Annotated in this window: 56 protein-coding genes and 3 pseudogenes (1 of these 59 running past the window's edge); 40 read left to right on the forward strand and 19 right to left on the reverse strand. The window is 64.9% G+C overall.

The features are described 5' to 3' along the window. Positions 1-163: 163 nt before the first annotated feature. The 10 genes and pseudogenes from ALC15_RS03645 (at position 164) to ALC15_RS03690 (ending at position 10761) form a co-directional block, all read left to right on the forward strand. Positions 164-838, forward strand: coding sequence for a spermidine synthase (locus ALC15_RS03645; RefSeq protein WP_050626119.1), 675 nt, complete (start codon positions 164-166; stop codon positions 836-838). A gap of 127 nt (positions 839-965) precedes the next feature. Next, positions 966-1853 (forward strand): helix-turn-helix domain-containing protein, encoded by an 888-nt coding sequence (locus ALC15_RS03650; protein WP_050626120.1) that lies wholly within the window; start codon positions 966-968, stop codon positions 1851-1853. 170 nt (positions 1854-2023) lie between these two features. After that, positions 2024-3148 (forward strand): maleylacetate reductase, encoded by a 1125-nt coding sequence (locus tag ALC15_RS03655; protein ID WP_094193659.1) that lies wholly within the window; start codon positions 2024-2026, stop codon positions 3146-3148. Between the two features lie 25 nt (positions 3149-3173). Further along, positions 3174-4076 (forward strand): intradiol ring-cleavage dioxygenase, encoded by a 903-nt coding sequence (locus ALC15_RS03660; protein ID WP_050626314.1) that lies wholly within the window; start codon positions 3174-3176, stop codon positions 4074-4076. A gap of 35 nt (positions 4077-4111) precedes the next feature. Beyond that, positions 4112-5896 carry an FAD-dependent oxidoreductase gene (locus ALC15_RS03665; protein WP_050626315.1) on the forward strand — a complete coding sequence of 595 codons (1785 nt, stop codon included), beginning with the start codon at positions 4112-4114 and terminating at the stop codon, positions 5894-5896. Between the two features lie 80 nt (positions 5897-5976). Continuing rightward, positions 5977-7302: an ABC transporter substrate-binding protein gene (locus ALC15_RS03670; RefSeq protein WP_430649135.1), complete on the forward strand. Its 1326-nt coding sequence runs from the start codon at positions 5977-5979 to the stop codon at positions 7300-7302. 82 nt (positions 7303-7384) lie between these two features. Further along, positions 7385-8096: pseudogene (locus ALC15_RS03675) on the forward strand (ABC transporter ATP-binding protein). Further along, positions 8093-8797 (forward strand): ABC transporter ATP-binding protein, encoded by a 705-nt coding sequence (locus tag ALC15_RS03680; protein WP_050626121.1) that lies wholly within the window; start codon positions 8093-8095, stop codon positions 8795-8797. The pseudogene ALC15_RS03675 and the gene ALC15_RS03680 overlap by 4 nt, the downstream one beginning before the upstream one ends. 7 nt (positions 8798-8804) lie before the next feature. Then, a complete protein-coding gene (locus tag ALC15_RS03685; RefSeq protein WP_050626122.1) occupies positions 8805-9671 on the forward strand; it encodes a branched-chain amino acid ABC transporter permease in 867 nt (288 codons plus the stop codon). Between the two features lie 55 nt (positions 9672-9726). Continuing rightward, complete coding sequence (locus tag ALC15_RS03690; RefSeq protein ID WP_050626317.1) at positions 9727-10761, forward strand: branched-chain amino acid ABC transporter permease; 1035 nt, start codon at positions 9727-9729, stop codon at positions 10759-10761. Positions 10762-10982: 221 nt separating this feature from the next. On the opposite strand, the gene ALC15_RS03695 is transcribed toward ALC15_RS03690, so the two are convergent. Beyond that, complete coding sequence (locus tag ALC15_RS03695; protein ID WP_430649140.1) at positions 10983-11378, reverse strand: nuclear transport factor 2 family protein; 396 nt, start codon at positions 11376-11378, stop codon at positions 10983-10985. 188 nt (positions 11379-11566) lie between these two features. Then, the gene (locus ALC15_RS03700) at positions 11567-12493 is read right to left on the reverse strand and encodes an alpha/beta fold hydrolase (protein ID WP_094193660.1); all 927 of its coding nucleotides are present in this window, start codon (positions 12491-12493) and stop codon (positions 11567-11569) included. A 171-nt stretch (positions 12494-12664) separates the two neighbouring features. Here ALC15_RS03700 and ALC15_RS03705 point away from each other — a divergent pair, with 171 nt between their 5' ends. From ALC15_RS03705 to ALC15_RS03785, 17 genes are all read left to right on the forward strand, one after another. Then, positions 12665-13048: a hypothetical protein gene (locus tag ALC15_RS03705; RefSeq protein ID WP_050626124.1), complete on the forward strand. Its 384-nt coding sequence runs from the start codon at positions 12665-12667 to the stop codon at positions 13046-13048. Further along, complete coding sequence (locus tag ALC15_RS03710; protein WP_050626125.1) at positions 13045-14127, forward strand: PHA/PHB synthase family protein; 1083 nt, start codon at positions 13045-13047, stop codon at positions 14125-14127. The genes ALC15_RS03705 and ALC15_RS03710 overlap by 4 nt, the downstream gene beginning before the upstream one ends. Continuing rightward, positions 14124-14720 carry a GNAT family N-acetyltransferase gene (locus tag ALC15_RS03715; RefSeq protein WP_050626126.1) on the forward strand — a complete coding sequence of 199 codons (597 nt, stop codon included), beginning with the start codon at positions 14124-14126 and terminating at the stop codon, positions 14718-14720. The genes ALC15_RS03710 and ALC15_RS03715 overlap by 4 nt, the downstream gene beginning before the upstream one ends. A 181-nt stretch (positions 14721-14901) precedes the next feature. Further along, entirely contained in the window at positions 14902-15378 is a 477-nt protein-coding gene (locus ALC15_RS03720; RefSeq protein WP_050626127.1) for a phasin, read from the forward strand. A 221-nt stretch (positions 15379-15599) separates the two neighbouring features. Continuing rightward, positions 15600-16883: a DUF445 domain-containing protein gene (locus ALC15_RS03725; protein ID WP_050626128.1), complete on the forward strand. Its 1284-nt coding sequence runs from the start codon at positions 15600-15602 to the stop codon at positions 16881-16883. A gap of 196 nt (positions 16884-17079) precedes the next feature. Continuing rightward, a complete protein-coding gene (locus ALC15_RS03730) occupies positions 17080-17850 on the forward strand; it encodes an esterase/lipase family protein (RefSeq protein WP_050626129.1) in 771 nt (256 codons plus the stop codon). A 227-nt stretch (positions 17851-18077) separates the two neighbouring features. Continuing rightward, positions 18078-18947 carry a phenylacetic acid degradation operon negative regulatory protein PaaX gene (gene paaX / locus ALC15_RS03735; protein WP_050626130.1) on the forward strand — a complete coding sequence of 290 codons (870 nt, stop codon included), beginning with the start codon at positions 18078-18080 and terminating at the stop codon, positions 18945-18947. 76 nt (positions 18948-19023) lie between these two features. Then, on the forward strand, positions 19024-20016 hold the full coding sequence (gene paaA, locus ALC15_RS03740; RefSeq protein WP_050626131.1) for a 1,2-phenylacetyl-CoA epoxidase subunit PaaA: 993 nt from the start codon (positions 19024-19026) through the stop codon (positions 20014-20016). A gap of 11 nt (positions 20017-20027) precedes the next feature. Continuing rightward, positions 20028-20315: a 1,2-phenylacetyl-CoA epoxidase subunit PaaB gene (paaB, locus tag ALC15_RS03745; protein WP_024579339.1), complete on the forward strand. Its 288-nt coding sequence runs from the start codon at positions 20028-20030 to the stop codon at positions 20313-20315. 117 nt (positions 20316-20432) lie between these two features. Then, on the forward strand, positions 20433-21209 hold the full coding sequence (gene paaC / locus ALC15_RS03750) for a 1,2-phenylacetyl-CoA epoxidase subunit PaaC (RefSeq protein ID WP_050626132.1): 777 nt from the start codon (positions 20433-20435) through the stop codon (positions 21207-21209). Continuing rightward, entirely contained in the window at positions 21203-21706 is a 504-nt protein-coding gene (paaD, locus tag ALC15_RS03755; RefSeq protein WP_050626133.1) for a 1,2-phenylacetyl-CoA epoxidase subunit PaaD, read from the forward strand. The genes paaC and paaD overlap by 7 nt, the downstream gene beginning before the upstream one ends. 2 nt (positions 21707-21708) lie before the next feature. Then, complete coding sequence (gene paaE, locus ALC15_RS03760; protein ID WP_050626134.1) at positions 21709-22785, forward strand: 1,2-phenylacetyl-CoA epoxidase subunit PaaE; 1077 nt, start codon at positions 21709-21711, stop codon at positions 22783-22785. An 89-nt stretch (positions 22786-22874) separates the two neighbouring features. Then, complete coding sequence (gene paaI, locus ALC15_RS03765) at positions 22875-23330, forward strand: hydroxyphenylacetyl-CoA thioesterase PaaI (RefSeq protein ID WP_050626135.1); 456 nt, start codon at positions 22875-22877, stop codon at positions 23328-23330. Between the two features lie 19 nt (positions 23331-23349). Further along, on the forward strand, positions 23350-24681 hold the full coding sequence (gene paaK, locus ALC15_RS03770) for a phenylacetate--CoA ligase PaaK (protein WP_050626136.1): 1332 nt from the start codon (positions 23350-23352) through the stop codon (positions 24679-24681). Positions 24682-24717: 36 nt separating this feature from the next. Then, on the forward strand, positions 24718-26148 hold the full coding sequence (iaaH, locus tag ALC15_RS03775; protein ID WP_050626137.1) for an indoleacetamide hydrolase: 1431 nt from the start codon (positions 24718-24720) through the stop codon (positions 26146-26148). 100 nt (positions 26149-26248) lie between these two features. Next, positions 26249-27262, forward strand: coding sequence for a quinone oxidoreductase family protein (locus tag ALC15_RS03780; RefSeq protein WP_050626319.1), 1014 nt, complete (start codon positions 26249-26251; stop codon positions 27260-27262). A gap of 146 nt (positions 27263-27408) precedes the next feature. Continuing rightward, positions 27409-28464, forward strand: coding sequence for a YeeE/YedE family protein (locus tag ALC15_RS03785; RefSeq protein WP_050626138.1), 1056 nt, complete (start codon positions 27409-27411; stop codon positions 28462-28464). Positions 28465-28738: 274 nt separating this feature from the next. On the opposite strand, the gene ALC15_RS03790 is transcribed toward ALC15_RS03785, so the two are convergent. From ALC15_RS03790 to ALC15_RS03800, 3 genes and pseudogenes are all read right to left on the reverse strand, one after another. Next, a complete protein-coding gene (locus ALC15_RS03790) occupies positions 28739-29317 on the reverse strand; it encodes a TetR/AcrR family transcriptional regulator (protein WP_050626139.1) in 579 nt (192 codons plus the stop codon). 39 nt (positions 29318-29356) lie between these two features. Next, a pseudogene (locus tag ALC15_RS03795) lies at positions 29357-30770 on the reverse strand (amidase family protein). A gap of 340 nt (positions 30771-31110) precedes the next feature. Beyond that, entirely contained in the window at positions 31111-31641 is a 531-nt protein-coding gene (locus ALC15_RS03800) for a Crp/Fnr family transcriptional regulator (RefSeq protein WP_050626320.1), read from the reverse strand. Positions 31642-31703: 62 nt separating this feature from the next. On the opposite strand from ALC15_RS03800, the gene ALC15_RS03805 reads away from it, so the two are divergent. Next, positions 31704-32306, forward strand: coding sequence for a hypothetical protein (locus ALC15_RS03805; RefSeq protein ID WP_095733554.1), 603 nt, complete (start codon positions 31704-31706; stop codon positions 32304-32306). 218 nt (positions 32307-32524) lie between these two features. On the opposite strand, the gene ALC15_RS45870 is transcribed toward ALC15_RS03805, so the two are convergent. Beyond that, on the reverse strand, positions 32525-32986 hold the full coding sequence (locus tag ALC15_RS45870) for a DMT family transporter (RefSeq protein WP_244485914.1): 462 nt from the start codon (positions 32984-32986) through the stop codon (positions 32525-32527). Positions 32987-33003: 17 nt separating this feature from the next. After that, the gene (locus tag ALC15_RS45875) at positions 33004-33423 is read right to left on the reverse strand and encodes a DMT family transporter (RefSeq protein ID WP_244485915.1); all 420 of its coding nucleotides are present in this window, start codon (positions 33421-33423) and stop codon (positions 33004-33006) included. An 89-nt stretch (positions 33424-33512) separates the two neighbouring features. Here ALC15_RS45875 and ALC15_RS48135 point away from each other — a divergent pair, with 89 nt between their 5' ends. Continuing rightward, on the forward strand, positions 33513-34241 hold the full coding sequence (locus ALC15_RS48135) for an aminotransferase class I/II-fold pyridoxal phosphate-dependent enzyme (RefSeq protein WP_063781784.1): 729 nt from the start codon (positions 33513-33515) through the stop codon (positions 34239-34241). Between the two features lie 178 nt (positions 34242-34419). Next, positions 34420-35010, forward strand: coding sequence for an aminotransferase class I/II-fold pyridoxal phosphate-dependent enzyme (locus ALC15_RS48140; protein WP_063781785.1), 591 nt, complete (start codon positions 34420-34422; stop codon positions 35008-35010). A 90-nt stretch (positions 35011-35100) separates the two neighbouring features. Here ALC15_RS48140 and ALC15_RS03820 read toward each other — a convergent pair. From ALC15_RS03820 to ALC15_RS03845, 6 genes and pseudogenes are all read right to left on the reverse strand, one after another. Beyond that, positions 35101-36320, reverse strand: a pseudogene (locus tag ALC15_RS03820) (bifunctional alpha/beta hydrolase/OsmC family protein). Between the two features lie 27 nt (positions 36321-36347). Further along, the gene (locus ALC15_RS03825) at positions 36348-37010 is read right to left on the reverse strand and encodes a sulfite oxidase-like oxidoreductase (RefSeq protein ID WP_050626321.1); all 663 of its coding nucleotides are present in this window, start codon (positions 37008-37010) and stop codon (positions 36348-36350) included. 11 nt (positions 37011-37021) lie between these two features. After that, complete coding sequence (locus ALC15_RS03830) at positions 37022-38344, reverse strand: MFS transporter (protein ID WP_050626141.1); 1323 nt, start codon at positions 38342-38344, stop codon at positions 37022-37024. Between the two features lie 84 nt (positions 38345-38428). Next, positions 38429-39655 (reverse strand): cytochrome P450, encoded by a 1227-nt coding sequence (locus ALC15_RS03835; RefSeq protein ID WP_050626142.1) that lies wholly within the window; start codon positions 39653-39655, stop codon positions 38429-38431. 73 nt (positions 39656-39728) lie between these two features. Next, on the reverse strand, positions 39729-39935 hold the full coding sequence (locus ALC15_RS03840) for a ferredoxin (RefSeq protein WP_050626322.1): 207 nt from the start codon (positions 39933-39935) through the stop codon (positions 39729-39731). A 233-nt stretch (positions 39936-40168) separates the two neighbouring features. After that, positions 40169-40789, reverse strand: coding sequence for a TetR/AcrR family transcriptional regulator (locus ALC15_RS03845; protein ID WP_050626323.1), 621 nt, complete (start codon positions 40787-40789; stop codon positions 40169-40171). A 103-nt stretch (positions 40790-40892) separates the two neighbouring features. Between ALC15_RS03845 and ALC15_RS03850 the strand changes: the two genes are divergently transcribed. The 4 genes from ALC15_RS03850 to ALC15_RS03865 all read left to right on the forward strand — a co-directional run bounded on the left by ALC15_RS03850 (position 40893) and on the right by ALC15_RS03865 (position 43677). Then, entirely contained in the window at positions 40893-41639 is a 747-nt protein-coding gene (locus tag ALC15_RS03850; protein ID WP_050626143.1) for an SDR family NAD(P)-dependent oxidoreductase, read from the forward strand. A 178-nt stretch (positions 41640-41817) separates the two neighbouring features. Next, complete coding sequence (locus tag ALC15_RS03855) at positions 41818-42267, forward strand: c-type cytochrome (RefSeq protein ID WP_050626144.1); 450 nt, start codon at positions 41818-41820, stop codon at positions 42265-42267. 95 nt (positions 42268-42362) lie between these two features. After that, positions 42363-42932 (forward strand): hypothetical protein, encoded by a 570-nt coding sequence (locus ALC15_RS03860; RefSeq protein WP_244485916.1) that lies wholly within the window; start codon positions 42363-42365, stop codon positions 42930-42932. 16 nt (positions 42933-42948) lie between these two features. After that, entirely contained in the window at positions 42949-43677 is a 729-nt protein-coding gene (locus ALC15_RS03865; RefSeq protein ID WP_244485917.1) for a S1C family serine protease, read from the forward strand. Between the two features lie 171 nt (positions 43678-43848). On the opposite strand, the gene ALC15_RS03870 is transcribed toward ALC15_RS03865, so the two are convergent. Next, a complete protein-coding gene (locus ALC15_RS03870) occupies positions 43849-44787 on the reverse strand; it encodes a CBS domain-containing protein (RefSeq protein ID WP_244485918.1) in 939 nt (312 codons plus the stop codon). Positions 44788-44965: 178 nt separating this feature from the next. Between ALC15_RS03870 and ALC15_RS03875 the strand changes: the two genes are divergently transcribed. Together ALC15_RS03875 and ALC15_RS03880 are read left to right on the forward strand one after the other, a co-directional pair. Beyond that, positions 44966-46159, forward strand: a complete 1194-nt coding sequence (locus tag ALC15_RS03875; RefSeq protein WP_050626147.1) for an OpgC domain-containing protein — start codon at positions 44966-44968, stop codon at positions 46157-46159. Positions 46160-46364: 205 nt separating this feature from the next. Continuing rightward, a complete protein-coding gene (locus ALC15_RS03880) occupies positions 46365-46997 on the forward strand; it encodes a TetR/AcrR family transcriptional regulator (protein WP_050626148.1) in 633 nt (210 codons plus the stop codon). 6 nt (positions 46998-47003) lie between these two features. Here ALC15_RS03880 and ALC15_RS03885 read toward each other — a convergent pair whose 3' ends face one another. Beyond that, the gene (locus ALC15_RS03885; protein WP_050626149.1) at positions 47004-48425 is read right to left on the reverse strand and encodes an amidase; all 1422 of its coding nucleotides are present in this window, start codon (positions 48423-48425) and stop codon (positions 47004-47006) included. An 88-nt stretch (positions 48426-48513) separates the two neighbouring features. On the opposite strand from ALC15_RS03885, the gene ALC15_RS03890 reads away from it, so the two are divergent. Then, a complete protein-coding gene (locus tag ALC15_RS03890; protein ID WP_050626150.1) occupies positions 48514-49365 on the forward strand; it encodes an alpha/beta hydrolase in 852 nt (283 codons plus the stop codon). A gap of 96 nt (positions 49366-49461) precedes the next feature. Here the strand turns inward: ALC15_RS03890 and ALC15_RS03895 are convergent, their stop codons facing one another. Further along, a complete protein-coding gene (locus tag ALC15_RS03895; protein ID WP_050626151.1) occupies positions 49462-50238 on the reverse strand; it encodes an SDR family oxidoreductase in 777 nt (258 codons plus the stop codon). 169 nt (positions 50239-50407) lie between these two features. On the opposite strand from ALC15_RS03895, the gene ALC15_RS03900 reads away from it, so the two are divergent. Further along, complete coding sequence (locus ALC15_RS03900) at positions 50408-51484, forward strand: tartrate dehydrogenase (RefSeq protein WP_050626324.1); 1077 nt, start codon at positions 50408-50410, stop codon at positions 51482-51484. A 270-nt stretch (positions 51485-51754) separates the two neighbouring features. Here ALC15_RS03900 and ALC15_RS03905 read toward each other — a convergent pair whose 3' ends face one another. The 3 genes from ALC15_RS03905 to ALC15_RS03915 are packed head-to-tail and all read right to left on the reverse strand — an operon-like array spanning position 51755 to position 54895. Continuing rightward, positions 51755-52666 (reverse strand): NAD(P)-dependent oxidoreductase, encoded by a 912-nt coding sequence (locus tag ALC15_RS03905; RefSeq protein ID WP_050626325.1) that lies wholly within the window; start codon positions 52664-52666, stop codon positions 51755-51757. A 31-nt stretch (positions 52667-52697) separates the two neighbouring features. Then, the gene (locus tag ALC15_RS03910; RefSeq protein WP_050626152.1) at positions 52698-53948 is read right to left on the reverse strand and encodes a Zn-dependent hydrolase; all 1251 of its coding nucleotides are present in this window, start codon (positions 53946-53948) and stop codon (positions 52698-52700) included. Positions 53949-53962: 14 nt separating this feature from the next. After that, on the reverse strand, positions 53963-54895 hold the full coding sequence (locus ALC15_RS03915) for a LysR family transcriptional regulator (protein WP_050626153.1): 933 nt from the start codon (positions 54893-54895) through the stop codon (positions 53963-53965). A gap of 120 nt (positions 54896-55015) precedes the next feature. Between ALC15_RS03915 and ALC15_RS03920 the strand changes: the two genes are divergently transcribed. Together ALC15_RS03920 and ALC15_RS03925 are read left to right on the forward strand one after the other, a co-directional pair. Next, entirely contained in the window at positions 55016-55834 is an 819-nt protein-coding gene (locus ALC15_RS03920; protein ID WP_050626154.1) for a putative hydro-lyase, read from the forward strand. A gap of 85 nt (positions 55835-55919) precedes the next feature. Beyond that, positions 55920-56288: the 5' portion of an ABC transporter substrate-binding protein gene (locus tag ALC15_RS03925; RefSeq protein WP_050626155.1), read on the forward strand. Its footprint extends 879 nt past the window's final position; only the first 369 of its 1248 coding nucleotides appear in the window; it begins with the start codon at positions 55920-55922; its stop codon lies off the right edge, out of view.

Below are 56288 nucleotides of genomic sequence, written 5' to 3' on the forward strand. Positions count from 1 at the left end.
GCAAGCTGTGGCCCCAGCGTCGCGCAACAATCACCTTCGGTGGTTATGGGTCCCTGCGTTCGCAGGGACGACACGGAGTTTGTTGCGCCATGCGTGAGTCACTATTTCGCATTCTCTGAGCGCTAGCTTCGCCCGCCCCGACAGCCATGTTACAAGCCGCCGCATGATTCCCTGGGAAAAGATCGACACCGCGCGGATTCCCGGCACCGAAGGTGAATTGCGCCTGATGCGGCGCGGCCGCGAATTCTCGATCATGCTCGGCACCAACGAGCTGATGAACAGCCGCCTCTCGGGCTCGGAGGAGGCGCTGGCGACGCTCGCGGCGAGGAAGATCGAGCAGGTCGCAAAGCCGCATTTTCTTATCGGCGGTCTCGGCATGGGCTTCACGCTGCGGGCGGCGCTCAAGGTGCTCGGGGCCGATGCGCAGATCACGGTGGCCGAGCTGGTGCCGGCTGTCGTCGCCTGGGCGCGAGGCCCGATGGCGGAGATCTTCGGCGACAGCCTGAGTGATCCCCGCGTGCGCATTGAGGAGGTGGATGTTGCCGACGTGATCGAGCGCCATCCGCGCACGTTCGATGCCATCCTGCTCGATGTCGATAACGGCCCGGAAGGCTTGACCCGCAAGGCCAATGACGCGCTGTACGACGTCGCCGGCCTCAAGCTCGCACACACCGCGTTGCGGCGCGGCGGCGTGCTCGCCGTCTGGTCGTCCGGTCCCAACGCCAAGTTCCCGAAATCGCTGTCGCGGGCCGGGTTCGCCGTCAACGAAATTGCCGTTCGCGCCACCGGCCGGGGCCGCGGCGTGCGCCATGTCATCTGGATCGCGGTGAAAGAGTAGCGTCGCCCGCTGTTGCGATGCAGCAAGCTCGCAGGCCGTTGCGTCTCTGGTTCTGACTGTATTGAAAATCCAAGGCCGTTGGGTTTCACTCGGCGGCACGTGAAGCCTCGAGCCCTTGGACTGCCGGATGCAGGCGACGTCGAATTTTGGGGTGCAGGAGACGCACGGGATCCTGAACCGCTTCCAGGCCGATTTCCGCGGCTCGAGCGAAGGGCTCGGCTGGTCGTCGGCGTTTGCCTCGGTCCAGCGCGAACGGCCGTTCGACGGGCATTTCCACGCGCTGTCCGACAATCTCATGGTGCTGCATCGGGGCGGTCCGGTCGAGATCACCTATGTGATGGACGGCAAGTCGGTGGCCCGGCAGATCCCGCGTGGCGGCGTGTTCTTCCTGCCGGCGGGGCACACCTGCAACGTGGTGCTGCGCGAGGCGCTGGAATCCACCCACATCTATCTGCGCTCCGATTTGTTTGCGGGCCGGGACGGGGCTCCCAGCCTGATCGGCGGGCTGGCGCCGATGCTCGGCGATCAGGATGCCGTGCTGGAGCATCTCGCCGCGGCGATCGGCGAGACCATCACTGGCGGCCTGCCGGCCTCGTCGCTGTTCGTCGATCCGATCGCGCAGGCGATCGCCAACCGCTTCGTCGCGATCAATTTCCACAAGCCGAGCGTGGAGGCCGGCAAGCATCCCAACCTGCTCAGCAACAGGCAGATGGCGCGCATCCGCGAGTTCGTCGACGCCAATCTCGATACCGATATCCGGCTCGACCAGCTGGCCGAGCTGTGCGGCCGCAGCACCGAATATTTCGTTCGCCTGTTCAAGGCGACCAGCGGCGTCTCGCCCTATCAGTACGTGCTCAACCTGCGTATCGAGCGCGCCAGGGCGCTGCTCGCCGACGAGACGCAGAGCCTCGCCGACATCGCGCTGGCCTGCGGCTTTTCCCATCAGGAGCATTTTACGCGCATGTTCCGCCGTTTCACCGGCGTGACGCCGGGGCGATACCGGCGCAGCCACTAGCGCGCTGCGAGCCGAGACGGCGAGGGCGCTGCCTCGCCGTATCCCGGCTGACGATTTTTCCGGTTTTGTGCAGATTCTGTCCGGTTTCGTGCAGGCCCCCGAACGCCGCCTGCCGCTAGCTTTCTCCCAACAAAGCGAAATGTGCCGGTCCGCCGGCTGGGAGAAATGCCATGAGCGTCGCAGCGTCCGATGCCGTACGCCCGCCGATCGCGGCGGCCGGAAATGCCGGCAGCGGTACATTTGCCTATTGCTCGCAGCAATATCGCGTGGTGTTCGGCGCCGGCACCTCGGCGCGGCTCGGCGAGGAGGCGGAGCGCCTGGGCATCAAGCGGGCGCTGGTGCTGACCACCCCCGAGCAGCAGGACCTCGGACGGCAACTCGGCGCAGGCCTCGGCGACCGGCTTGCGGCACTGTTTGCCGGCGCGCGCATGCATACGCCGGTCGAGGTCACCAACGAAGCGCTTCGCATCGTTGAATCCCGCGACATCGACGGGCTGATCGCGATCGGCGGGGGCTCCACGGTCGGGCTCGGCAAGGCGCTGTCGCTGCGCACCGGGCTGCCGCATCTCGCGGTCCCGACCACCTATGCCGGCTCGGAGATGACGCCGATCCTCGGTGAAACCACCAACGGCATCAAGACCACGCAGCACTCCCAGGATCTGGTGCCGGACGCCGTCATCTACGACGTCGATCTCACCGTCAGCCTGCCGCCGCAGGTCTCCGCCGCCAGCGGTCTCAATGCGATCGCGCACGCGGTCGAGGCGCTCTATGCGCCCGACGCCAATCCATTGACCTCGCTGATGGCGGAAGACGGCATTGCGGCGCTCGCCCGCGCGCTGCCGCGCATCATGACTGGACCTGCCGACGCCGGCGCGCGGCGCAACGCGCTCTACGGCGCCTGGCTATGCGGCGTCTGCCTCGGCGCGGTCGGGATGTCGCTGCACCACAAGCTCTGCCACGTGCTGGGCGGCATGTTCAACCTGCCGCATGCCGAAACCCACGCGATCGTGTTGCCGCATGCAGCCGCCTACAACGCCGCCGCGGCGTCGGAGGCCATGACCCGGATTGCACGTGCGTTGCGCACGGACGATGCGCCGCAAGGTCTGTTCGACCTCGCGCAGCGGCTCGCGCTGCCGCGCCGGCTGGCCGACATCGGAATGCCCGAGGACGGCATCGCGCGCGCCGCCGAAATGGCGGTGCGCAGCCCCTATGCCAATCCAAGACCTGTGGAGCGCGTCGCGATCCAGGACCTGATCGCGGCGGCATGGCGCGGCGATGCGCCCGCACGGCACTGACATCTCAAGATCAAGGGACAATATGATGGTCAATTTCAACGAACATGATCTCACCGACGAAGTCCTTCGCAGCTTCGCCAACACGCCGAACAAGCGGCTCAAGTTCCTGATCGAGGAGACGGTGAAGTCGCTGCACGACCTGGTGCGCCGCACCGAGCTGACCTTCGAGGAATGGAATCAGGCGATTGAATTTCTGACCCGCACCGGCCAGACCTGCACGCCGCTGCGCCAGGAGTTCATCCTGCTCTCCGACGTGCTCGGCGTCTCGATGCTGGTCGATGCGGTCAATCACCGCGAGCGCGAAGGCGCCACCGAGACCACGGTCCTCGGGCCGTTCTATGTCGGCGAGCACCGCGTCACGCCGCACGGCGCCAACATCTCCGAAGGCATCGACGGCGAGGTGATGTTCGTGCAGAGCCGCGTCACGGATCTGGCCGGCAAACCGCTCGCGGGTGCCGAGATCGACGTCTGGCATGCCGACGACGACGGCTTCTACGATTCGCAAAAGGCTGACTATGTCGCACATGGCCCGTCGCTGCGCGCACGCTTCGTCACCGATGCCGACGGCCGCTTCTCGTTCCGCACCATCCTGCCGTGCAGCTATCCGATCCCGACCGACGGTCCGGTCGGCGATCTCATCACCGCGACGAAACGTCATCCGATGCGGCCGGCGCATGTGCACTTCCTGGTCAAGGCCGAGGGCTTCGAGCCTCTGATCACCCACGTCTTCCTCGATGGCGACCAATATCTGCGCAGCGACGTGGTGTTCGGCGTCAAGGACGAGCTCGTCGCCCGCGTCGAGCCGAAGAGCGAACCGGTGCTGCCGAACGGCGAGCGCGTCGCCGGCCCGTGGCACCTGATGACTTACGACTTCCAGATGAAGCCGGGCGCGGGCCTGGTGCCGCAGCCGATGATGGCTGCGGAATGACGATCACTACCAGCAACACGACCAAGGAGAGGACAATGACCAGCAAACCCGTTGAGACCGACGTCCTCGTCGTCGGCAGCGGCCCGGCCGGCGCGACCGCCGCGGCGCTGCTCGGCATGTACGGCGTCAAGCACATCCTGGTGACGAAATACGGCTGGCTGGCCGACACGCCGCGCGCCCACATCACCAACCAGCGTGCGATGGAGGTGCTGCGCGATCTCGGCCTCGAGGAGAAGGCGGTGGCGCAGGCGGTGCCGCAGCATCTGATGGCCAACAACGTGTTTTGCGAGAGCCTCGCCGGCGAGGAGTTCGGCCGGCTCTATTCCTGGGGCAACCATCCCTCGCGCAAGGCGGATTACGATCTCGCCAGTCCGGCGCGGATCTGCGACCTGCCGCAGAATTTCCTCGAGCCGATCCTGATCGAAGCGGCCGGCCAGCGTGGTACCTCGCTGTGCTTCAACACCGAGTTCATCGACCTGGTGCAGGATGCCGACGGCGTCACCGCGACCGTGAAGGACCGCCTGTCCGGCGAGACCTATCAGATCCGCGCCAAATATCTGATCGGCGCCGATGGCGGCCGCAGCCGGGTCGCCGAAGTGATCGGCCTGCCGATGGAGGGCCAGATGGGCCGCGCCGGCAGCATGAACATCATCGTGCAGGCTGACTTGAGCAAGTACGTCGCGCATCGGCCGAGCGTGCTGTACTGGGTGCTGCAGCCGGGCGCCGAGATCGGCGGCATCGGCGCCGGCCTGATCCGCATGGTGCGGCCGTGGAACGAGTGGCTGATCATCTGGGGCTACGACATCGAGCAGGGCGAGCGCAAACTCAGCAATGACGAGGCGATCTCGATCGTGCGCAATCTGGTCGGCGACGAGACGCTCGAGGTCAAGGTGCGCTCGACCTCGACCTGGACCGTGAACGAGATGTATGCCGGCCACTATTCGTCGGGCCGCGTGTTCTGCGTCGGCGACGCCGTGCATCGCCATCCGCCGACCAACGGCCTCGGCTCCAACACCTCGATCCAGGATGCCTACAATCTCTGCTGGAAGCTGAAGCTGGTGCTCGAGGGCCACGCCGCGCCGTCGCTGCTCGAAACCTATTCGGCCGAGCGCCAGCCGGTCGGCAAGCAGATCGTGACCCGCGCCAACAAGAGCATCGGCGACTTCCCGCCGATCTTCGAGGCGGTGGGCCTCGTCGCCTCGACCGATCCGGCGGAAGCGCGCAAGGCGATCGCCGCGCGCAAGGCGCCGACCGTCGAGGGCAAGGCGCGCCGCAAGAAGCTCTATGAGGCCATCGCCAACAAGAGCTACGAGTTCAACTGCCACGGCGTCGAGCTGAACCAGCGCTACGGCTCGACCGCCGTGGTCTCCGACGGCACGCCGATGCCGGCCTTCACCAGGGATCACGAGCTCTATTACCAGGCGACCACCTGGCCCGGCGCGCATCTGCCGCATGTCTGGGTCGAGCATCACGGCGAGCGCAAATCGACGCTCGATCTCACCGGCAAGGGCCGCTTCACGCTGCTCACCGGGATCGGCGGCGATGGCTGGAGGACGGCCGCGGCTGCGGTCGAGAGGGCCTACGGGCTGCCGGTCGATGTGGTGACGATCGGCCCGCAGGGCTGCGACGCACTCGACATCTATGCCGACTGGTATCGCCAGAGCGAGGTCGACGAGGACGGCTGCGTGCTGGTGCGTCCCGACATGTATGTCGCTTGGCGCGCCAAGGAGGCGGCGGCTGATGCCAGCGACGTGCTGCTGGATGTGTTCGGCCAGATCCTCGGCCGCAGCGCGCAAGCGAAGTCGGTCGCCGCCGCGTAGCGCGGCGCCGGCGATTGTATTTCAAAACGAAATGAAACGGCAGCCGGCTTGAAAAGCGGCCTGCCTCAAGGGAGGGGAAAATGACCAAGGATCATTTGAACGTCATGTCTTTCGATCGTCGCCGCGTGCTGCAAGGTATCGCCGGTGGTTTCGCCGCCGCGGGCACCACGACATTGTTCTCGCCGGCTGTACGCGCTGCCAACAAGCCGATCAAGATCGGCTATGTCTCGCCGAAGAGCGGCCCGCTCGCCGCATTCGCCGAGGCCGACGATTTCGTGCTCGGCGAATTCCGAAAGTTCATCAAGGACGGCGTCAAGGTTGGATCGCAGACCTATCCGGTCGAAGTGGTGACGAAAGACAGCCAGTCCAATCCGAACCGCGCCGCCGAAGTCGCCAAGGAGCTGATCACCCGCGACAATGTCAGCCTGATCGTGGTCGGCGCCACGCCCGAGACCAACAACCCGGTCGCGACGCAGTGCGAGCTGGAGCAGGTGCCGTGCATCTCCTCCGTGGCGCCATGGCAGACCAATTTCATCGGCCGGCAGGCCAATCCCGGCGATCCCAAGAGCTGGAAGCCGTTCGACTACACCTTCCACTATTTCTGGGGGCTCGAGGACGTGATCGGCGTCTTCACCAGCATGTGGAGCCAGGTCGCGACCAACAAATCGGTCGGCGCGCTATTCCCGAACGACGCCGACGGCAATGCCTGGGGCGACACCACGATCGGTTTCCCTCCGGTGCTTGCCAAGCAGGGCTTCAAGCTCACCGATTCCGGCCGCTTCCAGAACCTCACCGACGATTTCTCTTCGCAGATCGCGGCGTTCCGTGGCGCCGATGCCGAGATCATCACCGGCGTGATCATTCCGCCCGACTTCACCACGTTCTGGAACCAGTCACGGCAGAAGGGACTGAAGCCGAAGGTCGTGTCGGTTGCCAAGGCGCTGCTGTTCCCGGCGTCGGTGCAGGCGCTCGGCAAGGGCGGCAACAACATCTCGACCGAGGTGTGGTGGACGCCGACGCATCCCTACAAGTCGAGCCTCAGCGGAGCCAGCGCGGCCGAGCTGGCCAAGGGCTATGAGCAGGCCTCCGGCAAGCAGTGGACCCAGCCGATCGGCTTCGTGCACTCATTGTTCGAGGTCGCGATCGACGCGATCAAGCGCTCCGGCGACCCGAGCGACAGCGCGGCGCTGGCGAAGGCGATCGGAGCGACGAAACTCGACACCATCGTCGGCCAGGTCGCGTTCGGCTCCAGCGCGGTGCCGCCATTCGCGGCGAAGAACATCGCCAAGACGCCGCTGGTCGGCGGCCAATGGCGGCTCAACGGCGACAAATACGACATGGTGATCACCGACAACAAGCTGGCGCCGCAGATCCCGCTCGGCGGCGATATGCAGGCGCTGAGCTAGCGAGCACATCGCAATTGTCGATCGGAGATGCGCGGCACGCCCGCGCATCTTTTCCAGAGCGAAATCCATGCGGTGAGCTGACATGCTCGAACTCCATTCCATCTCGAAACGGTTCGGCGCCATCGTCGTTGCCGATGCCATCGAGCTGACCCTTTCGTCCGGCGAGGCGCTCGGCGTGATCGGACCGAACGGCGCCGGCAAGTCGACGCTGTTCAACCTGATCACAGGGCTGCTGCGGCCGGATGCCGGACGCATCGTCCTCGATGGCGTCGACATCACACATCTTTCGCCCGAGGCGCGCTGCCGCACCGGCATCGGGCGCTCGTTCCAGATCCCGCAACCGTTCGACCACCTCTCGGTGTTCGAGAACCTTGCGGTCGCCGCCCAGTTCGGTGGTGGGTTGTCGGAGCTGACGCCGTGCAGCACTGCGGCCGGCTGCTTGATCTGACCGGCCTCGAAGCCAAGGCCAACCGGCTCGCCGGCAGCCTGCCGTTGCTCGATCGCAAGCGGCTCGAGCTGGCGCGGGCGTCGCCACCAGGCCGCGTACGCTGCTGCTCGACGAGATCGCAGGCGGGCTCACCGATGCCGAATGCCATGAGCTGGTCGAGACGATCAGGACCATTCATGCCGAAGGCGTCGCCATCATCTGGATCGAGCATGTGGTGCACGCGCTGCTCGCGGTGGTGCAGCGGCTGGTCGTGCTCAATTTCGGCAAGGTCGTCGCCCAAGGCGTGCCCACCGAGGTGATGCGCTCCCGCGAGGTCGAGACCATCTACATGGGCGTGCCGGCATGACCGCGCTGCTCAACGTCTCCGCGCTCGACGCGTTCTATGGCGACTTTCAGGCGCTGTTCGGGATCGATTTCGAACTCGCTCAAGGCGAAGCAGTCGCGGTAATCGGCGCCAATGGCGCCGGCAAGTCGACCATGCTGAAGTCACTCGCAGGTCTCGTGAAGAACCGCTCCGACGCGATCCGTCTCAACGGGCGCGCGATCGGCGAGGCGTCCGCCGCCAGCATCGTGCGGCTCGGGCTCGCGCTGGTCCCCGAGGGACGCCAGCTGTTTCCCTCGCTCAGCGTCGAGGAGAATCTCCTGATCGGCGCCTATGGCGGCGAGCGTAGCACGCCGTGGGATCTCGCCGCGGTCTACCGGATGTTTCCGGTGCTGAAAGAACGCCGGCGCGGCGCAGTCACGGCGCTGTCGGGCGGCCAGCAGCAGATGGTGGCGATCGGCCGGGCGCTGATGTCGAATCCGTCGATCCTGCTGTGCGACGAGATCAGCCTCGGCCTCGCGCCGATCGTGGTCGAGGACATCTACCGCATGCTGCCGCAGATCCGGGCCGGCGGCACCGCGGTGGTGCTGGTCGAGCAGGACATCGCCCGCGCGCTGCGCGCAGCCGATCGTTTCTACTGTTTGCAGGAGGGGCGGGTGACGCTGAGTGGACGGCCAAAGGATGTGGATCAGGACACGATCCGCGCAGCGTATTTCGGAGCATGAGGGAGCGATGAGCGGATTCGACACCATCATCGAAGGCGTGCTGCTCGGCGGCGTCTATGCGCTGTTCGCGCTCGGCCTGTCGCTGATCTTCGGCATCATGCGCCTTGTCAATCTGGCGCATGGCGACCTGATCCTGCTCGCGGCCTATCTGGTGCTCAGCGCCACCACGGCGCTCGGCGTGCCGCTTGCGGTCGCATCCCTGCTGGTCGTTGCTGCGATGTTCGTGCTCGGCTTCGTGCTGCAGCGGCTGGTGCTGGAGCGCGTGCTCGGCGACGACATCCTGCCGCCGCTGCTCGTCACCTTCGGCCTGTCGATCATGATCCAGAACGGGCTGCTGCTCGGCTATGGCGCAGACAGCCGCCGCCTGCAGGCCGGCGCTTTTGAATCCTCGTCGGTGACGCTGGCACCGGGGCTCAGCGTTGGCCTCGCGCCGCTGACGGCGCTGGTGACGGCGATCGCCGCCGTCGCGCTGCTTCAGCTGATTTTCTATCGCACCTCGCTCGGCCGCGCCTTCCGTGCCACCGCCGACAATCCCGCGATCGCGCAGTTGATGGGCGTCAACGAGCGCAACGTCTATGCCATTGCGGTCGGGCTGTCGCTCGCGGTCTCGGTGATCGCCGCGGTCGTGTTCGGCATCCGCGCCAGTTTCGATCCGTCGATCGGGCCGGCGCGGCTGCTCTATGCGTTCGAGGCCGTGATCATCGGCGGCCTCGGCAGCCTGTGGGGCACGCTGGCCGGCGGCATCGTGCTCGGGCTTGCGCAGGCGATCGGGGGCCGGATCAATCCGGAGTGGCAGATCCTCGCCGGTCATCTCACGTTCCTGGCCGTGCTGATGGTGCGGCCGCGCGGTCTCTTCCCGGCGAGGCGGACATGAGCGTCGAGAGCATCGAGATGCCGGCGAGCGGGAAGAGCGCACGACAGATGTGCCGGTGTGGCAGATCCGGGTCGGCACGCGTCTGTCGCGCATCGCGGCCGTGGCCGGCATTGTGCTGGTCGTGGTGCTTGCCGTGCTGCCCGCGATCGCATCGCGCAATCTGATCCAGGACCTGATTTTCGTCCTCACCATGCTGACATTGGCGCAGCTCTGGAACGTGCTGGCCGGATGGGGCGGACTGGTGTCGGTCGGGCAGCAGGCCTTTGTCGGGCTCGGCGCCTATGCGCTGTTCGCCGGCATCGTGATGGCCGGGCTCGATCCCGTGGCCGCGATCCCGCTGGCCGGGCTGTTCGCGGCGCTGATCGCGGCCGTGCTCGGGCCGCTGCTGTTCCGGCTGGAAGGCCCATATTTCGCGATCGGCAGCTGGGTCGCCGCCGAGGCGCTGCGGCTGATCTGCGCCCAGTTCAAATCGCTCGGCGGCGGCACCGGGATGTCGATCTCGCCCAGCGAGCTGTCGCAGATGTTCGGCCTGAAGGCGGTGCAGGCGCTGCTCGGCCTGCGCCCGGCGGCGGCGCGCGACGTGCTGGTCTACTGGCTGGCGCTGTTGCTCGCCGTGCTGGTCACGCTCGGCATCTACGCCTTCATGCGCTCGCGCCATGGCCTGGCGCTGGCGGCCAGCCGCGACAATGCGGCGGCGGCGCGCAGCGTCGGCGTCCGCACCGCGCGGATCCGCCATGTGCTGTGGATCGCGGTTGCGTTCGCCACCGGGACGGTCGGCGCGGTGGTCTATCTGCAGAAAGCGCGCATCTCGCCCGACGCCGCCTTCAGCGTCATCGACTGGACCGCCTATGTGATCTTCATCGTCGTGATCGGCGGCGTGCGCACCATCGAGGGTCCGATGGTCGGCGTGCTGCTGCTGTGGGGGCTCGTCACCTGGCTCGCCCAGTACGGCAGCCTCTACCTCGTCGTGCTCGGCACGCTCGCGATCCTGATCATGCTGTTCATGCCGCGAGGGGTGTGGGGCGCGGCGGCCCGCCGCTGGCAATGGCAGCTGTTCCCGACCCAGCGCTGGCTCGGCCGCAGCCGCTAGCGCATGATGGGCTAGGGGTTGAATGGTGCCGCGAGGGTACTGTGCCCCCTCTCCCGCTTGCGGGGGAGGGTCGGGGTGGCGGCTTTCTCCACGAGTCGCATCGTTGAGAGAGGCCCCACCCGCATCGCGTCTTCGATGCGATGCGACTTCCCCCGCGAGCGGGAGAGGTGAGCTGCTCTGCGGCCCGACCGGTTCAACCCAATCTCATCGCGCCGTTGCGCTCAGAACATCGTGTTGTTGTTCGCCGGATTTTCCGGGATCGGCTGCACCACGTCCCAATGCTCGACGATCTTGCCGTCCTCGAGCTTGAAGATGTCGACGATCGCGTTGCCGCGGGTGCCGGGCTCGCGCACGGCGTGGACGTGCAGGATCACGTAGTCGCCGTCGACGAACGAGCGCTTGATCTCGCTGTGCGAGTTCGGAAACTTCTCGCGCAGAAAGCCGATGAACTTGCGGAAGCCTTCGGGGCCGTCGGCCGCACCGGGATTGTGCTGCACATAACGGTTGCCGACATAGGCGAGCGCAGCATCGGCGTCCTTCAGGTTCAGTCCCTTGTCGTAGAAGGCCAGCACCGCCTTGCGGTTGGCTTCCTGCTGGGCCTCGCTGGTGGCGGCCATCGCGGCGGGAGACGTGAGGGCAAGCAGAAGTGCGGCGGCGACGATCCGCGGCCGGAGAATGACGTTCATCTTGATGCTCCCGATGACTGACGGCGCTGACCCGCGCTGCACCTGGCTCTCTACAGGCTCCGCCTGTTGGCCGAAAGAGAGCACTCCCGGCTCACATGGTTACCGGGAGATACCAGCCCTCACGCCGCCTTCGCCGCGGCGCCATGCGCATGCTTGTCGACGGCGTCGATGATCTGCGGCCACATCGGGATCGGCAGTGCGTGGCCCATGCCCTCGATCATCAGGAGCTTCGCGCCCGGGATCGAGGCTGCGGTGTCCCTGCCGCCTTCGGGATGCACCAGCGGATCGATGGTGCCGTGGATCACCAGCGTCGGCGCCTTGACGCTGCGCAGGCGCTCCTTGCGGCTGCCGGAGGCGAGGATGGCGCGCAGCTGGCGGCCGACGCCCTCCGGATTGAGGCCGCGCTCAAAGGTGCGCCGCGCGCGTTCGGGATCGAGCGCCTCATCCTCCGGGAACGAGCCGTTGCGCAACACCTTCCAGGTTTGGCCGTAACGGACGAAATACTCTTCCTTGCTCTTGGGCGGCGGGGCCGTCAGCACCGCGGTCGCCTCCCGGGTCGGGCTGGGGATCTTTGGATTGCCTGTGGTGGACATGATCGACGTCAGCGAGAGCATGCGCTCGGGAAAGGTGATCGCAACCTCCTGCGCGATCATGCCGCCCATCGAAGCGCCGACCAGATGCGCCTTGCGGATGCCGAGCGTGTCCATCAGGCCGATCGTGTCCCGTGCCATGTCGGCCAGTTTGTAGGGCGCCGCGACCGGGATCTTCAGCAAGCGCAGCTTGATGAGTTCGAGCGCGGTCAGCCGCTTGCCGCCGCTCATCCGGGAGGATTTTCCGATATCCCTGTTGTCGAATCGGATCACACGAAAGCTGCGCGCGGCGAGCTGGCGGCAGAACTCGTCGTCCCAATGGATCATCTGGGCGCCGAGGCCCATGATCAGCAACAGAGGTTCGGCATTCGCGTCGCCAAAAACCTCGTAGCAGATGTCGATGCCGTTGGCGCGGGCGAGCTGCGGTGGCTGATGGGCAAGCGTGGTCACGGGCATCCCCTGCTGGTATCGCGGTCAGGAACCTCTATGCCACGGATTGACGCAGCGCAGAAGAGTGCCGGCGTCGCGGATCACGCCGCACTGTTGACCGATCAGCGGCAACAGTGTCGTATGTCACAAACAAATGGAAGCGCGGCAAGCGCCCGGAATTGGTGTGGAGGAGCGCGCATGGCCGACAAGGGCAACGACCCTGCCGTGATCTGGCAGACGATGATTGGCGAGATGGAGAAAGGGTTCAACTCCTTCGGCAACCAGTTGATGAGCTCGCCTGAATTTTCCAAGGTGATGAACCAGGCCGGCGGCGTCGCGGCCGGCGCGCAGAAGCAGCTCGGCGAGCTGATGGAGAAATATCTGCTCGCGATGAACCTGCCGAGCCGCGCCCAGCTCGTCGGCATGGCCGAACGCCTGCAATCGATGGAGAACCAGCTCAACGAGATCAAGACGCTGCTGCAGCAGGTGCATCACAACTCGCTGGCACCGGACGACGGCCACGGCGCAACGCCGCGGCCGCCGCGCACCAAGCGCCCGCCATCAGAGGGGGACAGCAAATGAATGCTCCCACCGGGTTTGATCTCGCCTCGATCTCCGAGCGGGTGCAGTCCGAGGTGCAGCGCGCGATCCAGCGCAGCATCAAGGGTGTCGAGTACTTCTCGAGCTCGGGACCCACGCTCGGCGAGACACCGAAGGACGTGCTGTATTCGCGCGGCACCATGAACCTCTATCACTACCGGCCGCAGGCCAGCGAAGTCTATCGCGTGCCGGTGCTGATCGTGATGGCGACCACCAACCGCGGCTACATCCTCGATCTGGTGCCCGGGCAGAGCTTCATCGAATTCCTGCTCAAGCGCGGCTTCGACGTCTACATGCTGGACTGGAGCGCGCCGAAGCCCGAGGAGAAGTCGCTGCGCATGGAGGACTACGTCCTCGACTTCATTCCGGAGTCCGTGCGCCGGGTGCAGCAGGATTCCGGCGAGAAGGACGTCTCGGTGATCGGCTATTGCTTCGGCGGCGTGCTGTCGCTGCTCTATGGCTCGATCTTCAACGACGGGCCGATGAAGAATTTGATCTGCTTCACCACGCCGATCGATTTCCGCGAGATGAAGCTGTTCTCGAATTTCGCCGACCGCCGTTATTTCGACGTCGACCGCCTGATCGACAGCACCGGCAATATGCCGCCCGAACTGATCCTGCAATCGTTCGACATGCTGCGGCCGGCCGCGCGCGTCGTCGGCCAGATCCAGCTCTGGGACAACATCTGGAACGACGAGTTCGTCAAATCGTACCGGATGTTCGACCGCTGGGCGACCGACACGCTGCCGCTCGCCGGCGAGTATTTCCGCGCCATCACCAAGGACCTGATGTGGGACAACAAGCTCTACAACGACACCATGACGGTCGGCGGCCGGCCGGCCAGGCTCGCCGACATCAAGGTGCCGATCCTGCATGCGGTCGCCGAGCACGACCACATCGTGCCGTATGATGCGGCCAAGCACCTGATCACCAAGATCGGCTCCGAGGACAAGGAGGAGGTGATGCTGAAAGGCGGTCACGTCTCGCTGGTCGCCGGCGCCAATGCAATCAAGCGGCTTTGGCCGAAACTGGACTCCTGGTTGGGCAAGAGATCGACATGACCGAACAACGTTCCTATCCGCGCCACGTCAAGACCGAGGCCGGCGATATCGAGTTCCGGCTGATGACGCGGGCGGACGAGGCCGCGGTGCTGGCCTTTGCGCAGAAGCTGCCGACGCATGATTTGCTGTTCCTGCCGCGCAACATCAGCCAGCCGAAGGTACTGTCGGCGTGGATCAACGAGATCGAGCGCGGCGACATCACGAGCCTGCTCGCGGTCAAGGACGGCACCGTGGTCGGCTGCGGCACCCTGGTGCGCGATCCGCACTCCTGGTCGCCACATGTCGGCGAGATCCGGATGGTGGTGTCGCTCGACGTGCGCGGGCAGGGCGTCGGCCGGGCGTTGTCGCAGGAGACGTTCGCTATTGCCCTTGGCGCCGGGCTGGAGAAGTTCTCGGTGCAGATGACGGTCGACCAGCGGGCGGCGATCGCGCTGTTCGAAAGCCTCGGCTTCAAGGCGGAGGCGCTGCTGCGCGACCATGTCCGCGATGTCGAGGGCAAGAACCACGACATCGTCGTGCTCGGGCACAATGTGGCGCAGGTTCGGGCCCAAATGGAGGCTTACGGGGTGCCCGATGCTGTGAGTGGTAATTAGAAACCTCTCGCCGCCGACGCGTTAGGCAACCTGCCAAATATTCGTGCCATTCACAGGCTCGTGATATCGCGCTGCAACATTGATGTTGCGGCGCACCATGAGGTGTGTCATAACACCGTTGCCCCGGGCCAATCCGGACGGGGTGAGCCCATAGCTCAAACCTGAGGATGGAGAGACCCCAATGACCACCGAAACCAATTCCGTGCTGAACAGCGTCAAGGAAGCCTTCGCGCCCGTCACCGAGGCGTTCACCAAGCTCCAGAACCTGGAAGTTCCGGAAGCCGCCCGTGAGTTCGTGAAGAAGCAGGCCGAGGCCGCCAAGACCCGCGCCGCCGATGCTTATGCCGGCTCCGAGAAGGTCACCAACGTGATCGAGTCCGCTGTTGCCGGTTCGGTGACCGAAGCCGCCAAGATCAGCCGCAACATCCAGCAGGCGATCTACCAGGACGCCGAGGCGTTCTTCGCCGGCATCGATAAGCTCGCGTCCGCCAAGTCGCTGAGCGAAGCTGCCCAGATCCAGTCGGACCTGGTCCGTGCGCGTGGCGAGCTGCTCGTCTCGCGGGCGAAGGCCAGCACCGAGTATCTCGGCAAGCTCGTCACCGACGGTGCGAAGACCGCGCAGGACAACTTCGCCAAGGTCTACAGCAAGACCGCCTGATCGCGCTTGCACTGACCGACTGCCCTTTTCGAGGCCCGCCATTTTGCGGGCCTTCTTTTTTGCCGGTGCTTCTCATACATCGTTGATGTCGCAGCTGCCGTCATTGCGAGGAGCGACAGCGACGAAGCAATCCATTTCTCCGCAAGCGGTGAAATGGATTGCTTCGCTCCGCCCGCAATGACGGTTAGTGTCCCGCCAGTGCGAGAGCCCCTTCGATCCCCATGACCCTTCCTGCAGCCCTCATCGCAACGCCCGTCGATGCCGAACGCGCCGCCGAACTGCGCCGCGTGAAGTGGCTTGCGACCGGGGTACTGGCGGCAACCCTGATCGTCTTCATTGCAGCGAAGGCGCTGCTGCCGCTGCATCCCGCCTTCGGCTTCATCGCGGCCTTTGCCGAGGCCGCGACCATCGGCGGGCTCGCCGACTGGTATGCGGTCGTCGCGCTGTTCAAGCGGCCGCTGGGGCTGCCGATCCCGCACACCGCGATCATCCAGAGCAACCAGGAGCGCATCGCCGAGAAGCTCGGTGAGTTCATCGAGAACAATTTCCTGGAATCCGGGCCGGTCGAGGCCAAGCTGCGCGAGATCGATTTCGCCACGTTCATCGCCGACTGGCTGCGCGACCGCAAGCGGTCCGAGGATCTCGCCCGCTTCGTGCTGCGGATGCTGCCCGAGGCGTTCGCGGCGACCGAAAGCTCAGGCTTGATGCAGTTCATCAGCCGCCGCGTCACGACGCAGATCCTTTCGGTCGATCTTGCGCCGCTCGCGGCCGGCGCGCTGCGCGGCTTCGTGCAGGAGGGCAAGCATGAGGGGCTGCTCGACGACCTCTTGCGCGCGCTGCACCAGACGCTGACGCAGCAGGAGACCATGGCCGTGATCCGCGACAAGGTCCGCGCGGAGATGCCGACGCTGCTGAGACTCTACCGTGCCGACAAGTTCGTGGTGAACCGGATCATCGCCTCGGCCACGAAATTCTTCGAGGAAGTGCGCAACGATCCGGAGCATCCGTTCCGCGGCGAGTTCGACCGCATGCTGCTGTCGTTCGTCGATCGGCTCGGCAGCGACAAGGCGTTCGCAGATCGCATCGACGGGCTGAAGCGCGACCTGCTGGCGCGGCCGGAGCTTGCCAATCTCGGCCGCACCATCTGGGCCAACGTCAAGGACTTCATCGAGCGCAGCGCCTCGGGCGAGTCGCAGGTGCTGCAGCATCAACTGGCCCGAATGTTCGTCGAGGCCGGCGATGCGCTCGATGGCGACGCCGAGCTGCGCGGCGAGATCAATCAGGGTCTGGTCGCGATCCTGCGCACGGTCGTCGCCGAGCAGAAGAGCGGCGTCTCGAGTTTCATCGCCGACCAGATGAAGAGCTGGGACATGGAGCAATTGATCTCGCTGATCGAGGTCAATGTCGGCAAGGACCTGCAATACATCCGCTTCAACGGTTCGCTGATCGGCGGACTTGCCGGGCTCGCGCTTTACACCCTGGAATACGTGCTGCGACTGCTGTGACCGATTGGGCACGGACGTCACAATAGTTGTGGCAAGTGTGACTTGGCCCGCTTGCACGAAAGTGATCGGTTCCCTAGCTTTTCAAGGTTGATTGTTGCGTTGCGGAACGATTCCGCCGGGTTTGCGTCAATCCTGTTGACCCATTCCTGATATTCTCATTGCCGGCCGCCAAGACGGTGCCGGAAGAGGAGTTGAAATGTCCGTTGCTGCGCAGACGCTACGCCCGCCGTCCAGGACGCTGATGTTTCTGGAAGGCCGCGCCATTCATGAGCTTGGTGCCTTCCTTGGTGCATTGCCGCTGCTGAGCCTCGCGCCGCGCGGCGATGGGCATCCGGTGCTGGTGCTGCCCGGACTGATTGCCTCCGACATGTCGACCCGGCCGCTGCGCGATTTCCTCAAGAGCAAGGGCTACGCCGTCAGCGGCTGGCGTCAGGGCCGCAATCTCGGGCTGCGTTCCGGCGTGCAGGACGGCATGGTCGATCTGCTGCAGGAGATGAACGAGACCAGCGGCCGCAAGGTCTCGCTGATCGGCTGGAGCCTCGGCGGCCTCTATGCGCGTCAGCTTGCCAAGATGATGCCGGATCGCGTGCGCCAGGTGATCACGCTCGGCAGCCCGTTCGCCGCCGGCCCGAAGTCGACCAACGCTTGGCGCGTCTACGAGATGGCCAGCGGCCGCCGCGCCGACGAAGAGGACCAGCGCTTCGGTGGCTCGCTCGCCAGCGCGCCGCCGGTGCCGACCACCGCGGTCTTCAGCCGCACCGACGGCGTCTGCGCCTGGCAGGGCTGCCGCGAGCAGAACTCGTCGATGACCGACAGCATTGAAGTCGAGAGCAGCCATTGCGGCATGGGTCATCACCCGGCCGTCGTCTACGCCGTCGCCGATCGCCTCGCGCAGAAGGACGGCGAGTGGGCGCCGTTCGATCGCAGCGGCTGGCGAAGCTTCGTCTATCCGGATCCCAATCGATAGCACTGCAAAGGTCTCTTCACCTCGCCCCGCTTGCGGCGAGAGGTCGGATTGCGAAGCAATCCGGGTGAGGGGGAGTCTCCGCGCGAACAACTCTCACCGTGAACGCGGAGAGCCCCCTCATCCCGACCTTCTCGGAGCGAGCTTCGCTCGTCTCGGCCCCGCACGCGGGGAGAAGGAGAAGACCCCCGCATTGTCGTGAATCGACAAAACGCGCTATGCGTTGCGGCATGCCACAGCCGCTTGCCCGCATCGTCGACCAGCTGAAGCGCGAACCGTCGCGCACCGGCTCGATCATCATCACCGTGTTCGGTGATTCCATCGTGCCGCGCGGCGGCTCGGTGTGGCTCGGCACGCTGCTCGAATTCTTCAAGTCGCTCGACATCGACGGCAATGTGGTGCGCACCGCGATGTCGCGGCTCGCCGCCGACGGCTGGCTCGAGCGCAGCAAGGTCGGCCGCAACAGTTTTTATCGGCTCAACGCCCGGGGCCGGCAGACCTTCGACACCGCGACCAGGCACATCTACGATCCGCCGCCATCGGACTGGACGGGCCGCTTCGAGCTGCTGTTGATCGGCAATGCCGAGGACCGCGACGCCGCGCGCGAGGCGCTGAAGAATGCCGGCTTCGGCAGCCCGCTGCCCGGCGTGTGGGTCGCGCCGTCAGGCGTGCCGATCCCGGATGAAGCATCGCGCGCGATCCGCCTCGAAGTCTCCGCGGAGGACGACAGCGGGCGCCGGCTGCTGAGCGAGAGCTGGCCGCTCGATCGCACCGCGGACGCCTATCTGAAGTTCATGAAGACGTTCGAGCCGCTGCATGGCTGGATCATGAGAGGCGAGAGGCTGAGCGGCGCCGATGCCTTCACCGCGCGCATCCTGTTGATCCACCATTACCGCCGGGTCGTGCTGCGCGATCCGCTGCTGCCGGCACCATTGCTGCCGAAAGACTGGCCGGGCAGGGCGGCGCGCAAGCTCTGCGGCGAGATTTATCGCGGGCTGCTTCCTGCGTCGGAACAATGGCTTGACGACCACGCAATCAACGAGGACGGGCCGTTGCCGAAGCCCAACGGGGCCGTGGCGCGCCGGTTTGAGGGCGTCTGAACATATTACAGAAATATCTTGCATTCTGAAATTTATGTTATATATTTCCGCGCAACAACACACCGGGAGGTCGGCCATGTATACGCAGGCGCTCAATTCATCCGACGGCGACGATCGCGGCGTCGAGGATGTTGCCCGTGCCAGTCAGTTCCAGGCCCGCATCGATGCCGACGAGCGCATCGAGCCGAACGACTGGATGCCCGCCGCCTACCGCAAGACGCTGACCCGGCAGATTTCCCAGCACGCCCATTCCGAAATCGTCGGCATGCTGCCCGAAGGCAACTGGATCACCCGCGCGCCGTCGCTGCGCCGCAAGGCCGCGCTGCTCGCCAAGGTGCAGGACGAATGCGGCCACGGGCTCTATCTCTATGCCGCCGCCGAGACGCTCGGCACCTCGCGCGAAGAGCTGGTCGACGCGATGCTCTCGGGCAAGGCGAAATACTCATCGATCTTCAATTATCCGACGCTGACCTGGGCCGATATCGGCACCATCGGCTGGCTGGTCGATGGCGCGGCGATCATGAACCAGATCCCGCTGTGCCGCTGCTCCTACGGCCCCTATGCGCGCGCGATGATCCGCGTCTGCAAGGAAGAGTCGTTCCATCAGCGCCAGGGTTTCGAGATCATGGTGACGCTGTGTCGCGGCACCGCCGAGCAGAAGGCGATGGCGCAGAACGCGCTCGATCGCTGGTGGTGGCCGGTGCTGATGATGTTCGGCCCCCCCGATCAGGTGAGCCAGCACAGCGACACCTCGACCAAGTGGAAGATCAAGCGCTTCTCCAACGACGAGCTGCGCCAGAAATTCATCGACGCCACCGTGCCGCAGGCCGAGTTCCTCGGGCTCACGATTCCCGATCCCGGCATGAAGCAGAACGAGAACGGCAATTGGGTGCACAGCCCGATCGACTGGGATGAGTTCAAGCAGGTGCTGGCCGGCAACGGCCCCTGCAACCGCGATCGCCTCGCCGCGCGCCGCAAGGCGCATGAGGAGGGTGCCTGGGTACGCGAGGCCGCGATGGCCTATGCTGAGAAGCGCAAGAGCCGCCAGCTCGCGCAAGCCGCAGAATAAGGGAGCCCGAGATGGCCACGCCGAACGTTCCGCTCTGGGAAGTCTTCATCCGCAGCCGCAACGGCCTCGCGCACAAGCATGTCGGCTCGCTGCACGCGGCGGACTCGACGCTGGCGCTGCAGGCTGCGCGCGACATCTACACCCGCCGCGGCGAGGGCCTGTCGATCTGGGTGGTGCCCTCGAATGCGATCACCGCGTCCGATCCATCGGAGAAGGGCATGATGTTCGAGCCGGCGGAATCCAAGATCTACCGCCACCCGACGTTCTACGACGTCCCCGACGAAGTCGGGCATATGTGACTGCGCCTCTGCTCGTCGTTGCGAGCACAGCGAAGCAATCCATCGGGCCGCGAAGCAAGTTTGGATTGCTTCGTCGCTCCGCTCCTCGCAATGACGCCTCAACAGCGAGTTGATTAGATGGCAACCGCCAACATCGAAGTCTCCGAAACGCCGCTGGTGCTCTACGCGCTGCGCCGCGCCGACGATGCGCTGATTCTCGGCCATCGGCTGTCCGAATGGTGCGGCCATGCGCCCGCGATGGAAGAGGACATGGCGCTCGCCAATATGGGGCTCGACCTGCTCGGCCAGGCCCGCGAGCTCTATACTTATGCCGCCAAGGTCGAAGGCAAGGGCAACGACGAGGACAAGTTCGCCTATCTGCGCGACGTCCGGCAGTATCGCAACCTGTTGCTGGTCGAGCAGCCGAACGGCGACTTCGCCCGCACCATGATGCGGCAGTTCTGCTACGCGGCGTTCGCCGATCTCTACTGGCGCGCGATGATGTCATCCTCCGATCCGACGCTCGCTGCGATCGCGGCCAAGTCAGAGAAGGAGAGCGCCTATCATGTCAGGCATTCGTCGGAATGGATCGTCCGCCTCGGCGACGGCACCGAGGAAAGCCATCGCCGCGCGCAGAATGCGATCGACGACCTCTGGGCCTATACCGGCGAGATGTTCGCGGTCGACGGCGGCGAGCGCGGCCTGATCGATGCTGGCATCGCGATCGATCCGGCGACGCTGAAGTCGCGCTGGCTGAAGACCGTCACCGGTATCGTCAACGAGGCGACGCTGTCACTGCCGAAGAGCGACTGGATGCAGCAGGGCGGCCGCGTCGGCAGCCATAGCGAGCACCTCGGCCATCTGCTCAGCGAATTGCAGTCCCTGCAGCGGACCTTCCCGGGGGCAACATGGTGACCGCAGCGCTCAGCGATGCCGATCTGCGCCGGCGCGCCTGGAGCGCGGCCGCGCAGGTGGTCGATCCCGAAATCCCGGTGCTGACCATCGCCGATCTCGGCGTGCTGCGCGACGTCGCTGTCCATGACGGCCATGTCGAGGTCGCGATCACGCCGACCTATTCCGGCTGTCCCGCGATGAACATGATCGCGCTCGAGATCGAGCTCGCGCTGGAGCGCGAAGGCATTCATGCGCCGATGGTCCGCACCGTGCTGTCGCCGGCCTGGACCACCGACTGGATGAGCGAGGACGGCCGCCGCAAGTTGAAAGAATACGGCATCGCGCCGCCGCTGCCGGGTTCCTCGCGTCGCGCGCTGTTCGGCGAGCAGCAGGTCGCGTGCCCGCAATGCGGGTCTGGCGATACCGAGTTGCTGTCCGAATTCGGCTCGACCTCCTGCAAGGCGCTGTGGCGTTGCAAGAGCTGCCGTGAACCCTTCGATTACTTCAAGTGTCATTGACCATGTCGACACCGCGATTCCACCGTCTGTCCGTCAGCGATCTGCGCCGTGAGGCCTCGGACGCCATCTCGATGACCTTTGCGATCCCCGCCGATCTGCAGGGCGACTACCGTTTCACGCCCGGCCAGTATCTGACGCTGCGCACCACGATGGACGGCGAGGAGGTTCGCCGCTCCTATTCGATCTGCTCGGGCCCCGACGATGGCGAGCTGCGCATCGCGGTGAAGAAGGTCGACGGTGGCGCGTTCTCGAACTGGGCCGCCGACGAGCTGAAGGCCGGTGACGAGCTCGACGTGATGACGCCGACCGGCCGTTTCGGCGTCGCGCACGCACCTGGCGAGGCGCGGACCTATGTCGGCTTCGCCGCCGGCAGTGGCATCACGCCGATCCTCTCGATCATCAAGGGCGTGCTGGCGCGCGAGCCGGACAGCCGCTTCTTCCTGTTCTACGGCAACCGCTCGACCGAAGGCGTCATGTTCCGCGAGGCGCTGGAGGAGCTGAAGGACCGCTTCATGCAGCGGCTGTCGGTGTTCCACGTCATCTCCGGCGAGGAGCAGGACATCCCGATCCTGCACGGCCGGCTCGACGGCGACAAGGTGCGGGTGCTGCTGCGCTCGCTGGTGCCGGCTGCGACCGTCGATCACGTCTTCGTTTGCGGCCCGGCGGCGATGAGCGAGACCATCGAGGCCACCTGCCGCGAGATCGGCATTGCCGACGAGCGCATCCATGTCGAACGCTTCGTCTCGGAGTTCGGCGGCAAGCCACGGGCGAAGGTCGTCGTCCCAGCCGGCGCGCCGCCGAAGGCGATCGCCGGACTGATCATCGACGGCAAGCGCCGCGAGGTCCCGGTCGCCGACGGCGAGTCGATCCTCGACGCCGCGCTGCGCGCCGGCATGGACCTGCCCTTCGCCTGCAAGGGCGGCATGTGCTCGACCTGCCGCGCCAAGCTGGTCGAAGGCGAGGCGCCGATGGATCTGAACTATTCGCTGGAGCCGTGGGAGCTAAAGGCGGGGTTCATCCTCACCTGCCAGGCCAAGCCGTGCTCGGACAAGGTCGTGGTCGATTACGACCACGTCTAGTTCTACGCGCGCGTTGACACCCGAGGTGTCGCGCCCAACACTGACACCAAGAGGCCCGTCGCAACGGGCCCGCGCACAGGGAGTTCGATGTGAACGTGAAGGCCACGCTATCGCCGGAGGATGTCGCCCGCGCCTGCGCGGACGCGATGTGGAAGGAAGACGACGCCAGCAAGGGTCTCGGCATGGAGCTGGTCGAGATCAAGCCGGGCCACGCTACGATGGCGATGACCGTGCAGCCGCACATGGTCAACGGCCAGCGCATCTGCCATGGCGGCTACATCTTCACGCTCGCCGATTCAGCCTTCGCTTTTGCCTGCAACAGCCGCAACGATCGCGCGGTGGCGGCGCAGGGCAACGTCACTTTCATCCGGCCGGGCAAGCTCGGCGATCGGCTGGTGGCGACCGCGCGCGAGGTCTCGCGCAGTGGCCGCTCTGGAATCTACGACGTGCGCGTCACCGCCGGCGACAGCGTGATCGCCGAGTTTCGCGGACATTCGCGCGTGATCCAGGGCACCTGGTTGCCGGACACGGACATCAAGGCATAAGGTTTCGGGGGAAACGTCGATGGCAACGGCAAAGCTCAGGGTTAGGGATAGCGGTTATCACGCCGAGCTCGATGCGGCTGAACGCGCCTCGCGCGACGAGATCATGGCGTTGCAGACCAAGCGGCTCGCCTGGTCGCTCAAGCATGCCTATGACAATGTCGCGCACTACAAGAAAAGCTTCGACGCCGCGGGCGTGCACCCATCGGATTTCAAGCAGCTTTCCGATCTCGCCAGGTTTCCCTTCACGGTGAAGACCGACCTGCGCGACAATTATCCGTTCAACATGTTCGCGGTGCCGCGCGAGCAGCTGGTGCGGGTCCATGCCTCCTCGGGCACGACCGGCAAGCCGATCGTGGTCGGCTACACCAAGGGAGACATCGACACCTGGGCGGATGTCATGGCGCGCTCGATCCGCGCTGCCGGCGGCCGCAAGGGCATGCTGATGCACAATGCCTATGGCTACGGCCTGTTCACCGGCGGCCTCGGCGCGCATTACGGCGCCGAGCGGCTCGGCTGCACCGTGATCCCGATCTCCGGCGGCATGACCGAGCGGCAGGTGCAGATCATCAACGACTTCCGGCCCGACATCATCACGGTGACGCCGAGCTACATGCTGGCGATCCTCGACGAGTTCAAGCGCCAGGGGCTGGACCCGCGCAAGTCGTCGCTCAAGTTCGGCATCTTCGGCGCCGAGCCATGGACCAACGCGATGCGCGTCGAGATCGAGCAGGCCTTCGACATGGACGCCACCGACATCTACGGCTTGTCGGAAGTGATCGGCCCCGGCGTCGCGCAGGAATGCGTGGAGACCAAGGACGGCCTGCACATCTGGGAGGATCACTTCTATCCGGAGGTGATCGATCCCTTGACCGGCAAGGTGCTGCCTGACGGCGAGAAGGGCGAACTGGTGTTCACATCGCTCACCAAGGAAGCCTTCCCGATCATCCGCTACCGCACCCGCGACCTGACGCGGCTGTTGCAGGGCACGGCGCGGCCCGGCATGCGGCGGATGGAGAAGGTGACCGGCCGCTCCGACGACATGATCATCCTGCGCGGGGTCAACGTATTTCCGACCCAGATTGAAGAAGTCCTGCTGGCGACCGATTGGTGCGGCGGGCACTTTGTCATCGAGCTGACCCGCGAAGGCCGCATGGACGAGATGACGGTGCTCGCCGAAGCCCGGCCCGAAAGCTGGGATGGCGAAGGGCTGACCGCGCATGCCGAGAAGGTCTCGGCCTTCATCAAGAACACGATCGGGATCTCCACCCGCGTCCGCGTCGTCGCGCCCGAGACACTGGAACGTTCGCTCGGCAAGGCGAAACGGGTTTACGACAAGCGGCCGAAAGAATAGCCTCTCGCCCGCAATCCAAGAGGGCGCGGGGTTTCCATGGCCGATACCAACGAAGCAACCGCCGCGGCGATCGTGGCCGACATCCGCGACGGCAAGGTGACCGCGGTCAGCGTCGTCGAGGCGGCGCTCGATCGTGCCGAGCGGCTCAAGCACCTCAATGCTTTCATTTTGCTGAACCGCGACGGCGCACTGGCTGCGGCGCGCGAGGTCGATGCGGGGAAACGCACCGGCGTGCTGGCCGGGCTTCCGATCGTCGTCAAGGACAACATCAACACGTCGGATCTGCCGACATCGGGCGGCACGCCGGCGCTGCAACACGCGCGGCCTGCGCGCAACGCACCGTCGCTGCAGAAGCTGCTCGACGCCGGCGCCGTGGTCATCGGCAAGACCAATCTGCACGAGCTCGCCTTCGGCATCACCAGCACCAATCTCGCGCCGTTCGCGGGACCGGTGCGCAATCCCTACGACACGCGCCGGATTCCCGGCGGATCGTCGGGCGGAACGTCGGCGGCGATCGCCGCGCGGATCGCGACCTGCGGCCTCGGATCGGACACCGGCGGCTCGACCCGCGTGCCGGCGGCGCTGACCGGCACCGTCGGCCTCAGGCCTTCGGTCGGCAATGGCGGTGCCGAGCGGCGCTATCACGACGACAACCAGGTGGTTCCGATCAGCCATACCCGCGACACCGTCGGCCCGATGGGTCGCACCGTCGCCGACGTCGCGCTGCTCGATGCCGTGATATCAGGCACGCCGCAGGCCACGGCCATTCCGCTGCGCGGCGTGCGTCTCGGCGTTCCCGCCTGTTTCTGGAGCGGCCTCGATCGCGATGTCGAAGCTGTCGCCCGCGCGGCTTGTGCCCGGCTCACGGCTGATGGCGCCGAGCTGGTCGACGTCGATATGCCCGGCCTGTTCGCGCAGAACGACAAGGTGTCCTTCGTGGTCGCGCTGCACGAACCGATCGCCGATATTCCGGCCTGGCTTGCCGCCTCCGGGATCGAAGGGATCACGCTGTCCGACATCGCGGCCGCCGTCGCCAGCCCCGACGTCGTCGGCGCCTTCGGCGCGATCACTGCGGACGCCTTCGGTGCCGCCTATGACGATGCGATCAAGGTGCAGCGGCCGGCGCTGCAGGCGATCTATGCCGCGTATCTCGGGAACAACAAACTGGACGCCATCCTGTTTCCGACCACGATCGCGCCTGCGCCGCTCATCGACGAAAAGACCGGGTCCGGCGAGATGTCGGTCAATGGCGGCGAGCCGGTGCCGACCTTCGGCACCATGATCCGCAACACCGATCCCGGCAGCAATGCCGGTCTTCCCGGCCTGTCGCTTTACGCCGGCATGACGCCCGGCGGGCTGCCGGTCGGGCTCGAGCTCGATGGTCCGGTCGGCAGCGATACAAGGCTGCTCGGGCTCGGTCTGTCGATCGAGGCGATCCTGGGCACCGCCCCACCGCCGAAGCTCTGATTTCGTCGGCCTCAACAAGCCCCTTGAATTGATCGGTCAGTCCATTAGTCATGGCCTGAGGCCGTCAGGCCGCCATTTCATGATCAACACTGGACTGCTCATGCCGCCGGCCCTGCAAGCAAACCGTCATCCCATCGATGCCCGTTGCGTCCGCCTGCTGGCGAAGGCGGAGAACGCGGCGGCGGTGGCGCCGGTGGTGGAGACCCATGCACTGTCGCGCGGCGACGACGACGTCCTGATCGAGGTGAAGGCCGCGGCGGTCAATCCGTCCGACGTCAAGGCCGCGACCGGACTGATGCCCTATGCCGTGTTCCCGCGCACCTCCGGTCGCGACTACGCCGGCGTCGTGATCGACGGTCCGTCCGGCCTGATCGGACGCGAGGTGTTCGGCTCGTCCGGCGACCTCGGCATCCGCCGCGACGGCACCCACGCCACGCATCTGGTGGTCGAGGCCGATGCCGTGGTGGAGAAGCCCGCCGGCATTTCCTGGGACGAAGCCGCCGGAATCGGCGTGCCCTTCGTCACCGCGATGGAAGGCCTGCGCCGCGCCGGTCTGCCGAAGGCCGGCGAGACCGTGCTGGTCATGGGCGTCAACGGCAAGGTCGGTCAGGCCGCGGTGCAGATCGCGAGCTGGCGCGGCGCGCGCGTGATCGGCGTGGTGCGCAAGAGCGAGCCCTATGAGGGCCACAGCAATTCGCCGGTCGAGGTGATCGATGCCTCGGCCACCGATGTTGCTGCGCGGGTGCGCGAGCTGACCGGCGGCAAGGGCGCCGACATCGTCTACAACACGGTCGGCGATCCCTATTTCCAGGCCGCGCACAAGTCGCTGGCGCTGCGCGGCCGGCAGATCCTGATCGCGGCGGTCGACCGCATCGTCCAGTTCAACATCCTCGAATTCTACCGCGGCCAGCACACCTATGTCGGCATCGACACGCTTGCGTTCTCGTCGGTGGCGACCGGCGAGGTGCTGCGCGAGCTCGCGCCCGGATTTGCCAGCGGACATCTGAGGCCGTTTCCGATCAAGCAGAGTGCGATCTATCCGCTGGAACAGGCCAGGGCGGCGTTCGTTGCCGTCGCCGGCTCGTCGCGCGACCGCGTGATCTTGCGGCCGTGATGCTACCGCCATTGCGAGCGAAGCGAAGCAATCCATCGTTCGCGCGCGGATGCAATGGATTGCATCGTCGCGGAGTTTATCATCGGGCCGGCCGACGGCCGGACCCGTTGGCTCCTCGCAATGACGAGAACTCTTGAGGAACTAGCATGGACTCGGCCACGATCGTTATCCTCGCCGCCCTGATTATCGGCCTGATCTATGGCTCGGTCGGGCTGCTCAGCGGCTTCTGCATGATGAGCGGGCTGCGCGGCTGGTGGGCCGAGGGCGACGGCCGGCTGGCACGCACCTACGCGCTGGCGATGGGGATTGCGATCGCGGCCTCGCAGCTGCTGGCAGCAGCAGGCCTCGTCGATCTCGGCAAGTCGATCTATCTGCAACCGTCGTTCTCGGCGCCGGTCATGTTCCTCGGCGGGCTGCTGTTCGGCTACGGCATGGTGCTGTCGAACGGCTGCGGCTCGCGGGCGCTGGTGCTGCTCGGGCGCGGAAACCTGCGTTCCTTCGTGGTCGTGATCGTGCTCGGCATCTTCGCCGAGATGACGCTGAAGGGTCTGACCGCGCCCGCACGGATCGCGATGGTGCAGGCCTCGCAGGCCACGGTATCAGCCAATTCGGTGCCGGCGCTGCTGTCGGGCAGCGGCCTCGGCGCGGTGCCGGCGCGGATGGTCGCGGCCGCGGTGCTGTCGGCCATCCTGATCATCTTCGCCTTTGCCCATGCGCCATTCCGCAAGTCGCCGGGCCAGATCGCGGCCGGCCTGATCGTCGGTCTGCTGGTGGCGGGAGGCTGGTACGCGACCGGCTATCTCGGCGCCGATGATTTCAATCCGATACCGGTGACGTCGCTGACCTTCATCGCGCCGATCGCCGATGCCCTGCAATACGTCATGCTGTCGACCGGCTCGACGCTGAATTTCGGCATCGTCACCGTGTTCGGCGTGTTCGCCGGCAGCCTGATCACGGCGCTCGCCACCGGGCGCTTCCAGCTCGAAGGCTATCGCTCGCCGCAGCACATGCTGCGCTCGGCAAGCGGCGCTGCGCTGATGGGCGCGGGCGGCGTGATGGCGTTCGGCTGCTCGGTCGGGCAGGGGCTGACCGGATTGTCGACGCTGTCGCTGTCGTCGTTCGTCGCCATCGCGGGAATCGTGCTCGGCACCGGCGCCGGCTTGCGCGGCGCGCTGCGGGTCAGGCCACTCGCAACAGCGTGAAGCCAAAAGAGCGATGATCTCCGCGCAACCGCGTTCCGCGTTTGTCGCGAGGGAAAACCGCTTCGCTTTCTGGATCATGCTTTGGAACATGATGGGATTAGGGCGTGCAATTCTGAATCGGGTGCCCGCGTGCGGGGATGGCGAGTTTCCGGATTGCCGTCAATAGCAGACATTGAAGATGCCTAAGTGAATGTCCGCTGAGGGCCAGCGGCGGACATCGGCAATTTCAGCACGCAGGCATGTCCGATCTTGAGACTCCCCCGTCCTTGCTGAACTAGGCTGATGGGGTTCGCGCCAAGTGCATCGCGGCTTCAACGCCGCCATCCAGGATCTGCTGCGCCTCTCTCGCGTCGGGCACGGCCCGCGCGAACTGCAGGGTGCCGACCATGAGCCCGAAGATCGCCGTCGCACGGCGGTGGTTCGCCTTGGAATCTGCACCCGGAAGCAGCGTGGCAAAAGTCGCAACGTACCTTCGCAACCCTTTCTCGTAATCTTGCCTGGTAGACAGGGGCTGGCGGGCGATTTCCGGTAGTAAGGCCGCGGAGGGACACCCGTCGGCCCGGTCTTTGAGATGAGCGCGGTTGAGGTATCTACGGATCGCGCCTTCAAGGTCGAGGCCCTTGAGCTGATCTTCAAGGCAATGCTGCTGGCCCCCCAGCGCGCTCGCCAGCGCCTCGCGAACAAGCTCGTCCTTGGACTCGAAGTGCGGAGAAAAGGCCCCTTTGGTCAGGCCGGCCTCGCCCATAATCCCCGCAATGCCGGCCGCAGAGATGCCGTCTCGGCGCATGCACTTCGATGCCACATCGACGATGTGCCGTCGTGTCGCCGCCTTGTGACCCTTCTCGAATCGCATCTTCGCTCAACTCCACAAACTGCCCGCAGCCTGGTCGCGTTAGATCGCAGTCGACTTGTAGCCCAGGATACCTTCGACTGCGGGCAAGGACCAAGAGCGTCCGGTCGCTCCCGAGCGGGGCATCAAGCTCAAGGCCAATCGGCAGGCCAGCGCGGGACGAGCCGACAGGAAGATTGATTCCCGGCATCCCCACGCTGCTCGCCGACACGGTGTGGTTCGCCAAAGCGAGGTAGCTGACGTCCTGCCCCGCGATGTGGACGGTCGCCTGCTCTTCGATCAAAGGCGCCGTGCACGGCGTGGTCGGTTGCAGAATGGCCTGTGCCCCACGAGCGACGAAGGCCGTGTCGAGGCGGCGTTGGATTTCAGGCCGGCTCACGTTGAGCGCCGACTGATAGGCCTCTACGGAGGGGGCGCCTGCGCCGCCCGGCAGCACGATGTGTCCCCACGCCTGCCGAAGTTGGGGCTTGAGCCCATCGTAAATGGCCTCGAACGTAGTAGGAATGTCGTGGCGGCGAAGGAACTCCGAAATCGCGCCCATCGTTTCATGGGCGAAGATACCCCATGTCGCGGTTTGGACGAGGACGTTGAAATCATTGCCAAGGTCGACCTCGACGATTTCGGCGCCAGCATCCTGCAGCCGTCGAACCACTTCGAGGAAGCGGGTTTCGACTTCCGAATCCACAAGTTCCAGGAACTGCCGAGGCGCGAAGGCGAGTCGGACGCCCTTTAGATCACGGCCGTCGGAAAATTCCGCAGCCTGTTCGCCAGTCACAACGTGATCCAGCAACACGCAGTCCTCGACGCTTCGAGCGAATGCGCCTGTGGTGTCGAGCGTGTGAGAGATCGGAGCAACGCCGTTGCGCGGCCACCGTCCAGTGGTCGGCTTGAACCCCACGACGCCACAGAACGATGCGGGGACCCGGATCGAGCCAACGGTGTCGCCGCCCAGGGAGGCGGGAACGAGGCCGGCAGCTACCGACGCGGCGGAGCCGCTCGAGGAGCCGCCCGACACACGGCCTCGTGCGTGCGGGTTCTTGACCTGGCCGTAACGTGCGTTGTGACCGGTCAAGCCATAGGACATCTCGACTAGGTTATTCTTGCCGAAAACGAACGCGCCCGCATCCTTGATGGCACGGACAGCGTCGGCATCCTCGTGCGGCACAAAGTGAGCGAGGCAACCCAGTCCGAGGCTCGTCGGTAATCCTTTTGTCAGATAACTATCTTTCACCCCGAGCGGCACGCCCAGTAGCGGAACTGCCGATCCGGCCGCACGTGCTTTGTCTGCGTCTCTCGCAGCCGTCAACACGACGGCCTCATCGATTTTGATGAAGGCCTTAAGTTCGGCAAGCGTTCGGGCGCGAAGCAGAAGTGCCGAGGTGTAGGCCTCCGACGTGATCTCGCCCTTACGAATGGCGGCTGCAGCGGCTGCGAGCCCCAGCGAGGGGAGATCCATGACCTCTTGCGGCGCGCGATGGCTTGGAGTGGCGGTGGTGTCGTTCATGAAGTCCTCGCAAAGAGCTGTTTGCAGCATTCGATGCCGTCAAACATCGACCAGCATGTAATTACGATCGTAATATAGCATTACGAATGTAATTCAATTGGGATGCAGGGCTTGTCTGGACACATCAGCGTGATTGTTGACTGGGGGCGATGGGTAACCACCGCATGTCGGTTTGGGTCACAGTCCGACATCCGAGCCTCGGGACCGGGTGTCCGCTGCACTCTCGGACTCGGATATTTCGGCGATGGCCCCGGAGGTCAGCAAGGGCCAGAACCGGACTCTTAACAGCCCGCTAAGCTCGTCGGCGACTAATTTCGCGATAAAGCGCCTCGGGGCTGACGGCCAGCTCGGCGGCGAGGCTGACCCACTCTCCTTTTGGCGGCAGCCCCCCGTTCCATTCGATCCATGCGTCGAGGCGGGCCGCGACTGTTTTCATGGAAAGGACTTCTACCTGGAAACGCGAATGTTGCAGTTCGTGAGCAAGGGCTTTCACGAATGTCAGTCCGATGTTCGGATCTCCTGAGATATGGCTAAGCAGTTCGGACTTCGCGACGCTCCAAACAGCGGTGGGGAGCATTGCTACCGCATGACAGTGGTACTTGGTCGCGAAAAGCGATGCCTCGGCAATGATCTGGCCAGCGCCTGCTCGCTGAATGACCAAAGAGGTTCCAGACGCTTGGTGGCGAACGAGATGGATTGCCCCCCTGATCACAAAGTAGACTCGGCGAACCGTGTCGCCCCGATGGAAAAGGGCCTCGCCGGGTTCAAGTTCACGCTTGCGTCCAGGGAGGTCACGGAAGGTGAGGTAAAGTTCGTCGGACATGATAGCGATCATGTCCCAAGTCGGTCTCCCGTGGCAAGACAACCGCTAAAGGAGACCATTACATGCGCCAATTCCTCATCCCGCTGATGCTACTCATTCCAATCAGCGTCAATGCCCAATCGGGCGGGCAACACCCACAGCACGGGTCAATGCCAATGGATCATCAGCACCACATGATGATGCAGCAGGGCGGCCATGCGTCTCAGCACCAGATGACCCAAGAACCGACGCAGCCGGGACAGGATGCCTTTGCGGCCGTTCAGGAGATTGTGCAGATACTTGAAGCGGACCCGCGCACCGATTGGTCCAAGGTGAATATCGATGCTCTACGCGAGCATCTGGTCGACATGAGCAATGTCACGTTGGCCGCGCAAGTTAAGGCCGAGCCCTTCGAAGGTGGTATCCGATACGTCGTTACAGGAGCCGGCCCCGTTGTCGGCTCGGTTCAGCGAATGATCACGGCACATGCTGCCACGATGAACGGCTACACAGGATGGCAATTCAAAGCCACCAACGTCGAAGGAGGCGCGGTGCTCGAAGTTCGCGTCCCGGAGAGTGATGCCGCTAAGCTCAAGGCCCTCGGGTTCATTGGCGTTATGACTCGGGGGATGCATCACCAAGAGCATCACCTGATGATCGCCAGAGGCGAGCATCCGCACGGCTAGTTTGCTCCGGCCGATACCGAGGACCGCTTCGCGTCACGAGCCGGCCTCCCCAAGGGTGAGGTCGCGTGTCGGTTTTACCCTCGAAAGCGGCATCCCGGATTCATGAGAACCGCCCTAGATTGGGCTGAGCTAAAGTCGCGACGGATGTTCACCTCTTCCCGTCAGGAGAGGTAGACCGAATCCGTGGTCAAACCGTTTCAACTCAACTTCATCCTGCTTTAGGCCCGCGCCGGCGCATCCGCGAGCGAGCTCAGCGCGATCCCGCCGACGATCAGGGTTGCGGCAATCGCCAGCGAGAGGTCGATCGGTTCGCCGAGCAGCAGCGCCGCGGTCACGATGCCGACGATCGGTGTTGCGGTGGTGCCGAGCGAGGTCGTCAGCGCCGGCAGGCTCTTGTTCACCATCGACATCGCCCAATAGGCCAGCGCCGTGCCGATGAAGCCGGAATAGAGGAACAGCAACACGAGGTGCGGCGACCACTTCACGGTGGGCAGGCCCTCGGTGATCAGCGCCGCCATGGTCAGCACCACCGTTGCGACCAGCACCTGCCACAGCAGCAATTGCAGCGGCGTCGCGATCCAGCGGTGCGAGCGGATATAGATGATGTTCGCGGCCCAGCAGATCGCCGCGACGATGATCATGGCAGCGCCGGCGATGACATGCAGATTGCTCCAGTCCAAAGATGCCGGGTTGAGGATCACGCAGAGGCCGGCGAGCCCCGACGCGACGCGACGAGTTTCAGCGCGCCGAGCCGCTCGGTTCGCGCGGCGCCGGCCGCAAGCGCGACCCAGAGCGGCGTGGTGTAACCGAGCACGACGCCCTTGCTCGCCGGCAGATAGCGCAGGCCGGCGGCGACCAGGGTCGAGAAGAACGTCATGTGCAGCAGCGCGACGCTGAGCACGACAGGCACATCGGCGATCCGCGGAATGATCAAATTGCCGCTGGCGCGCAGGATCACCAGCAGGGCGATCAGGGCGACCCAGCTGCGGATCGACGCGGTCCACAGCGGCGGCACCACCTCGACCAGCGATTTCGTCACCGACCAGTTGATGCCCCAGGCCAGCACCACGACGATGAACAGCGCGGCGGCTCTGGCGGGGGAGAGTGACTGGTTCACGACAGAATCCTTGCAGGTGACACTTCCCGTGAATAGGATCAGACTGGCTCCATCAAAAGAGCCAGATTTGATAGAATGAAGGAGCCAGTTTGATTCTTGCCGAATTGCTCGCGCTGAAGCGGACTGATGATGCCGGGTTGACTGCGCAACTGACCCAGCAGCTGCGTGCGCTGATGGCGAGCGGCCGGATCAGGAGCGGGGCCGTGCTGCCGTCGAGCCGCACACTGTCGGCCGAGCTCGACGTGTCGCGCAACACGGTGACGCATGCCTTTGAGCAGCTTGCAGCCGAGGGGTATTTGCGCGTCGCCGCGCGGCGGCGGCCGGTGGTGTCAGACGATATCGAGGCGCGCTTCGCCAAGCCTGTGGCTGCGCCGAGGCGCGAGACGGCCCGCAAACCGCTGTTGTCGCCCTGGGCCTCACAGCTCTCCGACACGGATTGGCCGCTGTCATACCAAGCGAAGTTCCGGCCGCTGCGTTCGGGGCTGGCGGATGCGCGAGAATTTCCGCACGAGATCTGGGCGCGCTGCCTGCGGCGCAGCGCATTGCGCCGCCGCTTCAACGACCAGACCGGGATCAACCGGCCCGGCCTGCGCGAAGCCTTGCGCGACTACCTCGAGGTCAACAGAGGCGTGCGCGCCGAGGCCGAGCAGATCCTGATCCTGCCGACGGCGCAGGCGGCGCTGACACTGATCGCCGCGACCGTCATCACGCCTGGCGATGCGGTGTGGACCGAGGATCCCGGCTACCCCGGCGCCGCGGCGGCGTTTCGCGCCGCGGGTGCGACGTCGTCGGCGTCAGGCTCGATCAATGGGGCATGATGCGGATGCGCGAGGCGCGCGCGCCGAAGCTCATCTTCACCACGCCGTCGCATCAACACCCGACCGGGCGGGTGATGCCGGTTGCACGCCGCACCGAATTGTTGGCGGCGGCCGAGCCCGGCAAGACCTGGATCGTCGAAGAGACTACGACGGCGAGTTTCATTATGACAGCCGTCCGATGCCGGCGCTGCAGGGCCTCGATCGCGAGGGCCGCGTGCTCTATCTCGGCACGTTCGCGAAGGCGACGACTGCCGACATCCGGATCGGCTATCTGGTGGTGCCGCCGCAACTGGCGCGGACGATGGAGATCGCGCAGCGCCACCTCGGGCTGATCGCTTCGGTGCACGTCCAGGAGGCGCTGGCGGGCTTCATGGCCGACGGGCATTTCCTGGCGCATGTCAGGCGAATGCGGCGGATCTACCGCGCGCGCCGCGACCATCTTGCCGCGGCGCTGGCGCGGCAGCTCGGTGGCGTTCTCGTCGCTGAGGTCCCGCCGGGCGGGATGCAACTGATTGCTCGTTTCAAGGATGGCGCTGCAGACCAAAATGCAGTCTCGCGGTTGGTGGCGACCGGCGTCGAGGTGCGCGCGCTGTCGAGCCTCGCGCTGCAACGGCCACGCGACCACGGCCTGCTGCTCGGCTTCGCCGCCTGGCGCGAAAACGAGATCGCGGCCGCGGTGCGGATCATGGCGAACTGCTTGAGCGGCAAGCGCGCGGGTAGACGGCGAGGGGGCTCGCATGATTTCGGAATATTAGAAGTATATTGCTGAGTTGCCCGACGTGTCAAGCGGCCTTGTCGAACGCCGGCGGCCGCCAGCTCCTTTGCATGGGGTTGTTTTCGATATTTTGTCCGCGCAGGCTCACTCCGCCGCCTTGGTGACGATCCGGACCTCCGACGTCAGCGTTTTGTGCACCGGACATTTGTCGGCGATCTCCATCAGCCGCTTGCGCTGATCGGCATCCAGATTGCCCTCGATCCTGATGACACGGTCGATCTGGTCGAGCATGCCCTCGCGCGTCTCGCACTCCTCGCAATCCTTGGCATAGATCTTGTTGTGCTGGAGCGTCACGGTGATGCGATCGACCGGCAGCGACTTCCGGTCGGCATACATCCGCATCGTCATCGAGGTGCAGGCGCCTAGCCCGGTGAGCAGGAAATCGTACGGCCCGGGGCCGCTGTCATCGCCGCCGACGCGACCGGTTCGTCGGCGATCAACCGGTGCGGACCGGTGGTGACGATCTGCTGGAACTTGCCGTTGCGGGTCTCCTGCACCACGACGTTGCGCGGCGCGCTGCCGGTGTCGGCCGCGGGCTGTTCCACGAGATCGACGTAGCGCTCGGCCCAGGCCCCGATCACGTCGGCGACATAGGCGGCATCCTGCTTGCCGCTCAGGAGGTGATCTGCGCCCGCAAGCGAGACGAAGCTCTTGGGGTGCTTGGCCGCGATGAAGATGTTGGTGGCGTTGTCGATGCCGACGGTGTCGTCGGTCGGCGAATGCATGACCAGCAGCGCCTTGTGCAGCGTCTTGACCTGCGCCATCAAATTCTGCTCGGCGACATCGTCGAGGAATTCGCGCTTGATGCGGAATGGGCGGCCGGCGAGCGACACTTCGCCTTCGCCCTTCGCGCGGATGTCCTCGATCCCATCCTTGAACAGATGCGTGACATGGATCGGATCGGACGGCGCCGCGATCGTGGCGACCGCTTTCGCCTCGGGGATCTGGCCGGCTGCCGCAAGGATCGCGGCGCCGCCGAGGCTGTGGCCGATCAGGATCGCGGGCGCCTTGCGCGTCTCGCGCAGATGGTCGGCGGCGCGGACCAGGTCGGCGACGTTCGACGAGAAGGTCGAGTTGGCGAAGTCGCCCTCGCTGGAGCCGAGGCCGGTGAAGTCGAAGCGCAGCGTGGCGATGCCCTTGGCCGCAAGAGCGACCGCGATGCGTTTGGCCGCCAGCACATCCTTGCCGCAGGTGAAGCAGTGCGCGAACAGCGCGTAGGCCTTGATCGGGCCATCAGGCGTATCGAGTGCAGCGGCCAGCTGATGGCCGCCCACACCGGTGAATTGAAAGCGTTCATGCGGCACGGCCAGGCTCCATCATTATGGTGGTTGTCAGTCGCCAGAATAGCGCTGTTCGGCCCAGGGATCACCGCGATTGTGATAGCCGCGCACCTCCCAGAAGCCCGGCGCATCTTCGGTCAGAAATTCGATGCGCTGCAGCCATTTGGCGCTCTTCCAGAAATAGAGGTGCGGCACCACCAGCCGCACCGGGCCGCCATGCTCCTGCTCCAGCGGCTTGCCCGACCAGCTATGCGCCAGCAGCGCGTCCTCGGCGGCGAAATCCTCGATCGGCAGGTTCGTCGCATAGCCGTCATACGAATGCAGCACGACGAACCGCGCATCCTCGCGCGGCTGGCACGCCGCGAGCAGGTCGCGGGTCGCGAGCCCCTCCCACTGGTTGTCGTAGCGCGACCAGGTGGTGACGCAGTGAATATCGGAGACGAACTGTGTCTGCGGCTGCGCCGTGAATTGCGGCCAGTCCCAGTAGAGCGTCTGCTCGACCGCGCCGTAGACGTCGAGCCGCCAGCGCTCCCGCGTGATGTTCGGCAGCATCCCGAGATCGAGCACCGGCCAGTCCTTGGTCAGATGCTGGCCCGGCGGCAGGCGCTGCTCCTCCGGCCGGGTGATCCTGCCGGTGAGGAACTTGCCTTCGCGCGCCCAGCGCTGCTTGCTGCGGGTCAGCTTGCTTTCAGGCGGTTCGTTATCGTCGGTCATGGCGTCGGTCGTCACTCGTGGCGATGCATCGCGGAGTCGTGCTTGGTGTCGCGCATGGTCGAGTAGATCAGCAGCGACAGGAAGATCATGCCGCTGAGGTAATAGTAGAACCAGTCCTCATGCCCGATGCTCTTGAAATAGAGCGCGACCGCGGGCGCGGTGCCGCCGAAGATCGACACCGTGATGGCGTAGGGCAGGCCGACGCCGAGTGCCCGGACGTTGGTCGGAAACAGCTCGGCCTTCACGATCGCATTGATCGAGGTGTAGCCGGCGACGAAGATCCACGCGCCGCAGATCAGCAGGAAGGCGATGAAGGGCGACTTGGTCTCCTTCAGCATGGTCAGGATCGGGATCGTGGCAATGGTGCCGACGACGCCGAAGAAGATCAAGAGCGGCTTGCGGCCGATGCGGTCGGACAGCGCGCCATAGATCGGTTGCAGGAAGGTCGCGAAGATCAGCGAGCCGAAGATCACGAAGGTGGTCTGATCCTCGGTGAGGCCGACCGACAGCTTCACGAAGGTCTGCATGTAGGTGGTGAAGGTGTAGAACGCCGCAGTGCCGCCCGCGGTGAGGCCGACCACCAACAGCAATTCGCGCGGGTAGTTCAAGAGGCCGACGATCGAGCCGGTCGGCTTGGAGACCTTCTTGGCTTCCTCGAACGCCTCGGTCTCGTGCAGGCCGCGCCGCATCACCGCGGCGAAGATCGCGAGCAGGGCGCCGATCACGAACGGAATCCGCCAGCCCCAGGCTTTCAGCTCGTCGGGCGTCAGGAACACCTTCTGCAGCAGCAAGAGCACGATGATCGCGGTGAGCTGGCCGCCGATCAGCGTGACGTACTGGAAGCTGGAATAGAAGCCGCGGTGCTTGGGGTCGGCGACCTCGCTGAGATAGGTGGCGCTGGCGCCGTATTCGCCGCCGAGGCTCAACCCCTCGATAACGCGGGCGAGCGCCAGGATCGCCGGGGCCGCAAAGCCGATCGTGGCATAGGTCGGCGTCACCGCGATGATCAGCGAGCCGAAGCACATGCAGACCACCGATAGCGTCAACGACAGCCGCCGGCCATAGCGGTCGGCGATGAAGCCGAACAGCCAGCCGCCGAGCGGGCGCATCAGGAACGTCGCAGCAAACAGCACGGCGGCGTTGAGCTGCTGTACCACCGGATCGCTGTGTGGGAAGAACGCCGGCGCGAAATACAGCGCGAACGCGGTGTAGGCGTAGAAATCGTACCATTCGACGAGATTGCCAACCGAGCCGATGAAGATCGCCTTCACCCGCCGCTCGACGTCATGGATGTCGAGGTGATCGCTCGCGGGTTGAGCGGTTTGTTCGGACATTGGCAGGCCTCCCCGGATTCTCTGGCACGATTCCGGGGCAACCTAACTCATTTGCGTGGTGCGATGTAACTGCTGTCCTGTTCTTCAGGCGTTCTTGCCGAACAGGACCGGCAGTTGACGCGGGCCGCGCACCGTGCCTTCGGACCATGTCACCTTGCCGGCCGGGTCGAGGCGGAAGTCCGGGATCCGCTTCAGCCATTCCTCGATCGCCACCTGCATCTCCATCCGCGCCAGATTGGAACCGACGCAGCGGTGAATGCCGAGGCCGAAGGCGGCGTGGCGGTTCTCCTTGCGGTCGATCACCACCTTGTCCGCATCCGGGAACATGGCGGGGTCGCGGTTGGCCGCCGGGAAGGACAACAGCACCATATTGCCGGCCTTGACCGGGCAGCCGGAGATCGTGGTCTCCTTCATCACCTCGCGCGCCATCGTGACCGGCGAATAGGCGCGCAGGAATTCCTCGATCGCGGTCGGGATCAGCGCCGGCTCCGCAATCAGGCGTTCGCGATCGGCCGGTGTCCTGGCGAGGTGCCAGAGCGAGGAGCCGATCGCGCTCCAGGTGGTGTCGATGCCGGCGATCAGCAGCAGCCGCAGCGAGCCGAGCACGTGCTCGTCGGTAAGCGGCTGGCCGCCGGGGCCCTTGGATCGCAGCAGCTCCGAGATCAGATCTTCGCCCGGCGCGAGCTTGCGTTGCTCGAGATGGGCCTTGAAGTAGCCGGTCATCTCGCGCACGCCGTTCATCATCTCCTCTTCGCTCTTGATGCCGAGCTCGAGGATCTGGTGGATCCATTTGATGAAGAGGTCGCCGTCCTTCTCGGGGATTCCCAGCATGTGAGCGATGGCGCGCACCGGGATGTGCTTGGTGTAGCGCGCGGCGGCGTCGCAATGGCCGTCGGCGATGAACTCGTCGATCAGCTCGTTGCAGATCGCGCGTACCCGCGGCTCCAGCCGCTTCATTGCATCCGGCGTGAACGGCGGCAGCAGCACCTGCTTGGCGGGCTTGTGCTCCGGCGGATCGGAGGTGATCGGCGGCGCGCGGGCGGAGATCTCGGGGCGGACGTCGCGCACGATGACGCGGCGCGAGGAGAAATGCTCGGTGTCGTAGGCGATCTCCTTCACCGCCTGATAGGTGGTCGGCATGTAGCAGCCGAGGAAGCGCTCGGTGTGCACGACCGGCGAGGCCGCGCGCAGCGTCTCCCAGATCGGGAACGGGTCGTCGGTCCAGACCGGATCGGTATGGTCGAAATCATGGACCCAATCGGTCACCGGGGGATGCTCGGGCAGATAGCTTGCGGACGGGGAATCGGACATCGGCTCGTTTCCTTCTCGTTCGATCAGACGCGGGTCGGCGCAACGGGAGGCGCGCGGCCGTCCCTGCCGGCTGCTATTCCTCGGTGACTTCGATCGCGATTTCCGGGCAGTTGGACTGCGCGAGCCAGGCCTTGTCCTCGAGCCCGGCCGGGACGGTCCCGTCGCCGACCTCATGGGCGTTGCCGTACTCGTCGAGCTCGAACAGTTCGGGGGCGAGCGATTTGCAGCGGGCGTGACCCTGGCATTTGTCCTGGTCGACGCGAATCTTGAGCTTGGACATGCAAGCGCTCTCCCTCGGTTCTGGCGCGCTGCGGAGCGCGCCGGGTTCCTCGTTTTTCATATTATGCAAGTTCTAGCTTGCTTGGGCGGCCGGTCTGAATACTGGCTCACTAAGTTATACTATATTACATTATCGTCCCGCTTTGCCGTCAAGCGAAAACTCGGGGTAGGCCACGGGGATCCGGCGACGGCCACGCGACAGGATGGCCGATGCCCCGCGAAGCGGCAGTTCCCCTAATGCGCCGTAGGCGTTGGCGCTGTGAGCGGGGCCCAGGCGGCGAGGGCGGCGGCGGCGATCTGCTCAAGCTGCTTCCTTGTGGCGCCGTCACGCGCCTGGATCGACATGCCCTGCTGCACCGTGATGTAGTACTTGGCGATCGCGTCGAGATCGGCCGTGGGCGAGATCTCGCCGCGCGCAACGCCCTGGCGCAGCCGTTCGCGCAGCTCCGCCACCGCCTGCGCGCGCCGCTGCACGAGTTCGCGCCGCACGGTCTCGGAATGTTCGTTCGGATGCAGCGCCGACAATACCACGAGGCAGCCCGGCGGGCGTGAGCGGCGGGTAAAGACGCGCGCGGTCTGCATGAGGAAGGTTTCGACGGCCTGGTAGGCGGTGTGCGTCTCGGTCACGGCACCCCAGATCAAGCCACCTTCGCTCGCCACGTAATAATCGAGCGCCTTGCGGAACAGGTCCTCCTTGCTGCCGAAGGCGGCGTACAGGCTGGGCGACGCAATCCCCATTGCCGAGGTGAGGTCGGCCATCGAGGCGCCCTCGTAACCCTTCAGCCAGAACAGCTCCATCGCGCGCGCCAGCGCGGCGTCCTTGTCGAAATTCCGGGGGCGGCCACGCCCAGCCATCGGTTCGTCCATTTCTGTGTCGATCACTAAATAATTGACTTGACGCGTCGGCGCAAGCTTCCTAATTCTGTGTCGATCGTTACATATATGAGATGAGCTGAACATGACCCAATCCCTGCAAGGAAAACGCGCCCTCGTCACCGGCGGCAGCCGCGGCATCGGTGCCGCCATCGCCAGGCGTCTTGCCGCCGAAGGCGCCGACGTCGCCATCACCTATGAACGTTCGGCCGACCGCGCCGAAGCCGTCGGAGCGGAGATCAGGAAACAGGGCCGCCGCGCGCTGGCGCTGCGGGCGGATAGCGCGGACGCGAGTGCCGTGCGCGGCGCGGTGAACGCGGCCGCCAGGGAATTCGGCGGTCTGGACATCCTCGTCAACAATGCCGGCATCTTCCGTGGCGGCGGTCCGATCGACGCCGTCACGCTGGAGGATATCGACGCCACGCTGGCCGTAAACGTCCGGGCGGTGGTGGTCGCATCGCAGGCCGCGGTCACGCATATGGGCGAGGGCGGGCGCATCATCAATATCGGCAGCAACCTTGCCAGCCGGGTGCCCGATGCCGGCATGAGCCTCTACTCAATGAGCAAGTCGGCGTTGATTGCCTGGACTCAGGGTCTCGCCCGTGACCTCGGCGGCCGCGGCATCACGGTCAATATCGTCCATCCCGGCTCCACCAATACCGACATGAACCCGGCTGATGGCGAGCAGGCCGAGGCGCAACGCGCGCGCATGGCCATCAAGCGCTACGGCAAGGCCGATGACGTCGCTGCCCTGGTCGCGTTTGTTGCCGGTCCCGAAGCGGGCTCGATCAATGGTGCCGGTCTCACCGTCGACGGCGGCGCCAACGCCTGACGACGTTGCCCGCCACGGCGACGCGTGCACTCGTTGCGGCGGCGTTACGCACCTGGATGCCAAGGTGTCGGCTGGCTGCTTACGCCGCAAGGCGCGCACGCCGGGTCCGTTGATCTGCGTCAAGCTGGAGGAAACCCAACACAGCTAGACAGAGTCATCCGAAGCCGGGGGGCGCGATATGATGACCCGTTGCCTTAAGTCGCTGATGATTGCCGGCCTGACCGCTGCTTTCGCTGCGCCCGTTCACGCCGAAGGCGCCGATGTCGGAAAGGCGGAATTTCGGGCGTCGTGCGCAACCTGCCATGGTATGGATGGAAAGGGTAAGGGACCGGTCAGTGAACTGCTGAAGGTGCCGCCGTCCGATCTGACGGCCTTGGCCAAGAACAACAACGGCGTCTTTCCGACGAGTGCCGTCTATCAAATCATCGATGGGCGCAACAAAGTTCCCGCTCACGGCACGCATGAAATGCCAATTTGGGGGGAACGATTCAACCCCATCATGAATGTGCCTCACACTGTTGATCCGGCTTACGATGCGCTCGATCCGTCGCGGGAATTGCGGGAGGTCGTTGTGCGAACGCGGATCCTCGCCGTGATCGACTATCTGAACGGCATCCAGCAGAAGTAGCGGCCAAGGGCGACTTGGATGACCGTCTCGCCGCGCTCGCCCGTGGCAGCCGATCGCTCGCGGTCGCATACGCATCAAGGCGGACGCGTCCCTGATTGATTCTCATCAAGGCCGTCGCAAGCAATGGCGCTAGTGGTCTTGCGGAAAGCGGAGGATCGACGATGACTGGCATAGTGCTTGATGCCCAGCAAATTCAGAACGCCCCGGCGCCCGTTCGTCTCTGGCTTGAGCAGCAGATATCGGCGCTTCTCGCTGCAAGCTCGGTAACCGGAGCGCCGTTGCCGCGGCTGGTTGCCTGCACAGAAGCCCAGGCTGCGAACCTTCTCAATCGAATTAGACAGGTGCCATCCGCTGTCGAGGTGCTCTTCGGGCTTGCCCATCCCGAGATCTCCTACGGCGACCCGCCAGTCGTGACGTTTCGCCTGCTTGATCTTCAGCGTCGTGCCGGTCTCGAAAACATCACCCGACTGCTGGAATGTCTCGACCTCATCAATCAGGCGTTTGCGGAGATATGTGAGGATCCGGCGGCGAGGTTCTGCGATTTTGACGCCGCGGGGCATTGCTCGGTTCTGCCAACCACCCAGGGCAGTATTGCTGCATTATGGAAGGCAATCATCGCGGCGGAGCGGCGGTCTGGCGCGCTGCCGATCGCCGCAGCCGAATAGTGCGGGCGAGTGCGAGATGATCCCGCAAAGGGCCTGCCGCGCGTTGGCGAGGCCCTGGGCTGATCTGTTGTCATCATTGATCGTCGTTGTGACGTCGGGTCTCCTGCTGCTCTGGGCCGGACAGGTGCAAGCGGGAGAAATCCGGGACGTGCAGACGCTTGCGCCTCTGGTTGGGAAGATCATCCGAACTGTCGTCAGCATAAGGGTCGGTACCGGAATGGCGGCAGCCTCCGGGTCGGTGAACACTGGTCTTCCCATGACGAAGGAGGTGTCTGGTGCGGGCGTCATCATCAAGTCGGAGTCCGGATCGATCGTGACGAGCAATCATCTGATCGACGGCGCCAAGTCACTCTCGGTCGAATTGTCGGACGGACGCCGGTTTGAGGCGAAGTTCGTGGTGGCCGACGAGCGCCATGACCTGGCCATGCTGAGGGTTTCGGCCTCCGGACTCACCGCAGCCACCGTCGGTCGATCGATCGATGCCGAACCGGGCGATTTCGTGCTTGCAGTCGGGGGGACGGCGGGACTCGCTCAAGGCGTCAGTTTCGGCATTGTCAGCGCTCTGCATCGTTCGCGCGCCGGCATTCCCTGCCAGGATCTCATCCAGACCGACGCCTTGCTTGATCGTGGCAGCTCGGGCGGACCGCTGTTCAATCTGCGGGGCGAGGTGATCGGCATTGTTGTCGCCACCACCGGCGAGACCGAGCGGGGCTTTTGGCCTGGCAATCCCTTCGGATGCGATTGATCGCCTCTTCGTCAGATTGAACTAGGCCCCAGCATGATCGCGGGTCGATCTTGAGGTGTTCGGTCAAGCTGTTGGCGGGCGACGAGGGCGAAGCATATTGCGTCTCGTGACGTGGCAGAGGGTCGCACGCCGGATTTGATGCAGGTCAAATCCGCCTCCCGGCAATCCGCTTTACTCGGGCTGCGCAGATCCCCCAATCGCGCACAGTAAGCCCATTGAAGCTGTCGGCTGCCGCCCAGCTGGCGGCTTCTTTGGGCCGCGGTCGCAGATCTTGACGAGAAGTCCATCGGAGTCATGTTCGCGAACACTGCCGCAATCCATCCCGCCGGCAAATGAACGCCGGATCCGACGGCGCGAACCAGCGCAATCGGCTCTACAAGGCTGATCATCCTCTGTCGAAGGCTCTTCCTGCACGGAGACGAAGTCGCCGCCGCCATAATCCTCCTCCGGCGGTGGGTAAGTGATCTTCGCCAGCTGGTCTTCGACCCGCTTGACACCCGCAACGTTCTCCGCCGCGACGGTCGTAGCTTTGCGCGCGTTGTCGCTCCGGATGTTGCCGCGCAAGCTGACGATCCCGTCATGCACGCTGACGTTCAGCGCCGCGGGGCGCCAGGACGCATGCGCGAGTGCGGCAATCACCGCCGCGCGAATCTGATCGTCGTTGGCGGAAGTGGAGACTCGTTCGAAGCCGAGGTTTCCGATCGCGGTCATGAAGTCCGCGCGCGTCACCATCCCGACCAGGCTCCCGTCGCGCATGACCGGAAACCGCGTGACGCCGTGCGATTCCATGAGTTGAACGACTTGCTCGAGCGGCATGTTCTCGTCGACGGTGATCGGATCGGGCGACATGATCTCGTTGACCTTGCGGCCATGCTGGCGGGCGAAATCGAGTGCGACTTGGCTCGTGCCCGCAAGCATGGCGAGCCAGCGGCCGCGACGCTTCTCGGTTCCAAGCTCGACGCGCCGAATGAAGTCTCCGTCGGACAGTATGCCGATGAGCGCGCCATTCTGATCGACCACAGGAAGGCCACTGATGTGGTGAGACAGCATCGTCTTGATGGCATCGCTCACCGATGCATCCGCATCGATTGTGATGACGTTCCGTGACATGATCTCCCTTACCCGCACGGCGTGGATCCTCCGACTTGAGCTGATGGTTCAGCTAACTCCCGGAAAGGACGAGCGTTGTTGATATTTATCAACCGGACGATCGTGCATTGCGCTGATATGCCAGCGATGTGAGAGGCAATTGGGGCCTGGGTGGCCGACGACGGTTGGTAATAGTCCAATGCTTTCCGACTGTGTGACTGGTCGCTCGAACAGCGGGAATTCCCGCCAGCATTCCGCATCGCCGACCTTTCATCAGGGGAGGCAGGACAGCGCGGCGCTGGACCGCGATCTCCGGCTGGATCTGTGCCGAGGTCTTGCACTCTGGTGCATCTTCCTCGATCACATTCCCAACAACGTCTTCAGCTGGTTGACCCTGCACCACTATGGCTTCAGCGATGCGACCGAAGTCTTCATGTTCGTGTCCGGCGTGACCTGTGCACTGAGCTACGGCGATGTCCGCCGTCGCGACGGATGGACTTCAGTCGTCGCGCATACGCTGCTGCGAAGCTGGGAGATCTATGTCGCTTTTCTCATCCTGACCGTGGCTCTTGCCATGGTCGTGTACGGCTGGGGAAGCGACAGCCTGGCGGACCAAGCCAACGTGAAGGTCCTGCTGCAAGATCCGGGCGCAGCCCTGAGCTACGCCGCCATCCTGATGTACCGCCCAGTGAACACGGATGCCCTGCCAACCTTCGTGCTCTTTCATCTATCGTTTGCACCTGTCCTGTGGGGAATGTTGAAGTTTCCCAACGCGTCTCTGCTGCTCTCCGCGCTCGTCTACGTGCTGGTCCGATTGTACGGCTGGAACTTGCCGGAGTGGCCGACCAATCAATGGTACTTCAATCCGCTTGCCTGGCAGTTCCTGGTCGTTATCGGGGCGTGGTGGGCCACGCGAGGCCATCGGATACTTTCGCAGGTAATCGTTGCGAGGCCCGTCGTTCTGCTCGCGATCGCGTACATCGGTTTCAGTCTGGTGGTCGCATTGAGTTGGGAGATCGCGCCACTGGCGGCCGCGATTCCCGACTACATCCAGCGGTTGATCTATCCGATCAACAAGCCCGATCTGGACCCGCTGCGGCTGCTGCATTTCCTGGCGATCGCCATCGTCGTGGCGAGGTTCGTGCCGACGAATTGGCGCGGATTTGGCACGGTCGTTCTGAAAGGAGCAATTCGTTGCGGCGAGCGTTCGCTCGAAACCTACTGTGTGGCCGTCGTGCTTTCCCTGCTGGCGGATTTGTATCTCATCAAGGTGTCCGACAGCATCGCGGCACAGTTCGTGGTGAGTGCCGTAGGGGTCGTGGCGCTGGTTCTGTTTGCGACATCCATCACCTGGATCGGCAAACGAAGCCGGCAACATCCGAAACTGCTATAGAGGGGCCGGGGTCGATCGCACCGTCGCCAAAGTTCTGGCGCAGATCCATTCAAAACACCGCAATTTCTGCTGGAGATCAGCCCGGGCAGCTTCGCGGCCACGGTAAATCGGCTTCGCGTTTTCAAAATAAGTGAGTGACGTAAGTCTTTGATTTCGCTACTCTGTCCTTCTCAAGACTCACTTCGTAGCCCACCAACCTGCCGCAATGGGACAAATCGTTCGCAAGCCGTTCAAGACCTACCACCATGGCGACCTCCGCGAAGCCCTGATCCAGGCCGCGTTGCGCGAGGTCGAACTCGGTGGTCCCGAGGCGATCAGCATCAAGGCGCTGGCCAAGCAACTCGGCGTCTCGCAGCCAGCGCCGTACCGGCATTTTGCCGACCGCGAGGCGCTGCTGGAGGCGGTGACCGCGGAGGCGTTCCGGCAGTTCAACGTCATCATGCGCGAGGCGATCGAGCAGCCCGGCAAGGGCTCGAAACTGTCGCGCTTTGCCCAGGCTGCGCTGGCCTTCGGGCTCGAGCGCCACGGCATCTATCGCTTGATGTTCGCGTCCCGAACCATGGCCTGCGCGCCGGTCGGCAGCGAGCTGCACGTTGCGGCGATGGAAACGCTGGCGCTGTTGATCGAGTCGTTCGAGGCACCGGCGGTGGGGCTGCTGCGCGAGCGGCAGGCGCTGAAGATCTGGGCCGGGCTGCACGGCATCGTGATGCTCGCAGAGCAGGGCCTGCTCACCGGCGAGGTCGCCCAGATCAGCCGCGAGGAGCTGATGGACGAGATCGTCGAGCAGACCAAGCTCGCGCTGTCGGTCGCGCTGCAGGCGACGGAAGAGAAGGCGTAAGGCGCCTTATCGCGGCGGCCGCGGATCGATCGGGGTGGAGCCGCGCACGCCGAGAATATCCTCCAGCACTTTCGCGCCGGCCAGAAGCTGCGCCTCGGCGCGCGGCTTGGCGACCATCTGCAGGCCGACCGGCAGGCCCGACGCGGTGAAGCCGCAGGGCAGCGACAGCGCCGGGCAGCAGGCCAGCGTGATCGCATAGACGATACCGAGCCATTCGACGTAATTGTCGAACTTCTTGCCGTCGCATTCGGCGACATAGCGGTGCTCGACCGGGAACGGCGGCACGATGGTCGCGGGTGCCAGCAACAGGTCATACTTGTCGAAGAACTCGAGCGCACGCGCAGTGATCGCGACGCGCTGCGCCTCGGCGCGCGCGAGCTTTTCGACCGTGAGCTTCAGCCCTTCCTCGATGTTCCAGATTACCTCGGGCTTGAGCAGGTCGCGCTTGGTGCGCAGCAAGTCGGCCTTGGTGATCGCGAAATCGAACGCGCGCAGCACGTGGAAGCATTCATGGGCTTCGCTGAAGTCGGGAGACGCCTCCTCGACGATCGCGCCGGCTTCCGCGAAACGCTCGGCCGCCTTGCGCGTCACCGCCTTGACCTCTGGATCAACGGGCGTGATGCCGAAATCGGGCGAATAGGCGATGCGCTTCGGCTTCTGGTTGGAGCGCGCCGCAGAGAGGAACGATGTCGGCAGCGTGGGCAGCGACAGCGGATCGGCGGCGTGCTCGCCGCTCATCGCGTCGAGCAGCAGCGCGAGGTCCTCGACATTGCGCGCCATCGGTCCCTGCTGGCCGAGCGTGCGGTCGACGCCGAATTTCGGTGTCTGCGCGACGCGGCCGATCGACGGCCGCAGCCCGACGATGCCGCAGAAGCTCGCCGGATTGCGCAGGCTGCCGCCCATGTCGGAGCCGTGCGCGAGCCATGCGGTGCCGCTTGCCAATGCCGCGGCTGCGCCGCCGGAGGAGCCGGCCGCCGAGCGTGACGTGTCCCAGGGATTGCGGGTCGGGCCGAACACCTCGTTGAAGGTGTTGGCGCCGGCGCCGAATTCAGGCGTGTTCGACTTGGCGTAGATCACGCCGCCATTCTGTTCGAGGCGCTCGACCAGGATGTCGGATTTCGCCGGGACGTTGTCCTTGTAGATCGGCGAGCCCAGCGTGGTCAGCACGCCGGAGACGGCGGTGAGGTCCTTGATCGGCACGGGAAGGCCCGCGAGCAGGCCGCGCTCGCCGGCCGGCTTCTGCATCAGCGCCTTGGCATGGGCGCGGGCGCGATCGAAGCAGAGCGTTGGCAGCGCGTTGACCTTGCCGTCGACCTCGGCGATGCGCTGCTCCAGCACGTCAAGCATATCGAGCGGCGTGACGTCACCGGCTTTCAGTTTGTCGACGACGGCACACGCCGTTTCCTTCACCAAACCCTGATCAGCCATGCGCCGTTGCTCCTATGTGTTCTGTTTCCTTGTGCTGTAGAACATTTCCTGCCGTCGTGGCAATGCGACGAGAACCGAAGGGGCAGGGATGGCAGCGTTGTTTTCCGCGCTGGACTGGCGCGCGATGAGCCAGCAGGAGCGCGACCTCGGCTTGAACAATGGCGTGGCCGTCAAGGGCAGCGCCGAGATCTCCGCCGGCTGGGAGCAGCGCTCCGCGGTGTTGCGGCAAAGGCATCCGCAGCATCTCGACCTCAGATACGGCCCGCGTGAACGCAACCGGATCGATTTCCTCAAAGCCGGCGACGGCGCGCCGACGCTGTTGTTCATCCACGGCGGCTATTGGCAGACCCGCGCCAAGGAGGTGTTCACGATCTTTGCAGAGGGGCCGATGGCGCATGGCATCAATGTCGCGCTGATCGGCTACACGCTGGCGCCGGATGCGACGCTCGACGACATCGTCGCCGAGATTCACGCCGGCATCGATTTTCTTGCCGGGCAGTTGCCCAGGCTCGGCGCCGCTACTAACGGCATCGTCGTGTCGGGCTGGTCGGCCGGCGGCCATCTGACATCGATGGCGTTGTCGAACGCTCATGTCCGGGCCGGCATGGCGATCTCGGGCATCTATGACCTCGAGCCGATCAGGCATTCCTACCTCAACGAGAAGCTCAGGCTCGACGAAGCCTCCTCGCGACGCAATTCACCGATGACGCAGGAGGGCGGCACCGCAAAGCCGCTGTCGCTGGTGGTCGGCAGTGCCGAGCTGCCGCTACTGCGCAAGCAGACCGCCGATTTCGCCGGCCATCGCGCCCGCTACGGCTTGCCGGTGACCTATGAGGAGATCGAAGGCGCCGATCATTTCTCGATCATGAACCAGATGCTGGCGCCGCAGGGCCGGATCACGACGCTGATCAGGCAATTGTTCGAGCGAACGGCGACCTAAGCCGTCATTGCGAGGAGCGAAGCGACGAAGCAATCCATCGCTCCGCAAGCGGCGAGATGGATTGCTTCGCGTCGCTCGCAATGACGTGGAGAAGACCTAGCCCCACCCCGACGTCAGCCCGCCGTCCACCGTGTAGATCACGCCCGACGTATAACCCGCGCGATCGGAGGCGAGGAACGCCATCAGGTCGCCGATCTCGCGCGCATGCGCGGGGCGGCCGAGCGGCAGGCCTTTCTGGAATTCCTTGTAGCGGTTCTCGTCGCCGAACTGGTTCTTGGCGCGGGTCTTGAGCAGGGTGACGTGGCGGTCGGTGCCGACGGGGCCGGGGTTGATGCCGACGACGCGGATGTTGTCGGCGAGGCTCTTGCCGCCGAGCGCGCGGGTGAACGACATCAGCGCCGCGTTGCCGGCGCTGCCGCAGATGTAGTTGGCGTCGAACTTCTCGCCGGCCGCGCCGATGTCGTTGACGATCACGCCGCCGCCGCGCGCCTTCATCTGGGCATAGATCGCGCGCGTCAGATTGACATAGCCGAACACTTTGAGCTCCCAGGCGTGCCGCCAGGTCGCCTCGTCGATCTTGTCGATCGAGCCGCCCGGGATGTCGCCGGCATTGTTGACCAGGATGTCGATGTCGGCAGCCTCCTTTGCCAACCGCGCCAGGTCTTCGGATTTGCGCAGGTCGACCACGCTGATCGCGGCATCGATCTGGTGCGCGGAACGCAGCCGTTCGGCCAGCGCCTTGAGTTGGTCGCCGTTGCGGGCGGCGAGCAGCAGATTGGCGCCTTCCTCGGCGAAGGCTTCGGCGGCGGCCGCGCCAATGCCCTTGGAGGCGCCGGTGATCAGGACACGCTTGCCGCGCAGATGCAGATCCATGGGATGTCTCGCTTTGGTATGAGGAGTGGGTGTCGGCGAAATTGGTGGGGCAGGGTCGCGCCGCGGTCAACACTGCACTGCAGCGTTGCGCTCGCGCGAAGTTTGGTCCATTGCAGGACCATCAGGATAGGCGGCATTGCCGGCCGGGCAAATCACAAGGGTGTTCTCGATGAGCAGCAAAAAGCAGTATCGGATTGCGGTCATTCCCGGCGACGGCATCGGCAAGGAAGTGATGCCGGAGGGCCTGCGCGTCATCGAGGCGGCGGCGAAGAAGCATAGCGTCGACGTCAAGTTCGACCATTTCGACTTCGCCTCCTACGACTATTACGAGAAGCACGGCGAGATGATGCCGGCCGACTGGAAGGACAAGATCGGCAAGCATGACGCGATCTATTTCGGCGCGGTCGGCTGGCCGGCCAAGATCCCGGACCACATCTCGCTGTGGGGCTCGCTGATCAAGTTCCGGCGCGAGTTCGACCAGTACGTCAATCTGCGTCCGGTGCGGCTGATGCCCGGCGTGCCGTCGCCGCTGGCGAACCGCAAGCCCGGCGACATCGACTTCTGGGTGGTGCGCGAGAACACCGAAGGTGAATATTCCTCGGTCGGCGGCCGCATGTTCCCGGACACCGACCGCGAATTCGTCACCCAGCAGACCGTGATGACCCGCACCGGCGTCGATCGCATCCTGAAATTCGCCTTTGATCTCGCGCAGTCGCGGCCGAAGAAGCATCTGACCTCGGCGACCAAGTCGAACGGCATCTCCATCACCATGCCCTATTGGGACGAGCGTGTGGAGGCGATGGCCAAGAAGTATCCCGGCGTGAAGTGGGACAAGTACCACATCGACATCCTCACCGCGAACTTCGTGCTGCATCCGGACTGGTTCGACGTCGTGGTCGGCTCCAACCTGTTCGGGGACATCCTCTCCGACCTCGGCCCGGCCTGCACCGGCACCATCGGCATCGCGCCGTCGGGCAACATCAATCCGGAGGGCAATTTCCCCTCGGTGTTCGAGCCGGTGCACGGCTCGGCGCCTGATATCGCAGGCCAGGGCATCGCCAACCCGATCGGCATGATCTGGTCGGGCGCGATGATGCTGGAGCATCTCGGCGAGAAGCAGGCTGCTAGCGCCATCGTCGGCGCGATCGAGCGCACGCTCGGCGAACGCACGCTGCGCACCAGGGATCTCGGCGGCAACGCCGACACCACGGCGTGCGGCAAGGCGGTCGCGGAGATGGTAGATTAAGCCACGCTGCCAATCACGGGGTCGTCCTGGCGAAAGCCAGGACCCATTACCCCGTGTGCGTGTTGGCTTGCTAGGTCTGACCCTCTTCCCCTTGTGGGAGAGGGTAGCTCGTGGCCCAACCCCGTGCCGTTGTCCCTGCGAAAGCAGGGACCCATAACGACAGGGCCGTGTTGTTAGGGCTCGCTGTGGCCCCAGCGTTCGCAACAAAGTGAAGCGGTGATTATGGGTCCCGGCTCGCGCTTCGCTTGGCCGGGACGACGGTGGAGATGATTACCCCTTCACGATCCGCCGGCAATGCTCCCACGCCGCGTGGATCAAATTCTCGCTCGCCTCTGGCGTGCGGAAGGCGGAGTGCGCCGACAACGTCACGTTGGGGATCTTGGTCAGCGGATGATCCTTCGGCAGCGGCTCGATGTTGTAGACGTCGAGGCCGGCGTGGCGGATGTGGCCGGAGTTGAGCGCATCGATCATCGCCTGCTCGTCGACGATGGCGCCGCGCGCGGTGTTGATCAGCACCACGCCCTTCTTCATCTTCGCGATCTTGTCGCGCGTGATCATGCCGCGGGTCTCGTCGTTGAGCAGCAGATGGAGCGAAACCACGTCGCTCGTTGCCAGCACGGTGTCGAGATCGACAAATTCCACGCCCGGATGGCTCTTCGGCGACCGGTTCCAGGCGATCACCTTCATGCCGCTGCCGAGCGCAATGCGGGCGACCTCGGCGGCGATGCCGCCGAAGCCGACGAGGCCAAGCGTCTTGCCGGTGAGCTGCATGCCGTCTTCGCGCAGCCAGTTGCCGGCGCGCATCTCGCGGTCCATCTGCGCGATCACCCGCGCCGACGACCACATCAGCGCGATCGCGGACTCCGCGACCGCGGTGTCGCCATAGCCCTTGATCAGGTGCACGGCGATGCCGAGCTCGGCGAGCTCCTCCGGATTCATGTAGCTGCGCGCGCCGGTGCCGAGGAACACGACATGCTTCAGGCCGGCGCACTTCTTCGCGATGTCGGTCGGCAGCGCGGTGTGGTCGACCACCGCGATCTCGGCGCCGTCGAGCACCGCCGGATAGTCCTCGGGCTTGATATCCGGGTTGCGGTTGATCCGCATCGCGGGATCGCCAGGTTTTTCCAGGCGCTCGGTGATGACAGCGAGCGATTCATTGGCGTCGACGAACACTGCGCGCACGAAAGCCTCCATCGAAGGGGAGATATGAAGATCAGGATGCGACGCCGGCGAGCGCCAGCACCGTGTGCATCAGGACGTTGGCGCCGGCGGCGCAATCGGCCTGCTTGGCGTCTTCCAGCTCATTGTGGCTGATGCCGTCCTTGCAGGGCACAAACACCATCGCCGCCGGCATCACCGTGTTGAGATTGCAGGCGTCGTGTCCGGCGCCGGAGGTGATACGGCGATGCGAATAGCCGAGCTGGGTTGCCGCATTCTCGACCGCGTCGACCAGCTTCGGATCGAAATGCGTCGGCGCCTTGCGCCAGACCAGGTCGAGCTGGACCTCGACCTTGCGCTTTGCTGCGATCTCGACGATGGCGGCACGCAGGTCACGGTCCAGCGCATCCATGATCCCTGCATCGGCGCTGCGGCAATCCACCGTGAAGGCGATCTCGCCGGGGATGACATTGCGCGAGGGGCTTGCGATGACCGCCTCGCCGATGGTGCCGACCGCCTTCGGTCCGTGCTTCTTCGCGATACTCTCCATCGCCAGCACGATCTCCGACAGCGTCGCCAGCGCATCGCGGCGCAGCGGCATCGGGGTCGAGCCGGCGTGGCTCTCGAAGCCCGTGATCTTGCCGTCGTACCACAACACGCCCTGGCCGGAATCGACCACGCCGATGGTCTTGCCCTCGGCCTCCAGGATCGGGCCCTGCTCGATATGCAGCTCGACGAAGCCTGAGAATTTCTGCCGGCCGACCGGGGTATCGCCGCGATAGCCGATCGAATCCAGCGCCTGCGCCACGGTGACGCCTTCGGCGTCCTTGCGCGACAGGATGTCGTCGGTGGTGAAGTCGCCGACATAGGCGGCCGAAGCCATCATCGCCGGCGCAAAGCGCGAGCCTTCCTCGTTGGTCCAGTTGCAGATGCAGATCGGCAGCTCGGTCTCGATCCCGGCATCGTTCAAGGTGCGGACCAGTTCGAGCCCGGCGAGCGTGCCGAGGATGCCGTCATATTTGCCGCCGGTCGGCTGGGTGTCGAGGTGCGAGCCGACGCCGATCGGGGGCTTCGACATGTCCCGGCCCTTGCGCAGGCCGAACATCGAACCGAGCGCGTCGACATGCACGTCCAGGCCGGCGTCCTCGCAAGCCTTGCGGAACCAGTCGCGCACCTGCTTGTCCTCGGCGCCGAGGGTCAGCCGCCGCACGCCGCCCTTTGGCGTTGCACCGAACTGTGCGGTTTCGTGGATGGTGCCCCAGAGGCGGGCGGAATCGATCTGCAGGTTGGTGGCGGCTCGGCTCATTGCGGCTCTTCCCTTTACGCGACCGTTTTTTCATGACGCGCCACTCTCGCGCCGTCAACCGCCACGCTGGTCTGTGCGATCTGCCGGGCGAGATTGGCGACGCGCTCGATGGCGACCGCATCGGGGGAGGCGAGCCAGCTCGCGGTGAAGGTGAGGGGCGGCAGCTTGAGGTCGGTGTCGAGCAGTTGCAAGCGCCCGTCGGCAAGCTCGTTCTCGACGATCGCCGACGGAATCACCGCGATGCCAAGCCCTTCATTGGCCATGTGGATCACAGTCGCGAGCGAAGTCGAGGCGTGCAGCCGGATCGGCGACAGATCGGGTGCATTGAACAAGGCGCGTACGGTCTCGTAGGGCTGGGTCTTGCGCGGAAAGGTGATGATCGGAAACCGCGCCAGATCCTGCCGCGCAACCGGGCCGGAGCCGAGGCCGAGCGAGGGGCTTGCCAGGAAACCGATCGGATAATCGCACAGCACATGGTTGTGCGCGCCGGATGCGGAGACCGGTCCGAGCACGAAGGCGAGTTCGATCTCCTGCGCCAGCAGCCGCGGCGTCAGATTGGGCGTGATGTCGACCTCGATCTCGAGCGACAGGTTCGGGTAGATCTCGTTGACGCTCTTGACTAGCCGCGGCAGCCAGGTGTGCACGATGGTCTCCGCGACACCGAGCCGCAGCGCGCCGCGCATCGCCGAACGGTCACCGACCTCGGCCATCATTTCCGAACGCAGGCCGATCAGTTTCTCGGCATAGATCAGCATCAGCCGCCCGCTCGGCGTCGGCGAGGCCACCCTGTGGTCGCGGTTGAGCAGCTTGACGCCCATCTCGCGCTCGAGCTGGGCAATGCGCTGTGAGATCGCCGGCTGGGTGGTGTTGAGCCGCTGGGCGGCGCCGCGGAAGCTGCCGAGCTTGACGACCCAGAGAAATGTTTCGATCGAGCGGAAGTCCGTCATGGAAGCATTTTCCCAGATCGATAAATCTGTTTTATCGATTTTGATTAGAAAGGACGATTAGACATTATATCACGCTTGGTGTTGGTTTGTCCTTGTCGAGATTATGGGCAGGAGAACCCCATGACTGTTTTTGCGGCAGTGCAGCGATCTCAAGGGGAACCGGGGCTGGCGAGCGTCGAAGCGCGGCGCGCCTGCCGTGATGGCATGGCCTCGGCGACGACGGCCGGTCTCGCCAACGGCTTCGTCCAGGGCAATCTCGCGATCTTGCCGGAGAAGCTCGCCGGCGCCTTCCACCGGTTCTGTCAGCTCAATCCGAAACCGTGCCCGATCATCGGCATGTCCGACGTCGGCGATCCCCGCATCCCGGCGCTCGGCCTCGACCTCGACATCCGCACCGACGTGCCGCGCTACCGGGTCTGGCGCGACGGCGAGGTGGCGGACGAGCCGACCGACATCACCAAATACTGGCGCGACGATCTCGTCACCTTCGTGCTCGGCTGCTCCTACTCGTTCGAGGAGGCGCTGCTCGATGAGGGGCTGCCGATCCGTCACATTGAGCGCAACCTGCGTGTGCCAATGTACCGAACCAATATTGCCTGCAAGCCGTCGGGGCCGTTCGAAGGACCCATGGTGGTATCGATGCGCCCGTTCAAGCCGGCGGATGCGATCCGCGCGGTGCAGATCACCTCGCGCTTTCCGTCGGTGCACGGCGCGCCGGTGCATCTCGGCCATCCGCATGCGATCGGCATCAAGGATATCGCCAAGCCCGATTACGGCGACGCGGTGCCGGTGGCCGATGACGAGATCCCGGTGTTCTGGGCCTGTGGCGTGACGCCGCAATCGGTGATCGCGGCTGCGAAGCTGCCGTTCGCGATCACGCATGCGCCGGGGCTGATGCTGGTGACCGACCTCAGGAACAAGCAGCTCGCTGTGCTCTGAATAGGCAATTCGTGCAATTCATTGAGGCTTTACTGCGCGCTACAAGCGTCACATCGATAAGAACAAAGCTGAAGGGGATATTTCGATGACGATCTCTCGCCGTAACGTATTGCTGGGAGCCACTGCCGCCGCTGCGCTCGGTCCGATCGCCGCGCGCGCGCAGACAAGCGAAGTGGCTATCGGCGTGATCTATCCGCTGTCCGGCTCCAGTGCCGCGATCGGCGTCGACGCGCAGCATGCCTTCAACACCGCTGCCGACATCATCAACAAGAACTACGATTTCGCGCTGCCGCTCGCCAAGGGCGAAGGCCTGTCCGGCCTCGGCGGCGCCAAGGTCAAGCTGGTGTTCGCCGACCACCAGGCCGATCCGCAGAAGGGCCGCGCCGAGACCGAGCGCCTGATCATACAGGAGAAGGTCTGCGCCGTCGTCGGCACCTATCAGAGCGCGGTCGCC

The organism is Bradyrhizobium viridifuturi, assembly GCF_001238275.1.
In the GTDB taxonomy this organism is placed as follows: domain Bacteria; phylum Pseudomonadota; class Alphaproteobacteria; order Rhizobiales; family Xanthobacteraceae; genus Bradyrhizobium; species Bradyrhizobium viridifuturi.

Coding starts and splice junctions, on each gene's coding strand:
- ALC15_RS03910 (WP_050626152.1), bottom strand. CDS start 53,948: ATGAGCCGAGCCGCCACCAACCTGCAGATCGATTCCGCCCGCCTCTGG.
- ALC15_RS03695 (WP_430649140.1), bottom strand. CDS start 11,378: ATGGCCGCCACCAGCGAGGCCCAGCAGGAAGCCAACCGCAAGGCGGTG.
- ALC15_RS03780 (WP_050626319.1), top strand. CDS start 26,249: ATGCCGCCGGCCCTGCAAGCAAACCGTCATCCCATCGATGCCCGTTGC.
- paaE (WP_050626134.1), top strand. CDS start 21,709: ATGTCGACACCGCGATTCCACCGTCTGTCCGTCAGCGATCTGCGCCGT.
- ALC15_RS03865 (WP_244485917.1), top strand. CDS start 42,949: ATGATCCCGCAAAGGGCCTGCCGCGCGTTGGCGAGGCCCTGGGCTGAT.
- ALC15_RS03705 (WP_050626124.1), top strand. CDS start 12,665: ATGGCCGACAAGGGCAACGACCCTGCCGTGATCTGGCAGACGATGATT.
- ALC15_RS03680 (WP_050626121.1), top strand. CDS start 8,093: ATGACCGCGCTGCTCAACGTCTCCGCGCTCGACGCGTTCTATGGCGAC.
- paaX (WP_050626130.1), top strand. CDS start 18,078: ATGCCACAGCCGCTTGCCCGCATCGTCGACCAGCTGAAGCGCGAACCG.
- paaB (WP_024579339.1), top strand. CDS start 20,028: ATGGCCACGCCGAACGTTCCGCTCTGGGAAGTCTTCATCCGCAGCCGC.
- ALC15_RS03645 (WP_050626119.1), top strand. CDS start 164: ATGATTCCCTGGGAAAAGATCGACACCGCGCGGATTCCCGGCACCGAA.
- ALC15_RS03685 (WP_050626122.1), top strand. CDS start 8,805: ATGAGCGGATTCGACACCATCATCGAAGGCGTGCTGCTCGGCGGCGTC.
- ALC15_RS03800 (WP_050626320.1), bottom strand. CDS start 31,641: ATGTCCGACGAACTTTACCTCACCTTCCGTGACCTCCCTGGACGCAAG.
- ALC15_RS03900 (WP_050626324.1), top strand. CDS start 50,408: ATGAGCAGCAAAAAGCAGTATCGGATTGCGGTCATTCCCGGCGACGGC.
- paaC (WP_050626132.1), top strand. CDS start 20,433: ATGGCAACCGCCAACATCGAAGTCTCCGAAACGCCGCTGGTGCTCTAC.
- ALC15_RS03790 (WP_050626139.1), bottom strand. CDS start 29,317: ATGCGATTCGAGAAGGGTCACAAGGCGGCGACACGACGGCACATCGTC.
- paaA (WP_050626131.1), top strand. CDS start 19,024: ATGTATACGCAGGCGCTCAATTCATCCGACGGCGACGATCGCGGCGTC.
- ALC15_RS03885 (WP_050626149.1), bottom strand. CDS start 48,425: ATGGCTGATCAGGGTTTGGTGAAGGAAACGGCGTGTGCCGTCGTCGAC.
- ALC15_RS03855 (WP_050626144.1), top strand. CDS start 41,818: ATGATGACCCGTTGCCTTAAGTCGCTGATGATTGCCGGCCTGACCGCT.
- ALC15_RS03725 (WP_050626128.1), top strand. CDS start 15,600: ATGACCCTTCCTGCAGCCCTCATCGCAACGCCCGTCGATGCCGAACGC.
- ALC15_RS03840 (WP_050626322.1), bottom strand. CDS start 39,935: ATGTCCAAGCTCAAGATTCGCGTCGACCAGGACAAATGCCAGGGTCAC.
- ALC15_RS03875 (WP_050626147.1), top strand. CDS start 44,966: ATGCTTTCCGACTGTGTGACTGGTCGCTCGAACAGCGGGAATTCCCGC.
- ALC15_RS03920 (WP_050626154.1), top strand. CDS start 55,016: ATGACTGTTTTTGCGGCAGTGCAGCGATCTCAAGGGGAACCGGGGCTG.
- ALC15_RS03825 (WP_050626321.1), bottom strand. CDS start 37,010: ATGACCGACGATAACGAACCGCCTGAAAGCAAGCTGACCCGCAGCAAG.
- ALC15_RS03830 (WP_050626141.1), bottom strand. CDS start 38,344: ATGTCCGAACAAACCGCTCAACCCGCGAGCGATCACCTCGACATCCAT.
- ALC15_RS03700 (WP_094193660.1), bottom strand. CDS start 12,493: ATGCCCGTGACCACGCTTGCCCATCAGCCACCGCAGCTCGCCCGCGCC.
- ALC15_RS03890 (WP_050626150.1), top strand. CDS start 48,514: ATGGCAGCGTTGTTTTCCGCGCTGGACTGGCGCGCGATGAGCCAGCAG.
- paaD (WP_050626133.1), top strand. CDS start 21,203: ATGGTGACCGCAGCGCTCAGCGATGCCGATCTGCGCCGGCGCGCCTGG.
- ALC15_RS03880 (WP_050626148.1), top strand. CDS start 46,365: ATGGGACAAATCGTTCGCAAGCCGTTCAAGACCTACCACCATGGCGAC.
- ALC15_RS03835 (WP_050626142.1), bottom strand. CDS start 39,655: ATGTCCGATTCCCCGTCCGCAAGCTATCTGCCCGAGCATCCCCCGGTG.
- ALC15_RS48140 (WP_063781785.1), top strand. CDS start 34,420: ATGCCGGCGCTGCAGGGCCTCGATCGCGAGGGCCGCGTGCTCTATCTC.
- ALC15_RS03845 (WP_050626323.1), bottom strand. CDS start 40,789: ATGGCTGGGCGTGGCCGCCCCCGGAATTTCGACAAGGACGCCGCGCTG.
- ALC15_RS03785 (WP_050626138.1), top strand. CDS start 27,409: ATGGACTCGGCCACGATCGTTATCCTCGCCGCCCTGATTATCGGCCTG.
- iaaH (WP_050626137.1), top strand. CDS start 24,718: ATGGCCGATACCAACGAAGCAACCGCCGCGGCGATCGTGGCCGACATC.
- ALC15_RS03665 (WP_050626315.1), top strand. CDS start 4,112: ATGACCAGCAAACCCGTTGAGACCGACGTCCTCGTCGTCGGCAGCGGC.
- ALC15_RS03870 (WP_244485918.1), bottom strand. CDS start 44,787: ATGTCACGGAACGTCATCACAATCGATGCGGATGCATCGGTGAGCGAT.
- ALC15_RS03850 (WP_050626143.1), top strand. CDS start 40,893: ATGACCCAATCCCTGCAAGGAAAACGCGCCCTCGTCACCGGCGGCAGC.
- ALC15_RS03715 (WP_050626126.1), top strand. CDS start 14,124: ATGACCGAACAACGTTCCTATCCGCGCCACGTCAAGACCGAGGCCGGC.
- ALC15_RS03650 (WP_050626120.1), top strand. CDS start 966: ATGCAGGCGACGTCGAATTTTGGGGTGCAGGAGACGCACGGGATCCTG.
- ALC15_RS03655 (WP_094193659.1), top strand. CDS start 2,024: ATGAGCGTCGCAGCGTCCGATGCCGTACGCCCGCCGATCGCGGCGGCC.
- ALC15_RS03720 (WP_050626127.1), top strand. CDS start 14,902: ATGACCACCGAAACCAATTCCGTGCTGAACAGCGTCAAGGAAGCCTTC.
- paaK (WP_050626136.1), top strand. CDS start 23,350: ATGGCAACGGCAAAGCTCAGGGTTAGGGATAGCGGTTATCACGCCGAG.
- ALC15_RS03895 (WP_050626151.1), bottom strand. CDS start 50,238: ATGGATCTGCATCTGCGCGGCAAGCGTGTCCTGATCACCGGCGCCTCC.
- ALC15_RS03915 (WP_050626153.1), bottom strand. CDS start 54,895: ATGACGGACTTCCGCTCGATCGAAACATTTCTCTGGGTCGTCAAGCTC.
- ALC15_RS03670 (WP_430649135.1), top strand. CDS start 5,977: ATGACCAAGGATCATTTGAACGTCATGTCTTTCGATCGTCGCCGCGTG.
- ALC15_RS03805 (WP_095733554.1), top strand. CDS start 31,704: ATGCGCCAATTCCTCATCCCGCTGATGCTACTCATTCCAATCAGCGTC.
- ALC15_RS03730 (WP_050626129.1), top strand. CDS start 17,080: ATGTCCGTTGCTGCGCAGACGCTACGCCCGCCGTCCAGGACGCTGATG.
- ALC15_RS03710 (WP_050626125.1), top strand. CDS start 13,045: ATGAATGCTCCCACCGGGTTTGATCTCGCCTCGATCTCCGAGCGGGTG.
- ALC15_RS03660 (WP_050626314.1), top strand. CDS start 3,174: ATGGTCAATTTCAACGAACATGATCTCACCGACGAAGTCCTTCGCAGC.